Origin of the sequence: Actinomyces sp. ph3 (genome assembly GCF_000308055.1) — a bacterium.
Classification (GTDB): domain Bacteria; phylum Actinomycetota; class Actinomycetes; order Actinomycetales; family Actinomycetaceae; genus Pauljensenia.
The window spans coordinates 115344-173014 of record NZ_CAGY01000005.1 but is presented as its reverse complement, the minus strand read 5'-3'; the positions used below and the strand labels follow the sequence as shown (position 1 = coordinate 173014).

The window sequence follows — 57671 nt, the reverse complement described above, 5'->3', positions numbered from 1 at the left end:
ACTGAAGCCAAGGCAGCTAGCACTTCTACTGAAAAGCAGAGTGCAGAAGCCCCCAAGACGAAGCTGGCGCGCACCGGCACCGTCGGTGGCGCTGTTCTTGCAATCGCAGCGGGGGCGCTTGGGCTTGGAGCCCTTCTGATTCGCCGCACGCGCGCCTGATAGGCGTCGCAACTGTCGAGTATTCAGAATTATTCGACTCGCCTATCAGCGTAGGCTCAGGATTTCCTTCCTGGGCCTACGCTGAATTGGTCTCATCCCAACGAAGAGAGAGCCATGACTCAGACCTACGGCCCCGACCGCATCAGGGAAATGAATTCCCTCGCGGTGCTCGCGCACCTGCGCGCTATTGAGGACACAACTTCCTCTCAAATTGCTGCCGCAACGGGCCTCTCACGCACTTCGGTCAATGCAACGATCACTGATCTTGAGCGTTTGGGATGGGTCCAATCCCTGCCACCGACCTCACCTCCGACCGGGCGCCCCGCAAAGCGCTACCGTTTCCGTTCAGAGTCGGGTTTCGTCTTGGGTGTCGATATTGGGGCAAACCGAATCGCAACTTCCTTGACCGATCTATGCGGTGAAGAAAAGTGCGCAGAAGAAACCGAATTGGCCCCTTCTTCAGCTGCTCCAAGGCGAATGGAAGCTGTTCAGCACACTATTTCCCACACCCTTGAGAAAAACCCGTCCTATCGAGACGGTCTCGCACTGATTTCGGTCGCAGTTACCGGCCCCGTTGACGAGGCCGGAAGAATGCCTTTCGGCGGTCCTCTTCCCGGTTGGGAGAGCGTGCCAATGGTTCAAGAGCTTCAGGCACGCTACAAACGCCCAGTTACCGTTGAGAATGACTGTAAGTGCGCTCTGGATGCAGAGTCTCACCTTGGCCAGGCGCAAGATGTTTCTTCTGCTGTCTACATCATGGCGGGTGCACGAATTGGCGCGTCCTTCATGATTGACGGAAAGGTCTGTCGGGGCTCAGCCGGTGCGGCTGGAGAAATCGGTGCACTCCCCCACCTCAATTGGTACAAGACGCCCGCACATTTCTTAACACACTCACAGCTTCCTGCTGACCTCTCTCATCGCTCAGCAGCGCGGTGGGTATGCGACCGGATGAGGGATGGCGACGCAGAAGCAACGCGGATTATCAAAGAATTCGCGCGAGACCTTGCCCTTGGAGCAGCAGCGCTGATCCTGACGATTGACCCAGAAGTTCTCATCCTTGGCGGCGGTATCTCGGCATCCGCAGACCTGTGGAAGGATGAGTTTTCTTCACGCCTCGAAGAACTCACGATCCACATGCCCGAAATCCGCGTCTCTCAGCTCGGCGGACGCGGAGTGGTTCAAGGTGCTGTATGCCGCGGAATCGACCAAATTACAGCCCACGCGTGCGGAGAGCAATTACTCCCCGCATCGGAAGTTATTCAGATCGTCTCCTAAATTGATCGTGTCCTAAAAGATTGGGGGGGTGGCCACAGCCACCCCCCACTTTTCACCTGAGTCTCAGGCTCCTCGATCCTGGTTATTCTCGAAGTACCTCGTCAATTCAGGACTGACACGCGGGACATCAAAGGGAAGAGAACCCTCACGCAGTGACTTGGTGGCCAGCACTCCCGCAGCAACGGCCTCGCGAGCCCCCAGCGGCGTCGTATCGGTCCGATCACCCTTGGCAACAAAGCGCAAGAACTCGTCCATCGTTGCGACATCGGCATCATCGTGTCCGCCAGCATCACCCTTAATGGGGATCTCGATATCGCCAGTGGGCTCCCATCCACTGCGGTGCTTCCATACGCGAACAACCCCGCCTTCACCATCGCCAAAGTTTTCCGCTCGACCTTCGGTTCCAATCACGGTGTAGTTACGCCAGTAATCGGGAGTGAAGTGGCACTGTTCGTAGGAAATCAGAGTGCCAGAAGCCTGCCTCATCATGAGCATGGAGACATCCTCGACATCAATCACGGGATTAAGACCGGTCAGAGACGCGGGCGGCCAGTTGTCGAAAGAGAACCAGTCACTCATCACCGCATCAGACTTCTGCCCGCTGCGATCACTAAGCTTTCCGTAGAGCATGAGATCTCCCATGCCAACGACACGCTCGGGGACGGAATCAGACAGCCAGTTCATGACATCAATGTCGTGCGCAGCTTTCTGAAGCAGCAGCCCAGTCGTTCGACTGCGATCTGCATGCCAATCCTTGAAGTAATAGTCACCGCCATTGCCCACAAAGTGACGGCACCAAATTGCTCGGACCTCACCAATCAGACCATCTTGGACGACTTGACGCAGAATGCGCACAACCGCCATGTGTCGCATGTTGTGGCCCACATAGAGCGGAGTCTTGGTCCTGTACGCGGTTTCAAGAACGCGATCAGAACCCTCAATAGTGATCGCGATCGGCTTTTCCAGATAGACCGCAACCCCAGCTTCCAAAAGCGCGCAGGTGATGTCTTCGTGAGTGTCATCAGGGCTGGTAACAATTGCGCAGTCAATGCCCAGTTCCAGCAGCTCATCGAGGGTTTCAAACCACGGGTAATCACCCAAAACTTCTGTCGCGCGCTGGCGCATCGCGGGATTGGGATCGCATCCTCCAACCAGTTCTGCAGGAATCGTGGCTTTGTGGCAATTCTCGGCAATGACGCACCGTGCGCCCAAACCAATCACGCCAACACGTAGGGGTGCAGACATTTTTAGCTCCATTCAGGGGTCATCTTTGACACCCCTATTATGCGCTCTCTACCCCCACTTATGCAAAGGTCTTGACAAAGTCCCCAAGCGAGAAGCTCCGACTCCTCACTCGAGCAAAAACCTGCGGAACTTCAGTGCTTCACAGCGCGATGAAGAGCAACGATCCCACCCGTCAGGTAACGGTATTGGACGTCACTCCACCCGGCCTCGGCAATCAAGTGTGCAACTTCGGGAGCATCGGGCCACTCGCGAATCGACTCCGCCAAGTAGTCATAGGCGACGTCATCTGAAGAAGCTAGGCGCGCAACCAGCGGCATCACATACTGGAGGTGCAATGAATACCCCGCACGCAGAGGCACAGAGGTCGGTGTCGAAAATTCGCAGACGACCAGTCGCCCGCCGGGGCGCACAACGCGAGCCATTTCCTCCAGTGCACGCTTGGGATCTGGAACATTTCGCAGACCGTAGGAAATGGTGACAGCATCGAAAGACTGATCTTCAAAAGGAAGATCCATCGCGTCGCCTTGGACGAATTCAATGTCGGGGTGACGATTGCGTCCTACCTCGATCATGCCGGCGGAAAGATCGCAGGCAACAACGCGCGCACCGCTGCGCGCAATCTCTGCAGAGGAGGCACCCGTTCCAGCTGCTAGGTCCAAAATCCGATCCGAGGGCTTCGGCGCCAGCGCATTGGTCAAAGCCTTCAGCCAGACAAAATTCATTCCGCCGCTCAGCAGTGCATTCATCACGTCATAACGCGAAGAGACATCATCAAACATTGCGGCCACTTGATCTTGAGACTTTCCAAGATCTGCTCGACGCTGCTGGGAGGCAGTCTGTTCACTCATGCATACATTTTCCCATTTACGCGCCACATCGGCACACTTAAGTGGAAGCTCACGCAAAGCACTAGCATTGAACCATGCCCTCCGGACACTTTTCGCCGATCCCTACCCTGTACTGCTGGGTTGAGCGCATCGATCCTTCCTCCCCTCACGGGCATCTTCCATTGACTTCTTTCCTCCCTACCTCTGAAGTTTGCGCGTGGATTCGCGACGAGGCCATGGTCGGCTGGGGACAAGCGTGGCGTTGGCAGCGTGGGAAGGACCGCCCTCCCCTTGTCGAGGCCGGGGAAAACGCCGCGATCACCGAAGCCGCGCGAGTGTGGGATTTAGTTCGCGAGAAAGCGCAGATCCACTGGGCTGAAGGTGCGCGCGATGCCTGGGGACCTGATTTACCGGTCCTTCCAATTGCATTTGCATCCTGCGCTTTTGAGGACGACGGGGAACGTGTTCTGGTTGTACCGACTTTTCTCATCATCACTCGCGGTTCGACACGTTTCTTGGTGACGAGCTCAATCGATTCGCGCGACAAACCTGTTTTTGATGCTGAGGTTATTGATCACCAGCTTCCACCTGCCGAAACGCTGAGTATTGGCCCTGGCGCTATGAACGAGGAGGCATGGTGCGGCGCGGTTGATGAAATCATCGACGCACTTCGCAATGAAGAGGCCGGAAAAGTTGTCATGGCCCGCGACATGACGATCATTTCTGACTCTCCCTTTGATCAGGCCGCTTTGGTTGAGCATCTGCATCAGCGTTATCCCCAAACTTGGACCTTCGCCGTTGCAGGATTAATTGGTGCAACTCCGGAAATGCTGGTCTCCCTTCACCAGGGAAAACTCCATTCACGCGTCCTTGCAGGAAGTAGCAAACCCGAGGATGCAGATTCGCTCCCACTGTCTTTAAAGGATCGTTCTGAACATCTTTTTGCGGTCGAGTCCGTCGTGGCCGCGCTTCTTTCTGTCGCGCAGGATGTTCAAGCGCCCGCACGTCCCGATGTACTGATTCTTCCCAATATTGCCCACCTCAGTTCTGATGTCTATGCAACTTTCCCCCAGGGAAGCGTTCTTGATGCGGTGGCCCAACTGCATCCGACTGCCGCAGTGTGCGGAACTCCCACCGATGACGCACTGGATCTGATTCACGCCTACGAACGCACGGAACGCGAACGTTATTCAGGCCCCGTCGGCTGGATTGATGGTGCGGGAAATGGGGAATTCGGCATTGCTCTGCGTTGTGGTCAATTAGAGAACAACGACCGCACCTTGAGGATCTTCGCCGGCTGCGGAATCATGCCAGATTCATCATCCCGCAGCGAATTGGAGGAGACCCAGACCAAGATGCGGCCGTTGCTCGAGGTTTTAAACCTTTAGCTCAGTGCTCTGACTGAAGCGTGACCTTTGCAGTGTTTTCAACACCGTCACGCACGTAGGTGACGCTCACCTCTTGGCCACCCGTATAGCGACGGACATAACCAACCAAGGACTGCGCCGAGGTGACAGTGTTCCCATCAATCTTGGTGATCACGTCCCCGGCCTTCAAGCCTGCAGCTTCAGCTCCAGACCCCTGGCTCACACCAGAAATCTGCGCGCCCGCGCGGGTGTCGTTTCCTACTCGCGCGGCACCGGTACTGACAGTGACGCCCAATCGAGCATGGTCAACTGTTCCGTTTTGAATGAGCTGATTGACAACCGAAACAACCAAGTCCGAAGGAATCGCGAATCCCAGACCGATTGATCCCGCCTCAGAGTTCGGAGATGAGGAGAGCGATGCAATTGAGGAGTTAATACCGATCACTTGGCCGTGCTCATTAAATAGCGGGCCACCGGAGTTACCGGGGTTGATCGAAGCATCGACCTGAATGGCATTCGTTGTAATCGATTGGCTCTGGTTGCCCTGCTGCTGAAGCTGACCGAAAGGATCCTTTGAGTTGTCCTGATTTTGCGATTCCGAGGCCTGCACCTGAACAGGACGATTGAGAGCAGAGACAATACCCGTTGTCACCGTATTCGAAAGACCAAGGGGCGAACCAATGGCCATGACGGGCTGACCGACCTTGAGATCAGAGGATTGCCCAAACTGAGCAGCAACAAGATCTGAGGGCGGATTCACCAAGCGGATCACCGCAAGGTCAGTGCTCTTATCTGTGCCAACAATCTTTGCTTCGTAGATTCGGCCATCAGTGAGGGTTACTTGAATCCGTCCACTTCCATCAACGACCGAGGAAATGACGTGGTAGTTGGTGACGATGTTTCCAGCCGAATCAACGATCGCACCCGAGCCAATTCCCGAGGAATTCTGAGCCGAAACAGAAATAGTGACGACAGCGGGAGACACGGTTTGTGCGACATTCTCCCAATCAACTGCGGTTCCAGCAGAATTGCTCTGAGCTGGCGCGGAGGTCTGGCTAACCAACGGTGTTGTCACCGAAGAATGCAGGTTTTGCCCAATGACCAGGGTGCCCCCGATGGCTAGGCCCGCGGTGCAGGCCATCGCCAGCACAAGCGCTCCCCAGCCGGGTCCGCGGCGGGGGTTATGCGTCTCAAGAAGAGTAGGGACCGGACCCGCGGGAACTCCAGCCGGACTTTCGCCTTCTGCCGAAGCCTCGGACGAAGGGGACTGAGCAGGAGCGGAAGCATGCGCTGCTTCACTTTCAGAAGTGGTAGGAGTTACTGCAGGAAGTGGCATGGTTTCGTGCTGCATCGGCGCAGACACGCTGCCGCTTTGCGAGGCCGATTGCTGGGCGGATTCTTGCGCGTCAGGCTGAAAGCGCGCATCACCTTGAGGAGTGGTTTCTTCTGGATTCATGACCAACCCATCTCATTTCGTTATCAAATCGTTACATTAGCATCCTACAACGATCGCAAAAATGCAATATCTTTCGTTGGTCGCGAAATGGAGAGCTGCAGCACTTCCAGCCCATCAGCCTCTGTATTCAAAATCGCTCGAAGCTCGGGCATTGAACTCACGCGATGAATCTTCGCCCCATACGCCTGAGCAAGCACAGTGATATCCACGCGCTGAGCGACTCCGAAATAGCGCTCATACACAGCCTTCGAAGCGCGCTGGCCATGCTCCAAACTCTTAAAAATCGAGCCGCCCTGATCATCTAGGACAATGACCCGACAACGGGGAAATTCCTCTCCGAGAGGCATCCCCATCCCAGAGGCATCATGCAAGAAGGTTAAGTCCCCCATTACGGCATGAACCGTTTGCGGGCATTCATATGCTTTTTCCAATGCGCGCGCCCAGCCAAGAGCGGTCGATACATTTCCATCAATTCCCGCAAGGCCTCGGCTCGACCACACCTGCTGGGGAGCTCGATGATCACTCTCAGAATTCCCCTGCGGATCATAGCCGTGGCGTCCGGCAATGAGATCCGCGACCCTGACGGGATTCGATGCGCCAAGGAAAATATGAGAGCAGTCATGCCACAGGGCATCAAGAACACCAATTTCGCTGAGCTCATCACCATAGGAATTGATCAGTTCATCAACCCCGCGAGCCACCGATTGAGCACGTGCAAACAAGTCTTCACACAAAGAACTTTGGATGGCTGCATCCACGCGATCGGATTGGGTGAGCGACGAAACAACGCAGCATGCCATGCCATGCAGATCCGTCCACGCTGCATAGGGAGAGACAACAATGACGCGCTTATCAGAAGCTAGAAGTTTCTGGATCGGACGCGACAATGTTGGACGTCCAGTGACAACAATCTGACCGATTCGTGCAACGACATCAGAATCCGCACACAGAGTCTGCTGGAAGGGAATGAGGACTTCACTGCTCACACCGGTAACCATAGGCTCGGCAAAAACTGGAACCCGCGAGCGCTCAGCCCAGCGCAGCACCGAATCCTGTGCGCCGTGACCAGCAATCACAACCGTTGCAAGATCGGACTTGACCACAGCCTCCGCACTCGGTTCACGCACAATCTGGGAAGGATAGATCTCGGCTCCCCCATCGCGATTTTCCCTAAGCTGAGCGCTATTAGAGGCCTCGGCCTCGTCGCTGGGAGTAAGCGGATCACGGAAAGCGCAGTTCAAGTGGATTGGCCCCGGAGTGCCGGAAGGATGACCAGCAGCAGCTGCAAGAGCACGCGCAACACGGCCAGGAACACTAGCCAATTCAGCGCTGTCCGAGGAAAAGTCCCATTCTCCCCCGATATGGTCGGAAAAAATTCCCTTCTGAGCCATGGTTTGGGACGCGCCAACGCCATGCAATTCAGCGGGACGGTCCGCGCTAATAGCAACAAGAGGAAGACGAGAGTAAAAGGCCTCGCTAATCGCGGGATACAGATGCGTCACCGCACTCCCCGAGGTCGTAATGACGCAGGCGCGCGCAGCTGGGGAACCACTGCCTTGCCCTAACGTTAAGCCAAGGGCAAAAAACGCGGCCGAACGTTCATCCAGGCGAATGTGCACGCGGATTGGGCTCTCACTCAAAGCCTCATACCGCGCAAGCGCATAGGCGAAGGGCGCATTTCTCGATCCGGGGCAGTACACAAAATCGCGAATTCCACCGGCAATCAGGGAATCAATGATGCACTCAGCCAAAGCTTGTGAGGGGTACATACTTCTACTTCTATTCATGATCTTTAACGGTGGGATGCCATCGCATTGAGTCGGTTCACCCAGGATTCACAGAGCCGAGAGTCGGGTGCTGAGGGCGTGATCAGGCTTTCGTTCACAGCAAGATCGGTGGGAATCATATTGCCATCAACTACGCGCACAGGCGAGACCGCGGTATCGCCGCTCAATAGCGAGGCCGTGCCCAGGCCGCATGCGCGTGGTTCCTGATCTAAAGCGCAGGCCACCCGAGCCGCATAATCCAAGCCAAAACTGGTTTCCAAGGCCGAAGAGATCACCAAAGGCATGGGCAGCTCCTCTGCCAATTGGAGAACGGCGCCCGCTCCTCCCAGAGGTTCAACTTTGATCACGGCGACGTCAGCTGCCTCGAGGCGAGCCACCTTGAGTGGGTCTTCCGCTCGACGAATCGATTCATCGGCTGCGAGAGGTACATCTTGTTTGCGCCGCAGCCACGCAAGGTCTTCAACGGCCATGCAGGGCTGTTCAACGTACTCCAGACCGCCTACAGCTTGGGCGGCGCGATTCAGACGAGCAATCCAAGTCAGAGCAGTTTCCCTGTCCCAAGCGCCGTTGGCATCAACACGCACTTTCGCAGATGCACCATGCAATTCAACCAGAGCCTCAGCAACGGCCTGAACACGCTGGCAATCACGCTCAAGGTCAGAACGCGCATCGGCAACCTTGACTTTTGCAGTCGCACAGCCCGGATTATCGAATACCCGCCTGCGCGCATCTTCGGCCGAAATCACCGGAATTGTCACGTTGAGCGGCACTTTTTCGCGCCGAGGCCAGGGTGGCGCTACTCGGGCAGCCTCCAATGCACTAGCAAGCCAGGTAGAGGATTCACGCGGGTCATAATCCCAGAAAGGCGCGCATTCTCCCCACCCGTATTCACCGTGCAGAAGAAGACCTTCGCGAACCTCAATATTGCGAAAGCGCAGGCGCATCGGAATTGAGTAGACCAGCAGACGATCGATTCCTTCTACAACCATTCGAGTCTTGGCGGGAAGCGAATCCACAGAAAGTTCGTGGAGGCGAACAGCTGAAGACGCGCTGCCGATATCCCCCACGGGCCTTCTCCTATCGTTCAATAACCATTGCTGATCGCGGGGCAAGAAGAACGTGTCCCGTACACTCAGCTCCGCTGAGAAGATCTTGGCCCACAATCCCAGCGAGTTCAACCGCACGATCAGAGTGGTTGAGAATGAAGAGGAAGCCTTCACGTTCTTGAGCTTCGACGCCTTCGGGAAGGTCTGGGCACACGGGGCGAATTCGCGTGTAGGTCGTCCACAAGCGCAGCAGAACCGAGCGAGTCAGCGCGTCAAAGTCCGCTCCTGCGTACCAGACACTTCCGCGGCCAACTTTTCTGCGGGTGAGCGCTGGAAGCCCGGCAAGGTCAAGGCCACCGCCTCGGCCATCAAAGTATGCAAGGCACTCAGGCCCACCCTCCAAGGAGTCCCCGGGAATCTGCCACTGCAAACCGGCAGCGGGGGCAATCTTTTCGGCCCAGCGACCACTGCGCAGGTCCTTCGCCGCTCCCCCAAGAAGGTCCATGGTTCGTTTGAGGGCCTCGTTATCGGTATCGATCCCGCACCAATCACAGGCCGCCGGGGTACTTACTGCAGAAGAAATCCGGTTCGCGGCCTTCTCGCGCGCATCATAAACACGTCCCTGACCGGGACCGGTGAGAGTTGAATGTTCCAGAACCCGCACTCCCGCAAGATCGGAAAGAGAGCCAAGATATCCGCCTAAGACGGCCCCAAGTTGGGAATCAACAACACCACTGGGTGCGGTAATGACAATATGTGCTCCGCGTTCAGCTGCCTGACGCAGGGCCTGAGTCATCTGCGGGTAGTCAATGAAGAGTGCGGGAAGAATGATGAGATCGTAAGAGCTGAAGTCATTGTCGACGCCCACAACATCAGTTGCGATTCCCGCTTCCCACAGGCTCTGATGCCAGGACTTAGCGGGAGCGAAGTTCCCCCACGAATCTGTGGGATTTTCAGAGCTAATCGGACCGATCGCATAGTGGCGCGCCCACTCGCTCTCCCAGTCAATGACAACTGCAGCACGCGAGCTCATGCGAGTCCCCGTAATAGGAGCCAAAGATTTTAGAGCTTGACCGGTGCTCACAACATCTGTCCAGATCGGTGAGTCTTCGCCAGAGTGGGGCACCATCCCGGCATGGAAGGTTTCCGATCCCCTGGCGGATTGCCGCCACTGGAATTGGAGGATTCCATCCGCGCCGTGAGCAAGTCTTGCGATAGTCCACAAAAGGAAGTGTCCCGGGCGCTTGGGAGAATTTTGAGGACGCCACTGCACCGCACCGGGGCTCTGCTCCATCAGCAGCCAGGGAGCACCATTGCCGAGACCACGCATGACGTCACCCTGCCATGCGATCTCGTGTGCAGCCTGAGGATCTGCGGGGTCCGGGTAGGAATCGTCGGCGATGATGTCACACAGGGGTGCCCACTTGCGGTAATCGAGAAGCGGGAAGGTCCCCATGAAATTCGTCGTGATTGGCCGGTCAGAATAGCGACGAATCACCTCTCGTTCGCGTTCCATCTGGGAACGCAGGGCATAGTCACTAAAGCGACGCCAATCCAGCATTTGCCCGGGGTTGTAGAAGGTGGGCATTGCACGGGGAGGCTGAATTTCTTGGATATCCCTATAGGTTTGGGACCAAAATGCAGTTCCCCAGGCCTGATTGATCGCCTGAATATCCCCGTATTTCTCCACGAGCCAGCGTCGAAATGCCGCAGCGGACTCATCATCGAAGCTCTCCGCCGTGTGACAGGCGTATTCGTTCGAAATGTGCCACATGACGACGCCGGGATGGTCGCCAAAACGTCGCGCCATGGCCTCGGTTAACTCACAGGCTTTGCGACAAAAAAGCTCGCTTGAGGGGTTGTATTGCTGGCGCGAACCAAATCCCAGCCGCACGCCTCGAGAATCAACGGGAAGGGTTTGGGGGTAGCGCTGAGCCATCCACGCCGGAGGGGAAGCGGTCCCATTGGCCAGGTCCACACTAATTCCCGCACTGTGGAGCTGATCAATGAGATCCGCCAACCACTCCAGATCGTAGTGGCCTTCTTCGGGTTCAAGAGATGCCCAGGAAAAGATCCCAAGGGAGATCAGATTGACTCCGGCACGGACCATGCGTTCGATATCACGTCGATTGGTTTCCTCATCCCACTGTTCGGGGTTCCAATCGCCGCCGTAGGCAATCGTGTCCATTTCCCTATCCTTCCCAGCACCTCGAGGTGACTCAGCAGCGGGCTGACTATCCCTTCACAGAACCGGCAGCCAGACCTGATTGCCAGTACTTCTGCAAGCCAAGGAATAGCACGATGAGCGGCAGAACACCCAAGAGGGCACCCAGCATGACTGCGCCCTTTTGCGGAGCGAAGTAGCTCATCATGCCGTACAAGCCCAAAGTGACAGGCTTGAGTTCAGGGGTGGAGACCATCATCAAGGGAAGCAGGAAGTTATTCCACGTTGCCACGAAGATGAAAAGGAAGATCGTGACCATTGCGGGGGCAAGAAGTCGAAGAACGATCGTAAAGAAGACTCGTGCTTCAGAAGCCCCATCGATTCGAGCTGCCTCGATGAGCTCAGTCGGGACAGAAGAATCTGCGTAGACACGGCCGAGGAAGACACCGAAGGGAGACACGCAACTGGGGATCAGGATTGCCCACACAGTGTCTGTCAACCCAAGGTTATGGAAGACAACGTAAAGCGGGATTGTCAACAGAGCGACGGGCATCAGCAGTCCGGCCATAATCAAAGCCATCGAGACATTACGTCCCGGGAAAACAAACTTTGCCATCGCGTATCCTGCGGCAACCGAGATCAGGGTTCCAATCACGCCAGCGGTCGTTGAGTAGAAGAGGGAGTTGAGCACCCAGCGCCAGAACAGACCTTGGGTCCATCCCATGAGCTTCGTGTAGTTTTCCGCCAGCTCAAAGTGACCAAACCAGAAGCCATTAGTAGAAACGAGATCTGCGTTCGACTTCGTTGCCGAGAACATCACCCAGATGATGGGCAGGATGAAGTAAACCATGGTGATCGTCAACGCAACGATGGTGACGATCCGAGCAAGTTTCTTGGGAGCAAGGGTGCGCGGGGGCATTCCTTCAATCGAAACGCGGTATTCGCGTCCGTCAGGCAGTGTGCGAGTGGGAGTTGTCATCGCAGAGTCTTCCTTTGCAAGAGCGCGTAGATCACGGCAAGTCCGCCAGCAACCAGTGCCATGACGATTGAGATTGCCGAGGCCGGGCCATCACCACCGGGCGAGATAGTTCCGAACATGGTGTTGTAGGCCATCATCATCGGCGTGTAGGCATTGCCCATCCACCCATTTGCAGACTGCATAACTGCGGGTTCATTGAAGAGCTGAATTGTGCCGATGATGGAGAGCAAGACTGCCAGGAGGGCAGCTCCGGAGACCATGGGGATCTTAATTTGGCGCACAATCTGCCACGAGGAAGCGCCGTCGAGACGTGCGGCCTCGTACAGCTCATGGGGCACTGCTTGCAGCGCTGCCAGGAAGATCAGCATGTTGTAACCGGTGTAGGTCCACGTCGTCATATTTGCCATCGAGGCAAGGATTGGGGCGCCTGGGGCCATGAAGTCAATGTGGATTCCAAGGGAATCAAAAAACTTAACGATCGGTGAAAGCTCAGGGGTGTAGATGTAGAGCCAGACCATTGCGGCAACAATGCCGGGGATTGCAAATGGCAGGAAGTAGCTCAGTCGGAACAAACCAACTCGACGAACCAGGAATGAGTCCAAAACAAGAGCCAGAACAAGAGCCGAGATGATCATGATCGGGATCTGAAAGGCCGCGTAAACAACGACTCGCCCCATGCCGGACCAGAATTGTCCGGACGTGATCACCATGGTGAAGTTTTCGAGGCCGACGAATTGATTTTTAAGTTCGCCGCCGCCGTACAGGCCTCCGCCACTTGCGACCTGACGGAAGAAGGACTGGTAGATTGCCACACAAATCGGAACGGCAAAAACCAAGAGGAACATAATGAAGAATGGGGCCATAAATGCCCAGCCCGTACGCGCATCGTGCCGTTCTCTGATACGCCGGTTTTGAATGTCTGACTGCATGTATCAATCACCCTCGATTGCTGGCAGATTGTGGACTTTAAACACGGTAGGGGTGTGGTTCCTCAGCGGAGAAACCACACCCCCTCCGCGATTAGCGATTACTCAGCGACGGGAAGGTTTCCGTCCTTGAGCGCCTTCACGGACTGCGCCTGAGCAGCCTTGAAGATGTCGATCACCTTGCCGGAGCCATCACCAGCTGCGGTTGCAGCCTTGGCCATGGGATCGCCGAGGGTCGAGAAGAAGGGGATGTAGGGGAAGTCGGGGGCCAGGTTTGCATTCGCCTTGGAGAGCTCAGCGAAGACATCCTGTCCACCGTAGAATTCCTTGACCGAATCCGGGGTCTTCATGGTGCCGGTCGTGGTTGCAACGACCAGGCCCTGGGAGACCAGAGCGTCAACCTGGGTGTTCAGCCAGTTGTTGAACTCCATGGCGCCCTTGGGGTTCGAGCAGCCCTTCATGACTGCAACGCCGGAACCGCCGTCGGGGCCGGTCAGCGCGCCCTTGCCGAAGTCAGGGAGCTGAGCAACTGCCCATTCGCCCTTGTTGTCGGTCTTCTCCAGATCACCGGAGATGAGCGGTGCTTCCCATGCGGCACCGATGGTGCCGATCAGGGTCTTGTCGGTCAGAGCCTTAGTGAAGGAATCTCCCCAGCGCTCGGCGACGAGAGTGGTCTTGTCATCGAGCATCGACTGCCAGAAGTCTGCCACGGTCTTGGCGGACGCATCGTCGATCTTGACGGTCCACTTATCGTTTTCAGCCTTGTACCAAACACCGCCTGCTGCAGCTGCCTGAGCGGACAGGCTGTAGCGCGACTCGTCAGCCTGGAAAGCAGAGATGTACTTGCCCTGAGCTGCTGCGGTCTTGGCAGCGGCCTTGAACTCTTCGAGGTTGGTGGGAACCTTGATTCCCAGCTTCTCGAACTCAGCCTTGTTGTAGTAGTAAACAAGCGGGCCGGTGTCCTGGGGCAGGCCGTAGTACTTTCCACCCACGCCAACCTGCGAGAAGGCGCCAGCGGAGTAGTTGGCCTTGTACTGGGTCGCGTACTGGGTAACGTCTTCCAGCAGGCCCTTGGTGAACATCTCGGGGATTTCTGCATAGCCCAGCTGCGCCAAGCAAGGTCCGGAACCGGCCTTGACGTCGGTCTCGAGCTTCTTGATCATTTCGTTGGCCTTGCCATCGAACTTGACCGCCTGAACCTGAGTATCAGGGTGCTCCTTGTTCCACTGCTCAGCGAGAGTCGAGATCTTGGTCATTCCCTCACCGTCGGGCAGACGGTGCAGGTATGTGATGGTTGCGCCCTTATCGGCAGATGCCGAAGAGCTTGCGGTGCTGTCAGTCTTCGCGCCCGAACCCGAGCACGCAGTCAGACCCATCGCAGCAACTGACATGAGCGCAACAACGCTCATGGAGCGGCGTGACATGTGCATGTTATTCCCTCTCCGTTGTGGGACGTTTACAAAGTTGACACCTTTTGCCAGCTTTATTTATTGCTCTTTTATGCTATCTCACAGAGAAGATGTCTGATGACATTTTGGCCTGTGAGAATGCAACTATTTGGTCACGATTTGATAACTAGCCTTAATCTTCCTTCTTCCACTGGGTCCAACGCCCTTCTCCGGGAGCTAGATCCACGGCACGTTCCAGTCCAAAACCAGTGATGACACTCGAAGATGGAGCATCAGAATCATTGTAAATAAAGGCAAGTTGCGACTTGGGATACCAAGCGACCTCAACATCAGGATTGGATGACGCAAGGACACAATCCCATTGATCTTCTCGGTGCGCCGCCCACATAATCGCGCGGTGCAAAAGCCGGCTATTGGCAGTCGACCAGGTCAGTCCAGCAAGGTAAACGCCCCTACCCGAGCAAAAATCATGCGCAGAAGCGCGTACACTCCCCCGCTCCATGACAAGCACAGAAGTGTCAGGATCCGTAACTACGACATCTCCGGGGTCTTCACCGAAAACATAGTCTCCATCAAGGTCAGCAGTAATGAAATGCTCTGGCACAACCTCGTCATAGCGATCTTTGGACAGGGACCACGAGATTTCTTGATCCACACCCAAGACGTCCGCAAGTGCAAAAACGCTTCCGCGGCAGATGCCGCCTCTATCCACTTGTCCTTGAGTTCCCAACGAGGCCGTGGGCTGGCCAATCCCAATGAAACCGCCACCGCGGGCAACAAAGCGACGCAGAGTGTCTTGCAGTCGTAGATCCTCCCAAACTTCCCCGCCGGAGAAGGCAGTATTCGCGGCGCCGGCATTGATGACCACGTCGACATCCTCCAAAGAGGAATCTCCCCCATTGATGACCTCATCGAAAGACATGAAACGCACGTCAAAAGGAAGTCCTGCAAGGGCTTCGATAACCCCCAAGTAGGTATGAATCTGCTTGTACCACAGGGCATGGGCAACCATATGGGTCTGCCACGTGCGCAGCTTTCCCCATGCATTCAAAACGGCAACGCGTACTGGTGCACACGCGGGCTTTTCCCCGCCCGTGGCCTCGTGAAGGGAACGGAATTCTGCAAGGATTTCCTCCACGCGGTCAATGAACTCGGGGAACTTGAGCGCCAAGGAAAGGTAACCGCCATAGCCCATGCGATCCAAGGGACTACGGACAATTGCGCGCCGAGCGGTGCGCCACGACTCGTTCGCTTCTCCCAGGGGATCTCCGCCCTCGCGGAAGACATCGGGGAAGAAGTAGGGAAGGAAGCGCCCCTCGGTGTAGCGCACACCGGGAATATCGGAGATCATTCGACAGGTTGCGGCCGAACCGACGGATCCAACAACCGCATCCATCTTGATCGAAGGGAAGTAGGGCCCGTAGGGTTCCATACCGATCCAGTTATCGCCAAGGAACATCATGGCCTCGCGACCCTCCTCGTGGACCTTGCGAACCAATTCCCCTGCCTTTTCGGCAACTCGCTTGGAGGTGAAGTCAATCCAATCCCGGAACACACGTGTTGGCGTGCGGAAGGGGCAGTTGTACCAGCCGCCATCCACAAAGTCCTCGGGAGTCAGCGCATAGCCGTATTCCTTTTCAAACTCTTCCATCGCCGGGATCGACACCGAGGCCGAATAGCCAAACCAATCGACGTATCGTTCGCGGCCTCGGGAATCAAAGGCCAAGGTGAAGTGGTAGAAGAAGGTCGTGAAACGAACCACGTCCACTTGAGGATTCGCCTTCAGCCATGCGGCTAAGGCATCCTTGACGTGCTCCCAGGTCCGTGGGAATGCCACATCGAAGGGGCGCTCCTTCACGCGGCCTTCCTCAAGCGCCCAGTCGTTCGTCAGATAGTTGTACATCTGGGTGGAATCCCACATCTGCACAGCAAAGAAGTTCACGGTGTACACGTGGAAGGGAATGGGCTCGTGAATTGTCACCACCGCGCTCGACGCGGTGGGAGGCAGCTCTCCAACGATCGGCACGGGATCAACGACGGGTGAGGGTTCAACCTCTTGAACGCTCCACTCCGAGGGATCCAGAGCCTTCCCGCTGGTCCGATCAATCACCTGCCACCAGCGGGAAGTATCGCATTGGGTATCAGGACGGAATTGCGCTTGGAACCATCCCTCCATGACATTGATACTCAAAGGCCCGCTTTCTGGGGCGGTATGAGGGTTTGACGAAAGGTATTGGTGGATGCGCTCGCCCTCGCTCTGATCGGCCCACTCTTCATCGCCACGCGCAGGGAAATACGTGGAGTAGACCTTGGCAAATGCTCGGTCGACCCATTCAGGAAGTTCTGTTCCATCGGAATTTCGCACTGCGTCCGCACCAAGGCGTTCAACAAGAGCGCGCACTTCGGCATCGATTCCACGCTCAATGGGAAGGGTGAGACGACCTGGCTTGGTCGATTTGTCAGTCATTGTCACTCCGATGTGTTGATTTCAGCGTCATTGCAAAGAGGTAGACAACTTCGGGCACTTATCCAGCTAGTCCTAAGTTATTTCCTTCTTGGTACGATAGTACAAGCACACCGAGGTGGTGATGCATTCCCGATAACAATGGAGACACCGATGTCCCTTACTTCTGAAGAAATTAACAGCCAACCTGAGCTGTGGCGTCGAGTTCTTGACGTTCCCACTGATGCACTTCCCAAAGATGGTGAGGCAATTGCCGTCATCGGGTGTGGAACATCATGGTTTATCGCGCAGGCATACACCGTTGCCCGCGAGCGCCAGGGCAAGGGTCTCTCTGATGCCTTCACCGCCACCGAATTCCCCTGGGATCGCCACTACGACCGCGTCGTGTGCCTTTCCCGTTCGGGCACGACAACTGAAATTATTGACATCCTGCACGGTCTGAAGGATCGCGGCATCCCCAACGTCTTGATCACCGCTGTGGGCAATGGTCCCGCAACCCCCTACGCAGATGTTGAGGTTGTTCTGGACTTCGCCGATGAAGAATCCGTTGTCCAGACCCGTTTTGCAACCACTGCTCTTGCATACTTCCGTCACAGCTTGGGCGACGATATCGCTGCAGCCGCGGATGACGCACAGCGCGCCCTCGAGCTCGAAATCCCCCAGCGTTGGGTTGATGCAGACCAGATCACTTTCCTGGGCACCGCATGGACCATTGGTCTGGCCAACGAAGCGGGCCTGAAGCTGCGTGAAGCATCTCAGTCATGGACTGAGGTCTACCCTGCAATGGAATACCGCCACGGCCCGATCTCTATCGCTCAGCCCGGCCGCCTGACCTGGGTTTTCGGCCCGGTTCCCGAGGGCATGGCCGATCAGGTTGCCGCAACTGGCGCCGAATTGGTGACTTTCAACGGTGACCCCATGGCTCACCTCGTTGTTGCACAGCGCCTGGCCGTTGCTCGCGCTGAGGCTCGCGGTCTCAACCCTGACACCCCGCGCCACCTGACCCGCTCGGTGATCCTCAAGTGAGCAACTCGGACCAGAAGCTCGCTATCGGGATCGATGTCGGCGGCACCACCATCAAGGGGGTGCTCGCTGACACCCGCGGCACTGTGATTACCTCTTCCGAGGCCGTCGCCACCCCCCAGACCGGCGCTGATGATGTCGTTTCTGCGGTCGTGCGTCTGGCCCGAACTCTACGTGAGGCTTCGGTCGATGCGCCCGTCGGTGTGTGCGTTCCTGGAATTATTGATGAAGAACATGGAATTGGTATTTTTTCTGCCAATTTGGGCTGGAAAGACGCTCCTCTAAGCGAAAAGCTTTCCGAAGCCCTGGGTTCCTTCGTCCCCCTGGGACACGATGTCCGTTCGGGCGCTCTTGCCGAGGCCCTGTGGGGCGTTCGCCGTCCCTCCTGCCTGTATGTGGCAGTAGGGACCGGGATCGCCTCGGGTGTTGTGATCAATTCGCGCCTCGCCCCGGCACCGCCGTGGGCTGGTGAGATCGGGCAGGTCCCCGTTCCACACCCCGATCGCCCCTATGAGGTTGTTCCGGTGGAGCAGGTTGCCTCGGCCAGCGGTATTGCACGCCGGGCAATCGAGGCCGGGATCGTCCCCGAAGGATCCGGCGCCCGCGAAGTTGAGGAACTTGCCCTTTCATCCAGCGAGAACGCTCGAAAGGCACGCGAGATCCTTGAGACCTCGATGAGTCTACTGGGCGGGATTCTCGCAACGGTGTGCCACCAGGTTGGTTCGCTTCCCGTCGTTCTGGGAGGTGGCCTCTGTAAAGGTGGCTCACTGGTTTACGATCCCCTGCGTAAAGGCTTGGAATCAGGCTGCACGGTCATGCCCGCGCCTGCACTGCTCTCCGCTGCTTTAGGTTCCTCGTCTCAGGCACTGGGTGCCGCAGCTTTGGCATTCCAGAGCCATGGAATCGAGGTTGAATCATGATCTGGACCTTCACTCCCAATCCGGCTCTGGATATTACGTGGCAGGCTCCTGACCAAACCCGCGGTCAGGTTCACCGCATCACGGAGTATTCCCAGCGTCCGGGAGGAAAGGGACTGAATGTCTCTCGCGTCTTGGACCAGCTCGGAGTCCCCAGCCATGCAACAGGGTTCTTGGGGGGTGCAACCGGCAGTGTGATCGCCTCGCTGATGAAGGAAATGACTTCTCTGGTGACGCCAGAGTGGGTTGAGGTTCCCTTCCAAACGCGACGCTCAATTGCCATGATTGACGACACCGCCACGGTATACAACGAGTCCGGTCATGCTCTAGATCCTGATTCCTGGAAGCAGATGGCTGATCTTTTGGGAAGCCGCCTGAATGCGGATGACCTCTTGGTCGTTTCGGGTTCTCTTCCCGGAAGTAGCACTTTTGAGGTTCTCGAGCCGGTGTTGCGCCGTGTCCGTCAGATCGGTTGCCGAATCATTCTGGATACCTCAGGGCCATCCTTGGTTGAGTGCGCAGCGTGGGCCGATGTCCTCAAGCCCAATCACTTGGAGCTTCTCGACGCTACGGGTGCGTCCTCCATCGAAGAGGGCGCACGTGCCCTTATCGAGCAGGGACCGAGCTGGGTGTGCGTATCGCGAGGTGAAGAGGGAATGGACCTCTTTTCTCGCGAAAGCCATTGGCACGCCGAGGCCGGAGTTGTCCTTCAGGGCAATCCCACCGGTGCCGGCGATGCCTGCGTTGCATCCCTTGCTCGCTCGCTTGCTCAGGCTGGGGATGACCTTGAGTCAGAGATTCCTACTGCCATTGCCGAGGCCGTCGCAACCTCTGCGGCCGCGGTGACCATGCCCGTCGCTGGGGAAATTGACCTTCCCCTCCGCGAGGAGCTTCTTTCCCGTATTTCTCCTGTTCGCCTGTCCTAATTTGTCAAGAAAGTAGGTCGCTATGCTTGCTGACACCGCTGTGCTTGCACGCGATTGCGCCGCCCGCAAGGTTGGTCTTGCGGCTTTTAACGTGGTCCTTCTTGATCACGCCGAAGCATTCGTTGATGCCGCCGAAAACACCGGTTTGCCCTTGGTCCTTCAGCTGTCCCAAAACGCTGTGAAGTATCACGGTGGCCGTCTGCGTCCCCTGGGACGCGCACTTATCGAGCTTGCCGAGGCCTCCACCGTTCCCGTTTCTGTTCACCTTGATCACGCTGAATCCACCGATTTGTGCCGTGAGGCTGTCGAGCTCGGTTTTACCTCGATCATGTACGACGGTTCAAAGCTTCCAGATGCGCAGAACCGTGAGACTACCGCTGAGATCACCGCTTTCGCTCATGAGCACGGTGTCAGCGTCGAGGCCGAACTGGGTGAAGTTGGTGGAAAGAACGGTGTCCACGACCCCTCAGCACGCACCAATCCTGAAGATGCGGCCAAGTTTGTCGCAGATACTGGCGTTGATCTGCTTGCTGTTGCTGTGGGTTCTTCTCACGCGATGGCAACTCGCGAGGCGGTTTTGGACAATCAGCTGATTGCTGCAATCCATGAACTCGTCCCTGTTCCGCTGGTTTTGCACGGTTCTTCCGGCGTTCCCGACGAGGGCATGGTCGCGGCAATTCAAGCCGGAATGACCAAGATCAACGTTTCGACGCACTTGAATGTCGTCTTCACCCAGGGCGTTCGTCAGATTCTTGACGAAAACCCGAAGATCGTTGATCCGCGAAAGTATGTCGGCCCTGCAACTCATTTGGTCCAGGAAGAAGTTGAACGCCTGATGCGCCTCTACGCCCAGGCTTAATGCTCAACGAAGGCAATTCGCTACCTAGTTTGTTTTGATGCGATGAGGTAGCACGCAGCCCTCCCCCGCTTCCGCGAGGGAGGGCTTTTCATTCGCGCTCAACTTATTTGACGTACCAGCCTCGGCCTCGCCACAGGCCTTCGAGGCCCGCCAAACGTTCTTGGAAGTCTTCCCAGCTTCCGCGAGGGCCTCCCGCCCAGGCAACTTCTGCAAGACCCGCTAGGCGCGGAAGCAACATCTCCCACACGTCCTTCTCTCGGCGCAAGGTTTCACTCCACAGGCAGGCCTCGACGCCTTCAATCCCCTTACGGTCCACGCCCTCACAGATGCTCTCGGGATCCCAATCCCAGGCTTTCTTCAAAGGAAGGATTCCGGCCCAGGTGATGCCGAGCTTTTGTTCTGGGTATTCCTTCATATCGAAGTAGGCCTTCGGACCGGGCGACATGATCGCTTTCACTCCGCGTCCGACGGCACGAGCGATCGAGTCTCCTTCAAGATCGTCATGCCAGACCTGAACAAGATCGCCATCCCCAAGCAGATCTGCAGCTTCTTCCCACGCCACAGCGCGCGTCCCACGGGCATGAATACGCTCAATTTGGCTTCCAACAATCGCGGGGTAATCACCTTCGGCTGTTGAGAAGGATTCATCGCCACCAATGTGGATACCGGCCGGAGAGAAGGGAGCAAGGGTCTCGACAATGGCCTCGAGGAAGGCCTGGGTTGCAGGCGCCTTGGTTGAGAGAGTCGAGAAACCGACTTCAGTTCCTTCGTAAAGGGGCGGACAGACCCCATCGGGGTTGAGTCCTTCAATCGCGTGGAGTGCGGCATTGACGTGTCCGGGGATATCAATTTCGGGGATGATTGCAATCATCCGCGAGCGCGCTCCCTCGACCAGGGTCTGATAGTCATCAAGAGTGTAGTAGCCCCCTTCTTCCCCGCCGACTGCGCAATCGGATGAGCGTTCAATGAGTTCAGGGAATTGCGGGATTTCAATGCGCCATCCCTGATCATCACTCAGGTGCAGGTGCAGGATATTCAAACCCACTTCGCTCATCGCATCCATGACGCGAAGGATTGTGGGAACGGCGAAGAAATGGCGAGCAACATCGATATGCAAGCCGCGGTGCCTATAAGCGGGATAGTCGATGATCTTCACTGCAATGGGAGCCCGACTATGGTTCGCGATGGCCAATGTATTGAGGCGACGCAGGCCTCGAGAAAGCCCCAATTCCGTCGCCGCGGTCACCTGCGCGCTTCCAGCGGAAATAGTCAAGATGTAGGCCTCTGCGAACTGCCATTCCTCGGGGATTACCAAGGGCGCAATTGCCGCCGAAAATTCCTCAGGAGTCTTCAGTACAACAGAGGGGCTAATTTCTGCCCAAGTGGCTTCTTCGGGATGTGCATCGGCCTCTTCAATGAAGACCGGAAGAGGAAGAAGTCCGGGAATCGTGGACAGAGAGGAGGACATCGATGAGCTCCTTTGCTTAGTCATCAACTGTATGAACATCCCTATCCTAGCCCTCTGGGCAACAAGTGGTCATCGGCCGCTATTGTTGGGACTATGAGCGCACTGAATTTCGTTTCCGATACTTTTGATCCTTCGCGCTGGCGTGAGGTTGAGGGTTTCGAACTGACCGATATGACCTACCACCGCGGGATTTCCCGAGGCCCCATCGACGGAGCTGAGAAGGGCGCGGACTTGCCCGTGGTCCGTATTGCTTTTGATCGTCCAGAAATTCGCAATGCGTTCCGTCCGCATACCGTTGATGAGCTCTACCGCTGCCTGGACCACGCGCGAATGACTAGCGATGTCGCTGCGGTTATTTTGACGGGAAACGGGCCTTCCCCTCGCGATGGCGGCTATTCCTTCTGTTCGGGTGGCGACCAGAGGATCCGAGGAAAAGATGGCTACCACTACGAACTTGAGGGCAGCGAGGCCTCGGCGGGAGTGGAACAGCGACGTGAGCAAATCGACCCCGCACGCGCGGGACGCCTTCATATTTTGGAGGTTCAGCGCCTGATCCGCACCATGCCGAAGGTCGTTATTGCAGCGGTTCCCGGTTGGGCGGCTGGCGGCGGCCACAGCTTGAATGTTGTGTGCGATCTCTCGATTGCTTCTCGTGAGCATGCCGCGTTCATGCAGACCGATGCGAATGTTGGTTCTTTTGATGCCGGTTATGGCTCTGCGCTGCTCGCGCGCCAAGCGGGCGATAAGCGTGCACGTGAGATTTTCTTCCTTGCCAGGCGCTATGACGCCGATACTGCGGAGCGCTGGGGCGTCATTAACGAAGTCGTTCCCCATGCTCAGCTGGAGGAAACCGCGCTGGAGTGGGCCCGGATCATTGCAACGAAGTCTCCGCAGGCTATCCGCATGCTGAAATTTGCTTTCAACTTGGCCGATGACGGCTTGGCTGGCCAACAGGTTTTCGCTGGGGAGGCAACGCGCATGGCATACATGACAGATGAGGCCCAGGAAGGTCGCGACGCATTCATTGAACACCGCTCGCCAGATTGGTCGTCTTTCCCGTATTATTTCTAAATATTAGTTTGGCTTTCAGGAGCCGATCAGCTTTGTCACAGCTCAAGTCATAGTTACCTTGTATGACATTTCTGCGGGAATACCAGGGAAAAGTGGCCATAATATACACTTATGTATCCCATTAGCTTGACAAAACCTATAAACTATAAGTGCCATCAGCTGCAGGAACTCTCCAGCAATACGTGCTCCCATCACACGAATTGCGTTCAAAGAAAGGGCCTATGTGAGAACCCGCTTAGGATCACGAAACTCCCAAAGGGCGCTGTCATATCGACAGAGTTCTAAGGTTTCGCGCACCCTAATTCTTCTCACAACTGCCGCGATTGGCGGGTCTTTTACGCTCTTGGCTCTGCCATGGTCTTCCGCATATGCGCATCCAGACACAACGCCCGTTACAACCGTTTCCACTGATCCTCTTGATCATCTTGACGATGTCGGCGGCAGCCTAGATATACACGCTACGGCTGAAGCTCCCAGCGCAGATCCAACCCTCAGTATCAAGGATCTTCAGTCAACTCCTGACCGCCTAGTTCTTGAAAGCGGTTCCCCGCTGGCAAAGAAATTTGTCCACACTCCTTATGAAAAGGCAGTGGTCATTGTTGAAGGTGCTGAATTCGCACCTGAAACGACACCGTCCAATCAGACTCCCGCGGCGAGCTTCGATCAACTTGAACCCAAGCCCGCATCCAGCGACGATACTCCCTCTTTGAATGACCTAAAGGGTCATGAAGGTGCGATGTGGGTTGAGAGCAACGCGACACCTTCCGCCAACGCAACCTCAATTGCTCAATTGCAAGGCGATGAGCAGGATGTTAAGACTCTCGACGAGTTGCAGGAAAAGGGTATTCCCGCCATCGATTCTTCGCTTGCTACCCCGGAGATTCTCGTTCAAAACGGACAAATTCGTACCCTGACATTCGAGCTGACCAATGTCGGCAAGGATGCGAAGGACATCGAGATTGAAGGCGTTTTCTCCAGTAAGGTCGCCGGCAGCAGTACGGTCATTTGGAGCCTCCAGTGCTCAGTTAAAGGCGGAGCAACCTGCCCCGAGCGCACCGATGGGTATGCAGAGTCGGTTACCCTCACTCAGGACAAGCCCGAATTCTCGCCCTTCCATTCCGTGATCAACATGCCAAAGGGCTCCACGATCACGATCACCGCTCAAATTCGCCAAACAATCGCTCAGTGCACCCCCGATGCCATCAATGAGACAACTACTCGTTTCAGCTGGAAGCGCTTGGGTGCTGATAAATCAAAGCAGACCGATCTTGAGCTAACAGGGAAGATTGCCTGCGAAAGCGCAACTCCCACACCGACGGCAACGCCCTCAGTAACGCCGTCCCCCACTCCTACGGCTACCACGCCTTCAAGTGATGTTCAGACGCGTTCTGCGACGGCAAAGCCTCTTCCGACAGCAACTCCGACCCGGCACATCAACGAAAGCCAGTCGAGCGTTCAGCCTCGGCCAAGGCGGGACCAGACTCGCCCTGCGCCTGCCCCGGCTCGACGAGTGCAAGTCTTCGCTCCCGGTTCGCCGAACCGTCCGAGCGCACAGGAAGCAGCGCGTCGCAGTGCTGCTGCTCGACAGGCTCAGGCGACTGCCCGCCAGCAGCAAAACACAAACGCTGCGGCTCAACGCAATAATGCTGCGCCTGCCGCTCCGACACACTCGAATAGCGATGCCACTCCCGCTGCTTCCCAAGCTCCTGCAGAGAACCAAGATAACTCACAGCTGGCTGATTCCAGCTATGGTTTCAACGCGAACGGTCGCCGCGGCGGCTTGATGAGTGACGTCGAAGCTAATGGTGCGGTTGCAGTTGCTGCACTGCTTGTCACCGCTGGCGCCGGCGCACTGGCAACCTTCCACAAGGGTAAGTGAAACACTCTCTTTCATATTCGCTGGCACCTATCACTTGGTAGGTGCCAGCTTTTTGTATTCAAAAGAGCTCCTTACGCTCTTTCGGGGTGCACAAGCGAATGCTACCCGCGGAGAGGATAAAGAAGCGCTGGGCTGACCATGCAGCCCAGCGCTTGTATCGTTTCAAATGACCTTAGCGGCGTCCAAACTTCGCACGCATCACGCGCGCCAAGGCAAGTTCAGCGAAGGCATCCACCAGAAGAGCACCTCCGAAAACACCCGAGAAGATCTTCCATCCCGAACGCGGCTTCGTAGCCTTCACCGCAGAAACCAACAGCGCCGCACCGGCCGCCGCCTCGATAGAAGCGAGAGCTGAAAGAATCCACGGACGGTCAGAGACAACCGCCATGTAGGCCTTCTGAATAGCGCTGGGATCTTCTTCCTTGTTCCCGGTCATCATGATGTCAACGCTACGACCGATGGCGTTCGAGATGCCGCGCGCATTGTGGAGAACTGCGCCTTCAACATCCCCGGCTTCAATCGAACCCTGGAGGAACTCTGCAACGCCGTGAGGCAGCGCAAGAGCCTTCACGACGGCTGTAATCGCATGAACTCCGTTAAGGTCCTGAGCGGCCAGCAATGCCTCAACATCAGCACCCGGGACGTGTGCCGCGATTTCACGCAAGGCAGGGCGATCTCCCACCAAGTCGACGACCGAAGGATCGACGGACTCAGCAGAAGCGGAACCGGTCACGATACGCGTTGTCATCCCCCAGTTATGGGTCAGCACATGCTCGAGATGATCATCGGTCACCAAGTACAGATGCAAATCACCATCGGTCATCGCCAAGGAAACGAGCGGAAGATCACCGAAGTTCCATCCTGACTTGTCTTCGGGAATTTCTGCCAACAGTGCACGATACCCGTTGTTCAGCTCGACATCTGCGACATCGACGCCCTCAAGTGCAGCCAAGAGAGGAACCGAAGATGCGGGGGTACGACCAATTTCTACGACGCGAACGCCCGACTCTGACTCTTCGACCTCTTCGGGAAGGAAATCTGCCAGAGGGCTATCACCCTGAGGAAGAGCATCGATATGTTCTCCGCCTAGACGCACCTCTGCTTTGAAGTGCGACGCTAACTGAGAAGCAAGCTCGCTGACCGTAATTCCCGCTTGCGCATCCTGAGCACCTTCAGCAAGGGTCGCGACTCGTCCGTTCTCAACCGCAATATTGAGGCCCAGAAGCTGAGGAGTTGCCTCAAACCACTCCAATTGGGCCAAAACGGAACTCTCACGGAGCACCTGCGCAACTTGATCGGGATCAAGCTGGGAGGCAATCATCATTCCCTCAACGCGGGTCCATGTCGTATCAGTCATCATTGTCATCCTTCCGAAGACCCTGAGAATCGTCCTTCGACTAGCTACAAGTTTAGCCTGTCCTTCCGATCGATAGGCACATCACAACAGAAAAGGTGAGGGCACCCATTTGGGTGCCCTCACCTTTCAGTGCTAATGAAGCAGTTTCAGAAGCGATCAGCGCATCTTGGTGCCGACCGAGCCCAGACGCTCAGCAGCCTCAACAACGCGTGCAGCCATACCGGCTTCAGCTTCCTTGCCCCAAGCGCGAGGATCGTACTTCTTCTTGTTGCCGACCTCGCCGTCGATCTTGAGGACACCCTCGTAGTTGGTCATCATCCAGTTGACCACGGGGCGGGTGAAGGCATACTGGGTATCGGTGTCAACGTTCATCTTGATGACGCCGTTGGCAACTGCCAGTGCGATCTCTTCGTCGGTGGAGCCGGAGCCGCCGTGCATGACCAGGTCGAAGGGGCGGTGATCCAGACCGTAGTGAGCAGCAACCTCTTCCTGGATGGTGCCCAGGAGCTCAGGACGCAGCTTGACGTGACCGGGCTTGTACGCACCGTGCACGTTACCGAAGGTCAGAGCGGTGATGTAACGGCCCTTTTCGCCAAGGCCCAGGGCCTCAACGGTCTTGATGGCATCTGCGGTCGAGGTGTACAGCTTCTCGTTGATTTCACCAACGACACCGTCTTCTTCGCCACCCACAGCGCCGACCTCGATCTCGAGGACGGTGTGAGAGTCAACGGCCAGCTGCAGCAGGCGCTTTGCGATCTCAAGGTTCTCATCCAACGGAATGGCGGAGCCATCCCACATGTGGGACTGGAACCAGGGAAGACGACCAGCCTTAACTTCCTCGGCCTCCATGTGCATGAGCTGCTCGGTCCAGGAATCCAGGTTCTGCTTTGCGCAGTGGTCGGTGTGCAGAGCAATGGTGACGTCGTAGTTCTTTGCGACCTCACGGGCGTAGGCAGCCATTGCCAACGAGCCGGCGATACGGTCCTTGACGGTGGAACCTGACCAGTATTCAGCGCCACCCACGGAAACCTGGATGATGCCGTCAGATTCAGCATCGGCGAAACCGCGCAGTGCAGCGCTCAGAGTCTGAGAAGAGGTCACGTTAATTGCGGGGTACGCGAACTTTCCGTCACGCGCACGGTTGAGCATTTCGTTGTAAACCTCAGGGGTTGCGATGGGCACAGGAGCCTCCTAATTGATGACAACATTTGTCGCTTCATATTGTCCCACATTTGCAGAAGAACATCACTGGACTATTGGCCCTCAGATCGAAGTCCTTTGAGCAACGCGCCATTCTCCCTGCTCAACATTGATCAGGGACCAGTTTTAGACCTACTAAAATTCGCCTTCTATATAGGGTGTACTCTTCTTGTCCCTTTTCTCAATATAGGTGGGTGGTTTTTTGGAACGATTCAAACGCGCGCGAATTTGGCTTTACTCTCCGCAGACTTCGTGAGGAACACAAACTCTCACAAGAAACCTTGGCCTACCGTTCTGGGGTGACGAAAAACCAAATTCAACTACTGGAATCAGGACGCGCTTCGGGGCGTAAAGGCGAAGCGCGCGCTTCCAACCCACGCATGACAACACTCAGCGGCATTGCACAAGCGCTTGGCATGAGCGTCTCAGCACTCCTTGCCGAGGCAGGACTCTAAACTTAAAGCTCCAGCGTTTTAGTAGTGCGACATGACCGGAGTACCAATCTCCGACCACTGATACACCCAATGCGCCTCTTCAACTGGCATATTGATGCAGCCGTGTGAACCGCCGGGTCCACTCCAGCCGAATGAATCCTGCCAAGGGGCACCATGGAACGCGTAGGAGCCAGTCCAGTAGGTCACCCACGGCACTCCCTTCGCACAGTAAGGCCAATCCGGAGTGCACCCCATATCTTGCGCCTGATACTTGAGGTATACGTTGTAGAGTCCCGTGACAGTCTCATGACCAGGTGAACCGGGGACAATCGCGACCGGACCGTGGACAACTGTGGCGCCCTCATAAGCGGTAACGGAGTTGTTTCCAAGATTGATCTCAAGCCACTTCTCACCCGGGGCGGCCTGATAAACCAGGTTTTCAGCTCCGTCGGCAATGAGCTTGCGTTCATAGGTAGCCGGAGTGACGTCGTAGCTGAAGTTCCCCTCGAACTTCTTGTTGTCCTTGAGTGAAGTAATCACCGAAGCAGAGAGCGCATCAAGGTCCTTGACCTTTCGGCCATCAACAGCCTTCTTCGGAGTCTGAACGATATCGCCAGCAGAGTTGACGTTGTGGCGACCATTCACAGGATCACGATTGGTTTCTTCACCCTGCGAACGCACCCACTCACGAACGCGCTCTTCATCAATCGCAGGCTGCTTCAAGGAACCATCATCGGCCAGAGCAATCTTCACCCATCCAACCCGATCCTTCGAACTGGCCTCGATCGTGTCTTCACCATCGGAGATCTCAACGGGAATCTGCGCAAGCTTATTTGCGGCCTCGGCGATGGTCTGCGCGCTTGCGTCGTCAACCACGGGAAGAAGGTTAGTTGCACTCAACTGCACTTCTCCCCCGCGGAGCATCCGCGCGGCCTCGTCCAAGGAATTGCGCAGGACGTCGTAGGGAACACCACGCCCAGCCTGGGATTTGGTTGAAACAAAGGACTCTTGGTCCTCGGCTGGACGAACAGTAGCGTCAACCACCGGAGTTCCCAGTGAGGAGGCAATCGAGTTCGACAGATCTTTCATCTTCAGATCATCGACAGTGATGGCAGCTGGTACGTCATTGTGAACGAAAATCGCCTTGAACCGATTAAACAGGTTCGAATTCGCGGCAAGTGCTTGGTCCGCACTCCCCTGCGGATCAACGGTTATTCCCATATCGGAAAGCGTCAGGGGTGTCGAATGCCCCTCAACTACGACATTGACCTGCATCGTCTTCGCGCGTTGATCAACCATTTGTGCGATTTCATCCCGGGTCATTCCCGATACCGGCTGACCTGCCACGCTGACATTGGGCAGCGCACGCGTCGAATAGTGCAGGGCATAAGCAACCCCAGCCACACACAGAGCAATCAGGACGCATCCAAGCGTTACACCGATCACAAGCGGCTTACGTGACCGTGAAGATTTATGTTCAGACATCCCCTCTATCCTACTGATTTCACATCATTTTTGCTTGAAATTCACAGATTGTGCGCATCTATGTGACCCGAATATCTTCAGACAGCCCAGATTGTTTCCTGTTACCCTATTCCAACTGGTCGGGGGTACCGTTAAAGCAGGCGGACCCCAGGAGGGATAAACGTGAGTGACCTTCGTCTTCTTGTCGTTCCGGGGGGCACTTCCCCGGCATCTGTAGCAATGGCTCATGCCTCGCTACACAAGCTCGCGGAGCTGTACGAAGAGCGTCAGGCAGACCCCGACCACCCCGCTCCACACACCGTTGTTGTTATTCGCGACCCTGAGCTTGTTCCCCCATCGAGTTTGCGCACAGCTGCGACCACACCACGTGAAGCCTTCCCACCAGAGCTCTACCCAGAGCTTGCCGACCGCATTGACGACCCCGCTCTTTTTGACGACATCGATCTGGTTTTGGCCTCCTCAGGTTCATCCGGTGAACCGCGACTGGTTGGCCTCTCCATCGATGCACTCATGGCCTCGGTCAAGGCGACGCATTCCGTTCTGGGAGGACCGGGGCGCTGGATCTTGGCGCTGAGTTCCCACCACATTGCGGGTGCTCAAGTACTCATGCGCGCTGCCGCGACCGAAATTTCGCCCCAGATCGTCGATTGTTCCCATGGTTTCAATCCAAAGGATCTGCTTCCCGCGATTGCGGGGGCAACCTCCGATCCTTCTCTGCCGGGCTACCTCTCACTCGTCCCCACCCAATTGGTTGATTGCCTGAACGCCGGCGACGAAGTCGTGAGCGCCTTGGCGCGCCTCCACACCATCTTGATCGGCGGCACCCGTCTTGATCCCGCGCTGCGCCAACGCGCCGAGGATGCAGGACTCACCATCGTCGAGTCTTTTGGAATGACCGAAACCTGCGGCGGCTGCGTATATGACGGAGTCCCGCTTCCCGGAGTTATGGTCCGTACCCTCGATTGGGAGGGCGCCACCCGTATCGCTATCGCCGGCCCCGTTTTGCTGACGCGCTACCTTGTCGGCGACACCCCATTCCACGACGAGGCCGGTACCCGTTGGTTTATCAGCGGGGATACCGGCGTAATCGACGCCGGTGGTCGTTTGAAAGTTCTGGGGCGCGCCGACGACATGATCATCTCCGGAGGGCTCAACATTCCGCCGATCCGAGTCGAGGATGCCCTAAAGAACGTGGCCGGCATCAAGGACGCGTGGGCGCTGGGCTTGGACGATGAGAAATGGGGACAGGCATTGTCCTGCCTTGTTGTCCCCGAGGACGCTCCTTCCTTCCCTCCCCCACCTGAGTTTGTTGAGGAACAGGGGCATCGCATCCGCGAGGCCGTTTCTTCCCAGATCGGTCGCCCGCAGGCACCGCGTCGCGTGATTTTCGTTTCTTCGATTCCGCAGCTTTCTTCCGGCAAGGTCGATCGTATTGCCGCACGCCAGCTCGCTGAATCGCTCACCGGCACAGAGTCTGAGTGGCGCCGATGAGCACTGAAAATAGGCGCCATGCAAGCCTGGGCGATTGGATTGAAGGTGCCAGGCTGCGCACCCTTCCTGCTGCTGCAGCTCCAGTCTTCGTCGGCGCCTCCGCGGCTTTCGCCTTGGGAGCTGTTCATCCTGTACGCTCAGTCCTAGCGCTTCTTGTCGCCCTATTGCTTCAAGTTGGCGTGAACTACTCCAATGACTACTCCGATGGCATCCGTGGGACGGATGACCAGCGAAGCGGTCCCCAACGTTTGACGGGTTCTGGGCTTGCGCGGCCTCGTACTGTTTTAAAGGCGGCACTGGGCTGCTTCGCCGCAGCCGGCGTCCTAGGGTTGATCCTTGTTGCAATCAGTGGAACCTGGCCTCTGATCGCCGCGGGTATTGCTGCGGTTGCAGCAGCCTGGTTCTACACGGGCGGGAAACACCCCTACGGCTATATGGGTATCGGCCTATCTGAACTCTTTGTTTTCGTTTTCTTCGGACTGATGGCGACCGTTGGAACGACATGGACACATATCCCTTCAGCACCTTGGTGGCTGTGGCTCATGGCCTCATGCTTGGGTCTGATGTCGGTGGCAATGCTCATGGTCAACAACATCCGCGACATTCCTACCGATAGCGCTACCGGGAAAAAGACCGTGGCCGTTCGCTTGGGACAGCGAGCTTCTCGCTTCCTCTTTTCCCTGTGTCTATTGGCCCCAATCTCCGTCTTTTTTGCGCTTCCCGCGGCGATCGGCACCCATGTCATCATCTGCATTTTGGCGTCACTTGCGTGGATTTTGGCAATCTTCCAGCCGGTCTACTTGGTGTTGAGTGGAGTGAAGGGAAAGGACCTCATCATTGTCCTCAAGCACACCGGCTTTTTAACCTTGGGGTGGGCGCTCTTCGTTAGCGCTCTCTTGGTCTCAAGTACATTTGCCTGAGCAACTGCTCTAAACTCAAATCATGGTACGTATTCTGTTCATCGTCGCATGGTTCGCCGCATCGATTTATGCAATTTCAGATTGGGCAACAACGCCGGCCGACAGAATGCCTTTGAAGCTTTCTCGAATGACCTGGCTGATCATCTTGGTCGTGACAGTCCCATTCGTTTCTCTTGGAGCAATTGCGTGGATCGTCCTCAAGATGGTCGCAAATGCCGAAGACCGTCAGGCACAATCGGCTCCCAAAGCCCCAACCGCTCCAGACGATGATCCCGAATTCCTCTTCCGTTTAGAGCGAGATCTTCAGATGAAGCGTAAGCGCGAAGAAGAACGGAAGAATAAAGAAAACCCCTCCACCACTGAGGATGAAGGGGACGGGCCCGAAGAAGGGTAAAGGAAGAACTAGCGCTTGAGCTGAGCTTCAGAGACCCCGGGAACCATATCCGAGGCCTTAGACAGCAGGTGCGCAGCCGGCTCGTTATAGGTCATTCCAACCAGCACGTCATCGTCAAAAATGAGCGAGGTCAGCGAAGCAAGGGAGCACTGCCGTGACAGCGGTGAGTGTCCCAGGGGCTGGTGACGGATCAGACGCTGAAGCGAAACGATCGGCATTTGGTGCGAAACCAGCAGCGCCTCGTGGCCGCGCGCCTCACGCAATGCGCGAGCAACCGCTCGGGTCATGCGCTGGGCAGCATGGGCGTAGGACTCTCCCCAAGAGGGGCGCAAAGGATTCACGTAGTAACGCCAGTATTCGGGGCGTGCAAGAACCCACGGATTCGCATTGACCGCAACACCTTCAAAAACCGATTCAGCCTCAATGAGGTTGTGATCATGTTCAATCTCAAGCTCGTAGGCAAGCGCGGTCGGCGCTGCACTCATCTGGGCACGCAACAGGGGCGAGGCAACGACGTGGGTAATATCAGCGCCACTGTCGACAAAATACTCAGCGACGGCCTCGGCCATCTCAATACCAAGGTCAGTTAAGCCATAACCGGGAAGGCGGCCGTACAAAATACCATCGGGATTATCAACTTCACCGTGGCGCATCACGTGAATAACAGTCTTCATGACAGTGCCTTTCTGGAGGTACCACTGCGCTGAGGCAATACTGCGAAGTATTCAGCGCATGCGTTGCGGGAGATATGCCGAAGGGCCCCACCAGTGGAGGGACCCTTCAAGAAGATCACTTCTTGTTGCGACGCTGGTGACGCGTCTTGCGCAGCAGCTTGCGGTGCTTCTTCTTCGCCATGCGCTTGCGGCGCTTCTTAATGACGGAGCCCATGGGGTTCCTCCCTCGAGTGTGTAGGTGCGGCAGAGGTGACTACCGCCTGACGTCAGGTGCCAAAAGGCACAGCAGGTTTATATTACCCGTTAATCCCCGCAACGCGTTCATCGATGTGATCAGTCAGACCGGCGCGGATCAGCTGGCCGACCGCAGACTCGGGAACTCGGAAGCTCTTACCGACGCGAATCGCCGGCATCTCTCCGCTGTGAATCAAACGATAAACAGTCATCTTCGAGACGCGCATAATATCCGCCACCTCAGATACCGTCATAAAACGCGGGGCAGAGTGCTGATCCATTGATGACTCCCAGACGTGCAAAGATTAATTCCGTCTCATGATACTGGAAAGATCCCCCCATTTGGCAACTTTCTCCACTTCAATTTTCTTCAATCACTACTGTCCCCTGTGTCACGTTATTCACATACGTTTCAGCCAATAGACTTTTAGGGCATTAGGATGAAGCTTGCGAGTGATTCTGGAGGTGACATGGCTCGTAGAAATCGGCGCCCTAGCGCGCCTGGTCGGGCATCCGATCAGCATTCCTCTGCGTCGCATCGTCGCGCACTCGCTCACTCAAGCCGAGGCTACGGACCGACAGGCATCCCCGAAGATCGACCTTCGCCTACCGTTGTCTATCCCCCCGGAGTCAGGCCCTCCACCCTTGAAGATTCCGGAATTCTTACTCGCTTCCGCGTCTGGTTTGCACACGAAGCTCGTTTTTCACCCGCACGACTGGTGCTCATCGTCTTCGTCATGCTTATTGCATTCATCACCTGTCTTCTTGCACTCCCGATTTCAACAGCATCTGATGAACGCGCGCCTTTCGTCGACATCCTCTTTACTGCAATTTCAGCGGTCTGCGTGACCGGCCTGACCGTTGTTGACACCGCGACATATTGGTCAGTTTTTGGCCAAACCGTCATTGCGATGGGCATCTTTATCGGTGGTCTGGGTGTCGTTACTCTGGCAACCATTTTGAGCTACGCCGTTTCGCGGCAGCTGGGGCTGACACAGCGAATGTTGGCAACTGTAGAGACGAAATCCAGCGGCATGGGAAGGCTGACCGCGCTATTGAAGGCGGTCATCGGAACCTCATTTATCGCTCAGGTTTTGCTCACCATCGCCTTCGTTCCCCGCTTCCTTACCCTGGGTCATGAGACGGTATGGGAATCGCTCTTCCATGCGGCTTTCATGGCAATCTCGGTGTTCAATAATGCCGGTTTCGTGATCTTGAGCGGCGGCTTAGTCCCCTACCACACTGACTGGTGGATGCTCAGTCCCATTATTTTGGGAACCTTTGTCGGGGCAATCGGATTTCCTGTCATCTCCGACCTCTCACAGCACTGGCGCACTCCCTCTAGATGGGCCCTGCATACGAAGCTCACGCTTTCGACATACATTCTTCTAGTTTTCTTTGGCACCATCACTTTTGCCTTCACCGAATGGACGAATTCGGCAACCCTAGGTGATCTTGATATTTCCTCACGACTGTTGAACTCCCTCCTGGCAGGGGTCAACACCCGCTCCTCGGGCCTGTCCTCTTTGGACGTGGCGAATATGCGCCCCCAGACCCACTTCATTCAAGACATCATGATGATGATCGGTGGCGGTTCGGTATCAACCGCAGGTGGTATTAAGGTCACGACCTTCGCCGTTCTTCTGTTGGCTGCCGCTGCCGAAGCCCGAGGCGACCGCGACATCGAAATCTTCAGTCGACGCATCCCCCACTCGGTGCTTCGCCTGGCCGTTGCAGTGACCCTTTTGGGATCGCTTTTGGTTGCTCTTTCGACCGTCGTTTTGCTGACTTTGACCGGCTACAGTCTCGATGTTGTTCTCTTTGAATCGATTTCCGCATTCGCGACCGTTGGGCTTTCAACGGGTATTACTCCCGATCTTCCAGCTCTTGCAAAATACGTTCTTGCAGCCCTGATGTTTGCGGGACGTACTGGAACCATGACCCTCGCAGCTGCGCTCGCTCTGCGCGATCGGCCTCGAGCAATTCGCCAACCAGCCGAGTCTCCGCTGATCGGCTAAGAGCCGCGTCGCCCCACGAGCAAAAGCCCGCACTCGTGGGAGAATACGACTATGGCAGAAGAAAAGACCCTTGCATCGGGAACCCTGGTCATTGGATTGGGACGTTTCGGTTCCGCTGTTGCCCTCACTCTGGACAAGCTTGGCTACGAAGTGCTGGCCGTCGAAAAAGACAGCCGCCGCGTCCAGCAGTTCTCGGGTCGTATTCCCGTTGTCGAGGCCGATGCCTCCTCGATGGAAGCACTGAACCAGTTGGGGGCAAGGGATTTCTACTCCGCGGTCGTGGGGATTGGTTCCTCCTTGGAGGCCTCGGTGCTGATCACTGCAAACCTTGTCGATATTGGAATGACAAATATTTGGGCGAAGGCCATCTCGCGCGAACACAGTCGTATTCTTCGACGCATCGGCGCCCAGCACGTTGTTGCTCCCGAATATGATGCCGGTCAGCGTACGGCCCACCTCGTTGGTGGACGCATGATCGACTACATCGAAATGGACAAGGACGGCTTTGCCATCATGAAGCTCCGTCCGCCGAAAGAAGTGTGCGGTTTCACCCTCAGTGAGCTCGATCTTCGAGGCCGTTACGGCGTGAACGTGTTGGGGATTCTTCGTCCGGGTGCGCCCTTTGAATACGCCGACGCGACGACTCGAATTAACCGCGAAGACACCATTGTGGTTTCAGGCGATACGCGACTTTTGGAGTATTTCGCAAACCGTCCCTAAGTGGCGGCTTCACTTTTCCTATTCTGCGTATGCACCGTGTTGTAGATTTGCATGATGGGAATTCTATGTGCGTACGAAGCCAATCTGGACGCAGATGCCGGTGGCGTGGTTTAGCGTAGGGATATGGCGAAAGAAAAAAGCGTGTACCGCTGCAGCGAATGCGGTTGGACCTCACCCAAATGGGTTGGCCAGTGTAGAGAGTGCCACCAATGGAACTCCATGGAAGAGTCTGGCCCCTCTGCTTCCGTTCCAGGTGCCGCTGTCGCACTCACGCCTCGTCAGCCTGCTCAGCCCATCAATGACATCAGTGCTGAACGCGCGCGGTCTAAGCCAACCGGAATCGGTGAGTTTGACCGCGTTCTCGGTGGGGGCATTGTTCCCGGAGCTGTCATCCTTCTTGCTGGCGAACCCGGGGTCGGAAAGTCCACTCTTCTTCTGGATGTTGCTTCGACCTGCGCCGCGGTGGCACCGGTTTTGTACATCACTGGCGAAGAGTCTGCCTCACAGGTCAGGGGCCGCGCAGAACGTATTGGCGCCCTGCACCCACAGCTTTTTCTTGCGGATGAGACATCACTTTCCACAGCTCTTGGCCAAATTGATGCAACCAACCCTTCTTTGGTCATCATCGACTCGGTTCAGACTCTTCAATCCGACCAGCTCGATGGCAGTGCCGGTAGCGTTGCACAGGTTCGCGCTGTTGCAACAGCTCTCATTCGCGTTGCAAAGGAACGTTCAATCCCCATTCTCCTTGTAGGCCATGTGACTAAAGATGGCGGGATTGCTGGGCCTCGCCTACTTGAACACTTGGTGGATGTCGTCTGCCAATTCGAAGGCGATCGGCACACGCGACTTCGCTTGCTCAGAGCCGTCAAGAATCGTTATGGACCCACCGATGAAGTGGGCTGCTTTGAACTGAGCGACACCGGGATTGTTGGTTTGACAGACCCTTCGGGTTTGTTCCTTTCCCAGTCCCAGTCTGCAGTTCCAGGCTCGTGCGTCACCGTCACTCTTGAGGGACGCCGCCCCCTCCCCACTGAGATCCAGGCTCTTGTCGCACATACTTCTGCTGGTTCCCCTCGTCGAACTACCGTCGGAGTTGACCACTCACGCGTAGCGATGATTTTGGCAGTCCTTCAGGCACGCCTCGGTATCGATACCTCTGATTGCGATGTCTATGCCTCAACTGTCGGAGGTGCCCGTATCAGTGAGCCGGCTGCCGATTTGGCAACGGCAATCGGAATTGTCTCGGCCATTCGGGGAACCCCAACACGCAGCGCTCTGATTGCTTTCGGCGAAGTAGGGCTCACAGGAGAAGTCCGCGCATGCACTGGCGTGCGTCGCAGAATTCAAGAGGCTGCACGCCTCGGATTCAAGGTCGCCATCATTCCTGCACAGGGAAGTGAAGAGGCCATGGGGATCGACGGAATTACGGTTCTACCAATCTCGGACCTTGCCGGCGCACTACGTGCCGCTATTCACTGAGTCTCTTCCTTCATTGTGCGGATACTCGAAATACACTTAGAGCAGGAATCACGCATCGAAAGGCAGGATTCATGACATCAGATGCCGCTCTTCTGCGCAGCGCACTTCAAGATATCGCACCGGGCACGCCCCTTCGCGAAGGACTGGAACGCATCCAGCGCTCCCATACCGGCGGCTTGATTGTTCTTGGTGTCTCTCCTCAGCTTGAGGAAATGTGCTCGGGTGGTTTCGATCTCGATATCGAATTCACGGCCTCACGTCTGCGCGAATTGTGCAAAATGGACGGCGCGGTCATCATCGACCCCACCGACTGGCGAATCCGCAAGGCAAATGTCCAGCTTTTCCCCGATCAGAGCATCCCTACCGATGAATCGGGTATGCGTCACCGCACTGCACAACGCACTGCTTACCAAACCCACCTTCCGGTGCTCTCAGTTTCGGCGTCAATGCGTCTTATTTCGATCTACGTCGGCAAGTACCATCACATCGTTGAAGAACCCGAAGCACTGCTGTCCCGCGCTAATCTGGCCGTCGACACCCTGGACCGCTACAGCCAGCGTCTGGATGAGGTCCTTCAAACTCTCACAATCTTGGAAATGCGTGATTCTGCAACGGTCCGTGATGTCGCAACCGTCATGCAGCGCATGGAGATGATCCGACGCATCACCTCTGAGATCAACGAATACCTTGAAGAACTCGGTTCAGAAGGACGCCTTTTGGCTCTACAGGTCGATGATCTGGTTCGCGGCTCAGGCTCCGAACGCGCACTGGTACTTCGCGACTACACCCGAGATGCCTCCGCGGTCTCAACCGCAGAAGCTGCCCTCTCGGAGCTTGCCAGCGATCGTCTGGTCGATCTCGCAGCTATCGCTAACGTACTGGGCTTGGGCGTTTATGATCCCACCGATCTGGACCGCACCATTCAACCGCGTGGTGTGCGAGCCCTCTCCCTGGTTCCTCGCCTTCCCTGGAATGTCATCAAGGACATCACCAGTCATTGGGAGAACCTTGCGGACCTGCGTGAAGCGACAGTTGAGGATCTGCAGCAAATCGAAGGCATCGGCCCCTACCGCGCAAAGCTCATCCGCGAAACGCTTGAGAACCAATTCTCAATGGCTGCCACAGGAATTGTCGGCTGGTAATCGGCTGGTCAGGCTAAAGCAACACCTCAACTAGCCCAGAATTGGGCCCCTCGCGACCCCTAATCTCAGCGGAGAAGAGTTCTAATGGCCTTCTTCACCCTGCGGAGCGTTAGTCGCTTCAGAGGTGCTTGATTGCGAGGGCTCGGGCGTTGCTTCAGTTGTTGGCTGAACGGGCTGAGTCAGAGTGAATACTCGTTCATCTCCAACCGTCTGGCCATTCAACAGCAGCTGTAAACGATAGGTTCCAGCTGGAGCAGGATCGGTCGCACCATCCGAATTCCGGTCCTTCGCATCGCACCCAGAGTAGAGCCCGCCATCCCACGTCAGACCACCATTCCAGGTATCCCCGGGAATCAAGAGCAATGTCGCACTCTCGCGATCACGCTGGCACTTCGAGCCGTCATATACCGTTTCATCGCCGGTGGAAATCTTGAAATCGATGTGCCCGAACTCAAACGAACAGGCAACTCCCGCACGGTTTTCAATGGCGACCGAAATGTTCTGAGCTTGTCCAACCTCGCCACCAGAAATGGTCGGTCGAACCGTCAGATCTGCCGAGGCACAGGCGGGAATACGAACTCGCCCTTCCGCATCGACAATTCCATCGGCTGTAGCCTGTTCACCATCTTGAAGTGCTGCGGTTCCAGAGCGCGTCACTGTCGCGGTGGGCGTCGGAGTAGGAGTTACAGAGACGCTTGGAGTGGCCTCGGGAGCGGAAGACTTCGTGACCGCTGAAACGGCTTTTGCAATCCCCCACACAATAAGCGCGATGATCACAAGTAATCCGAGTCCGGTGACGATACGCCTGACCCACAGGGAAGGAGGCACCTGTCCCCCAGCCGGTTTTCTTGGAGAAGTCCCACCCGAACGAACTGTGGGACGAGCGCCTGGACGCCCTGCACGAGGAGCCCTCGAAGGAGATGAAGAGGCCGAAGAAGACCGTGGTCTATTGGGCATGAGACTACCTTCTCCCCTCAGATACATCGCTCTTACGAGCATTCACACGCTGCGCCCCAAGAGTGCCCTTGTCACGCCGAGCGCGCGCCTTCGTCACCTCGGTGTCATCATCCTTTGGGTCAATGACGCACCAGCGTTCAACGACCACTCCGGCAATACCCCACAAACCAGCACCGAGCGCACACATCAGTCCGCAAATTCCAGCGTAAACACTGGTCTGCGCTTCCCAGCGAGCGAGGAAGGCCAAGGACATACCTGCCAGTAGCCCAGCGCTGATCACGCCACCAAGCGCACTCGCACGAGCAAACATTGCAATTCGGAAGGCTGATACGGCGTCAACCCAGGTAGCCTTATGCGCGCGAAAACGCCGAACCTGGATTCCCATCCAGACAAGTACGCCCGCGACGACAACAAAAACCAGAGCCAGGGCGGGATGAATAATCCACGGCCCCGCGCCCTGACGAATCGCAAAGGCGGTTGCGGCTGCAGCAAGCGCCGAAGCAGCGGCTGCCTCGGCGATTAACAGCACAATACTCAGCGGCTTCATGAATCCTCAGGACGACGACGGAAGACTGGAATCTGACCGGTAATGCTTGGACGGATTGTCACGTCGCGGTTGACAGAGGAAGGGGTCTGCGAGCCGGGAGTCATTGGTCCCTGATCAATGGAATCATCGAGCTTGGGATCAAGAACATGACTGTAGCGAGGCGGCAAGCTAGGAGAAGAACGACGCACGTCCTCACGCGGGCTGAGTACACTGGAATCATCCACAACACGGACGTCCTCAGAGAAGTTCCAGCCCGGTAGAGCGCGCGAGGTGCGAGCTTGCGAGGCGGACTTCCGCTGGGCAGAGGCAGCCGAAGGCTTCGTCCCCGAAGCGTTTTGCGTAGGTGCAGCACTCTCTGAATACGTACGTCCCTGCGTGGGAACCGAGGCCTGGCTTCCCGCTGACGAGGCCGGCTCGGGGCGGCGAGCAAAGAGCGAACCACGCCTTGGCTGGGTAGCTTCCGTTGCGGGCTTCTGTTGCTCTTGAGGAGCAGGTGCGCGGTGCGAAAGCTTTGCACGGTGAGATTGTGCGGCAAGACGATCGGTACGTGCACGGAACGGACGCGGCGAATCAGCCGTCGAGATACCCGTTCCTTCTTCGGTTACCGGACGCCAACGCGGGCGACGAGTCCGACGTCCAACGGGAACCTCGGCGGTAATCGGTGAAGTCGAGGGAGAATTCTGCGCCGGCTCTTGCGCGCTCTGGATATCGGAGGACTGCGCTGCGGCCTCGGGAATGGCGTGAGGAAGGGCGCTGCCCTGCAGGCGTTCGAGGAGCGAGTGCCGCTCGACGACGGGCTGCTCGGGTTCAGCAGAAGGGAGAGGACGACGAGGCTCCAAAGAGACCATGCCCTGAGCAAGGTTGGCGGAAGCCGCAGTCGTATCTGCTGGAGACGGGGTGGCCGACAGGTGCAGTCGACGAAGCGGAGGTGCGCTCACCGGAGAAGGCGCAGGAACCTGGCGGCTCGCTAGCTGCGCGGGTACCTCACCGGAAGTCTTAGCAGGAGAGGACACGGAAGTTTCTTTGGGCGCAGGCGTGGGTTGAGCGGCAGAAACTGCTGAGGCCGAAGGCTTCGAAAGCTCAACATGGCGCGATTCAACGGATTCAACCGGAGCTCCCCAGCGATCCCACAGGCGATGCCAGGTCACATCGGTGCCTTCATCGCTGGGAGCAAGGCCGGAACGCGATGCTTCGGGAAGCATGTCCAAGCGACTCGGACGCGAGGATTGTGAATTTGTCTCAAGCTTGAGAGGACGCAACTGCTCAGCATGATCGAGGCGAGGAAGGCGCATCCGGTGAAGAAGTTCATCCGAATCAGCGATCACCGATTCGGGATCTTCGAGCCAGTCCCCCACTGCGTCAAGAATTCCACCACGATCCGGAGCCTGTGCGATAAGCTCCGATGCGGCGCCGAAGCCGGAAAGCTCAGCCTTGGGCTGGGCCATCAGCCACGGAGAGAGCACAAAAGCACGCTGATGTGCACGCGGATGTGGCAGCGTCAGACGCGGGTCATCCGAGCTCACGCCGTCAATTTGAATGATGTCGATATCGATGGTGCGCGAGCCCCAGACTTCATGACGTACACGACCCAAGCGTGCTTCAAGCTCGTGGATCCGATCCAAGAGGTTGAGGGGTGCCATGGACAGCGTTCCCAAAACGACGGCATTCCAATAATCAGGCTGAGGCTTTTGGTCGGGACGCAATACAGCGCGCGTACGAACCAGGGGCGAAACTTGCGTAATTTCCAAGTCATCCCAGCTGGACATTTCGTCAATTGCTCGCTTGAGGGTAACGGGAACATTGCCCAGATTTCCACCAAGTGCGAGCACTACGGCGCGCGGAGCCAAAGGTGCGTCAAGTTCGTCTTGGGCAGGCTCGTCGACCTGTGCTGCTTCGCTTTCCTCAGCCGCGTCCACCACAAGCTCCGAGGCCGTGGCGGGCTGCTGCGGTGCCGCGGGAGAGTGCAGCTGAACGGGCTGATCTGAATCAGAGGCCGGGGATTCTTCTTCCTGGGAAGCTACGGCATCTGATGGCGTGCTGGGCGCAGAGGGAGCAGGGGGCACATCCTCATCAGCGTCGGAAGCAGTGGGGGGAAGAACATTCGATGCCGCGACGAAAGGAAGCGGGATATCGCCCTTGCGAATGGTGACCGAAACATCGGTAAAGGGAACGTCGATGGGCGCTTCAGGCTTATGGACAATAACCTCAACACCACGAACACGCGAATCTTCAAGAGCCGCATCAGCGATCTTGTGGCCAAGTGTTTCAATCAGACGAACCGAGGGGCCCGCAAGGATCGCGTGAGCTTTCTCTGCAATTTCGGCGTAAGAAACCGTATCGGCAATGTCATCACTGAGTGCAGCGCGATCGGTATCAACCCACAGAAGCAGGTCAACAGTGAAGGTTTGAGGAGCGTTCCACTCCTTTTCGAGAACTCCGTGGACAGCCTCAGCTGTAATACCGCGTAACGCGATCACATCGAGCTGTCCCACCGTGCCCTCACCTCCCTGCACGAACAAGCTTTGCTTGTTGGCTTATGGCATGGACCCTGACGGCCCATATTCCGTCTGAAAGCGCGCGCCGAGATATATCGAGAGTTGCTTCATCTCGGTCCGAAAGGGGGGACTGACCGAGGAAGCGTTTCCGGGACGCACCTATAAGAACAGGGTACCCAAGCTCAGCAAAAATCGGCAGCGACGCGACGAGAGACCAGCATTGTTCGTTATTCAGTGAAAAACCCAATCCCGGGTCAACAATGATGCGCTCGGGCTCAACCCCGGCCTCGAGAGCATCACGAACCTGTTGGGAAACCCGCTCTCTCAAGGCAACTGCGATGGGCTGATCGCCGTAGTCGAAAGACTCTTCGGGCATCCCCGGAAGCGCACGATAGTGCTGAATAACATAGGCACAGGAGGTCGATGCAACGGCCGCATTCATCTGCGGATCCCAGCGTCCTCCACTGACATCATTGATGATGGCAGCACCCGCATCTGCCGCACGACGCGCTGTTAGCGCATGCAGGGTATCAACAGAAACAACAACCCCCGATGCTCCAAGGCGCTGAATGATCGAGCCAATTCGCTCCCATTCTTCGTCCTCGCTGATTCGCGTGGAGTTCGGACGTGTTGATTCACCGCCCAAGTCGACCAGGTCCGCACCTTCGTCGAGCATTTCCTGAGCGTGGTCGAGCGCCGCTCCCGGATCCAGAAAACGGCCCCCATCCGAGAAGGAATCTGGGGTGACATTCAAAATGCCCATGACGAGCATTCGATCCCGTGGCAGATCGACGCCTTCGGGAAGACGAGGCGGTTGTGCACCTCCCGCGAGCGCCCAAGAGGAAGAGGCCTCAACAGAAGTCATCGGCGGACCCCACCCAATGCCAGGGACATCATTTCCGCTCGAGTGGCGTCGCGCTTGACAATTCCACGAAGAGCAGAGGTCACGGTCGAGGACCCCGGCTTGGAAATACCTCGCATCGTCATGCACATGTGCTCGGCCTCAACAACGACAATGACACCCTGAGGTGCAAGAACCTCATCGATGGCATCGGCGATCTGAGCTGTCAGACGTTCCTGAACCTGCGGGCGACGCGCATACCCTTCGACGACACGCGCAAGCTTTGACAGCCCCGTAACGCGACCGCCCTTGGGGATGTACCCCACGTGCGCATGCCCGTAGAAAGGCAGCAGGTGATGCTCGCACACGGAGTAGAAGGGAATATCACGGACCATAACGATCTCATCGGTCCCCACTTCGAAGGTGGTCTTGAGGTGTTCACGAGGATCTTCTTCGAGGCCGCTGAGAAGTTCGCGCCACGCACGACCCATCCGCGCGGGGGTATTGCGAAGTCCCTCGCGGTTAATGTCTTCGCCGACGGCTTCAAGAAGCGCGCGCGAGGCGTCTTCAACGCCTTGTTGATCGTAGCTCACTGGGCATTCTCCTCGGGCGCGATACCACCATCGGGGTCATCCAGAACCTCTGCGGGAGCAGACGGGTCAGCCGATGGTTCATCAGCAGATTCGGACTGCGCACGGTCACTCAGGGGCATGGCGATGGGATTTCCCATAACCGCGCCCTGAACCGCGCCTTCCGCACCGTAATTCCACACCGGACGCTCATCTTGTTTGATGACGTCCTTGAAGATCTCGGCGAGCTGCGCTTCGTCCAGAGTTTCCTCTTCCAAAAGACGCTGGGCCAAGCGGTCCAGAACCGCACGGTTCTTAGTCAAAATCTCCCAAGCCTCACGGGTCGCGTTGTCCAAGAGTGCACGCACTTCCTGGTCAACGACAGAAGCAAGCTCATCAGAATAGGCACGCTCAGCGCCTCGACCGGTACCGTAACCGGTCATTGGGTCCGAATCATCCGCACTCAAACGGACGTTACCTACGCGATCGGACATGCCGTATTCAGTAACGAGCGCGCGAGCTTGAGAGCTGGCCTTCTGGATGTCATTCGACGCACCGGTTGAAGGATCACGGAAGACGATTTCTTCGGCAACGCGGCCACCCATGGCATAGACCAGATCGTCAAGAATCTGATTCCTGGTCTTGGAGTAGCGGTCTTCGGTGGGTAGCACCATGGTGTAACCCAGCGCGCGTCCACGCGGAAGAATGGTGACCTTCGTGACCGGATCCGTGTAGCGCAATGCCGCTGCACACAGGGCGTGGCCGCCTTCGTGATACGCGGTCACCAGCTTGTCGTGGTCATTCATGACACGAGTGCGCTTCTGCGGGCCGGCAATCACACGGTCAATGGCCTCGTCAATCGCGCGGTTATCAATCAAGTCAGCATTTGAACGAGCCGTCAGCAAAGCGGCCTCGTTCAAGACATTTGCCAGATCCGCACCGGTGAAGCCGGGAGTGCGCTTTGCGATCATATGCAGATCGACATCATCGGTCAGGGGCTTGCCCGCAGAGTGCACGCGCAGGATTGCCTCGCGTCCCTTCAGATCGGGGGCTTCAACCGCAATCTGTCGGTCAAAACGGCCCGGACGCAGGAGGGCGGGATCAAGAATATCGGGACGGTTTGTCGCCGCGATGAAGATCAGGTTCGAGGAATCGTCAAAGCCGTCCATCTCAACGAGCAGCTGGTTGAGGGTTTGGTCGCGTTCATCAGAACCGCCACCATAACCAGAACCGCGGTGACGACCGATCGAATCAATTTCATCGACGAAGATAATCGCGGGAGCAACCTTCTTTGCGCGGGATACAAGATCACGCACACGCGAAGCGCCAACACCGACATACATCTCAAGGAATTCCGAACCTGCAATGGAGAAGAAGGGAGCCTCGGCCTCACCCGCAACAGCCTTTGCCAGCAGGGTCTTACCTGTTCCAGGAGGACCGTAGAGGAGCACACCTCGAGGAATGCGTGCACCGACCTTGCGGAACTTCTCGGGGGCAATCAGGAACTCGCGAACTTCTTCAAGTTCCTCAACGGCCTCGTCTTCACCGGCCACGTCAGCAAAGGTAACGTTCGGGCGCTCCTGGTTAAAGTCCTTGGTGCGGCTCTGGCCAAAGGGACCCATCATCTGGGATCCACCCATGCGGCTCATGAAGAACCAGAAAAGCCCCATGACCAGCGCCAAGGGAAGGATTGCGGCAAGAGTTGAACTCAGGAACGAGGACTGCGGGTAGTACGCATCCCAGCCTTTACCGGGATTGGCTTTCTCAACCGACTCAACAATTGACTGCGATTGCGTGCGCGCATAGGTGAAGCTGATGTTTCGCCCCAAGCTACGTTCGCGGTCGTTAACACCGGTGGACTTGTGGGTCCACGGGTCCTTCAACACCAAGTTGACCTGCTGAGTTCCATCGTTAACGACGACGCGTTCAATCTGGGCTTCCTTCAGAATCTGAAGACCTTCGGAAGTATCCACCGATTGCGGCTGGAACCACGTCCACAGGAAGAACAGGGCGATCACCAGGGGAAGCAATGGGATTGCAACAAGCCCCCAGGTATTCCTCTTCTTCTTGTTCTGAGTGTTATCTGCCATGGATTTACCTTTCAGCCGCCGTATACGTGCGGTGCCAGGGTCCCAACGAAGGGAAGTTGACGGTAGTGCTCTGCGTAGTCCAGTCCGTAGCCCACAACGAATTCATTCGGGATATCAAAACCAACGTACTTGACCTCGACCGGGACCTTGAGGGCTTCGGGCTTGCGCAGGGCAGCAGCAATTTCGACAGAGGCTGCTCCTCGAGCCAGAAGGTTTTCGCGAAGCCAGGACAGAGTCAGTCCAGAGTCAATAATGTCTTCGACAATCAGGACATCACGACCGGTGACGTCTGTATCGAGGTCTTTGAGGATACGGACAACGCCGGTCGACTTAGTGCCCGCACCGTAGGAGGAAACGGCCATCCAGTCCATCGAGAGAGGAGTGTGGAGGTGGCGTGAAAGGTCGGCGACGACCATGACCGCGCCCTTGAGGACACCCACAAGAAGAATTTCTTTGCCCTGGTAATCGGCATCAATTTCAGCGGCGAGCTCAGCCATACGGCGTGCCAGCTCATCTTCCGTAACCAGAATGCGTTCGAGTGCGTTTCCCATGTCCTGTGCGTCCACAGTCCCATGTCCTTTCCTGTGCGGGTCCCAACTTTATAAGAGTGCCACATGTGCGCGAAGAGGCGCTCAGCATGGCGGAGTTTCTCGCTCTTGGCGCAACAAGGAAGAGTCAGCAGGCGTCATGGCAATGAGGTATGCCTGCTTTCCTTTCCCCTTGCGTAAGAGCGTTCCCCCTGGAACCGAGATGGGCCCTTGTCCCGTCCAGTGGTTGATTAGTGCGCGCGCCTCTTGAAGATGCACGTAGCTCGGTGCTCCAAGTGCGCTCAGGTAGCGGTGAAGGACGCGCATCTGCACCGCCTCGGGAATCTGCTGCAGATGCTCAATTTTGAGGATTCCCATTCCCGAGGTCGTATCCTCCCTTGGCGGCATCGCTTCCCATGCGCATGTCCACACCTGGTTCGCCCACTGATCCAGAGCCTCGTCATCGGCTGCGGAAAGCTCCGCGGTGCGTGCAAGGGCGGGAACGGGGTCGATCCCCAAGCTGTCGCGCAAACTGGGAAGTGCACATTCTCGGATCGCGCTTCGACGTAGCGCACTTCCATCAGCGGCCCTCCAAGGGCCATCCATCGCGTTCGAAGGATCATCAACCCAGGGAAGCCCAAGTTCGCGACATACACCAATAGTCTCAATGCGTCGACATTTTATAATTGGTCGAATCCAGACGATCTCTCCCGCGTCATCACATGAGCTCATCGCTTTCAATGACCCGACTCCCGAGCCACGCGCTAAACGCAAAAGCACGGTTTCAGCCTGATCATCCATCGTGTGCCCAAGGAAGACCGCGACGCGCCCTCCCAAAGATCTTGCATGGTCCACAAGAGCGCGCCGACGCGCATCGCGAGCCGAGGCCTCGGGCCCCCCTTCTGCCGCAAGTGTGACGCTCACCCATTCGGCACGGGCACCGAGCGAAGCCATACGCTCACACACCTCACGCGCCTCAATATCCGATCCCGCTCGGATTCCGTGATCAACAGTCAAGGTGTGGGGAGTACAGCCCGCGCGCAGGCAGTGATCAATAATGACCGCCGCGAGCGCAGTTGAGTCCGCGCCACCGGATACGGCAATAAGAAGCGCATCGCAGTGCTGGATGGCCCACTGAACGTGCGGACGCACTTCCAGCGAGAGCTTACGTAGATCTCCCTTGGGATTAGCGGGAATTGTGATCACTGGAAGCTCGGCCACATCCGGTTGTTAAGAATCGATTCAAGACCGGGGCCGGTCAAGATCTGATGGACTTCATTGGCCATCTCACGGCGAAGCTGAGTGATTCCTGCGGGAGCCACTCCCCCGAGCAGACTAATCAGAGCCCCATCGACCATAAAATCTGCAGGCCGATGCGCAGTAATCCAATTGACCGAAGACAGATCCTTCGGAGTCAATGAATCCATAAAAACATCGATGATGCACTCGCGAAGAAGCAGCTGACGCGCAAGCTCTTCAGCATCAATCGCATCAATCGGCGCAGCGGCGACAAGTTCGCGGCAATACTCCCGATAAAAAGGCGTTCGCATGGACAGCCAGGTATCAACCCCCGCGCGCAAAGACACCCACTTTGCCCAATCTCCCAGATCGAACTTGGCGCGCACACCCGCCTCTAAAACATTCGGGGCGACAAGATAGGCAGCAGCTCCGCTGGGTCCGCTCACACTCAGGGAATGTTTTGCCAGCACTCCTAAAGCTGTGCACAGGGTGGCTGCGCTGGGAAGGCTACGTGCGTGCACACCCCATTCATCGGCGAAATCTGCCCACTGAATCATTGCGCTGCGACGCTCAATGATCGGCAGATCCACGTGCACGCCATCCTGCACATCAGAAGAGGAAAACTCAGCGAAGCGAGTGATCAGAAAAGGCAACCGCCCAGAAGCCCATTCTTGCCCGCGACGAAGACGCGAGACAATGGCCTGCGCCGATGAGGCTGAAGCCTGAGGTCCAGAAAACATGCCCATCGCGCTCAGGCGCGCGATCTGTGTGAGTGAGGGATACAACGGCATGTCTCTATGCTATCGAATTGCTCTGCGCTTGTATGCAGCCTTTTCGACTGAACTCGCGGCTGAACCGGCACTGCTCAGCGAATACTTGGCAGCACTCACATCTTCGCAATGGCAGTGACAAAATTGTCCAGATAACCGCGAGTTGCATAGGCGCCATCATTGGGAACCTTGTCGAAACCGATGACGAAGATCACCGGGTGCCCCTTCGAGGTCGACACCACGCCGGCGAGTGAGGACACTTCCGCCAAAGACCCCGTTTTTGCCTGTGCATTGCCAGCCACAACCTCGTCATTCAAGCGATGTGCGAGGGTTCCCTGCACGCCCGCCCAGGGCAGGTTTCGGACCACTCGTGGCGCAACGGGCTGCGAGGCCTCGAAGCCCTGGGAAAGAATTGCCGCCAAGGTCTTGGGCGCAATCCGGTCATTCGAGGACAGGCCAGAGCAATCCTCCAGCGAGAGCTGATCCGTGGGAATTCCGCGATCCGCCAAGGTCTTTTCAAGATTCTTGACCGCGCCATCGAATGTCACTTCAGCCCCAGCCTGGCGCGCTGCAAAGTGACAATACTGGTCTGCAAGGGTGTTATCTGAGTGGTAGAGCATCCAACGAATCTGCTCATCGAGGCTTGCGGACTGAACGGATGCGATCCGGTTCGCGCCCTGCGGGGCCGCGCCTCGGACGCCAAAATCAACGGAGATCCCCTGTTCGCTGAGTTTTTGCGCGAAAACCTCCGCGACATTGGAGATTGAATCGGGGTAGAACTCATTGGACTTCGGGTAGGTGCGACCCGCATCGATCGCATAGGGAGCAAGCTGACCTTCGTAGCCGGCAACCTGCTGCTCGCTCCACGAGGCGGGGCGCTTGGTGTCGGCAAAAAGCGCGGGAGCCGCGTGAAGTTCGACGTGAGAAATTCCCTTAGAAGTCAAGGCATTTGCCGTGTCTTTCGCAAGGGTTTCAAGTCCTGCACGCCCACTGACATCAAGGGAGTTGGTTCCCTCACCTAAGAGAAGGTCGCCTTCCCCTTCGAGGTAGATGTCATCGTCGCTTTGCGCAACCGAGGTCGTCAGGTGCGCATTGGGGTCCAGGTGACTGAGAGCGGTATAGGCCGTGAGGATCTTGGTGATCGAAGCGGGAGTGTGGGCACTTTCCGCATTACTTTGAAAGAGCGTCTGACCGTTGTTCGCATCAACGACAAGCGCCCATGCATTCCAACCGCCTTCTTCGGCTGCCGAGGCCGCGGGAGCCCACGCCTCTTGGAGTTGTTGGGCGGTGGGAGCTTGACTATCCCTCTGCGACTGTGAAACATTCAATGTAGGAGCGGGCACAGCAGAAGCTGTGGGGGCTGCAGATGGCGCAGATGCTTGAGAAAGTGTGAAGATGCCAGGTGCGATATCATGCACATCTGCCACAAAATAGGCTGCGATCAGCACCGCGGCGCTAGTAGCGCCTACAATCGCAGCAGTAGTCCCGCGTCGCATGTGGGGATTGTCCTTCCATCAATGGTCTAGGAACAACCCTAATGCTTCGAGGGGTAGTAATACGTAATCGACATCCACGTGGTGGATCAACGACTCAACCAGTCAGGAGAGGCTCTAATGGAATTCGACGTGACCATCGAGATTCCTAAGGGAAACCGAAACAAGTACGAGATCGACCACGAAACGGGACGCATCCGTTTGGATCGTATGCTCTTCACCTCGACTCGCTATCCCGATGACTACGGCTTCATCGACGATACCTTGGGTGAAGACGGCGACCCCTTGGATGCACTGGTTCTGCTTGAAGAACCGACCTTCCCGGGCTGCGTGATCCGCTGCCGCGCACTGGGCATGTTCCGCATGCGCGACGAAAAGGGCGGTGATGATAAGGTCCTGTGCGTTCCCGCGTCCGACCAGCGTGCAGCATGGCGTACCGAGATCGAAGACGTCTCTGAATTCCACCGTCTTGAAATCCAGCACTTCTTCGAGGTCTACAAGGACCTGGAGCCCGGCAAGAGCGTTGAGGGTGCACACTGGGTTGGACGTGAAGAGGCCGAGGAAGAAATTCGTCGTTCCTACCAGCGCGCAGAAGAGCACGGTTTCAACGCGCACTGATCACTCAAACACTTTTAACAAGATCGGGCTGGTGTTCTCACGAACACCAGCCCTTTTCCTGTTCTTGTTCTTATCCTTGTTTGCAAAAAGACACACGAAGTCGGCAAATGACACAAGCCATAACCCATGATATTTAGCGATTTCATGTGGCTTTTCTGAGATAACGAACGGGAGCAGCTGAGCCATCAGCGCTACTCACACCAAGCAGCCAAGACTTATCCATAGGGTGTACACACAATCGGCGTTTTCCACAGATTTTTCCAAAGCTCGCACGTTTGGACGCCGCTATTAAACACTGAATAGATGAACGAAGAAGAGGAAGAGACAGAAGGGAGTGTGCTCTCCCGATCGACACGAGAAGTTCATTTAACACCAATAGACGGAAGCTCTCACTCACAAGTCAGGGTGAAACGCGGATTTATGCTGACTATTTCGTCGGGATTACCTCGATGGGAAGTTAATCAATACATTGATCGTGCACGTATTGCTTCTCTCGCACAATCACGAGATCCGCGGATTGTATTCGTTGGAACCAGCTCGCTTTGTGTCCAGGGAGTTCCACTGTGGTCAGCAAACCATGACATCACCTTTTGGTGTCCTCAGCCCTATCCAAATTCCACTCTCCCATCGGTGCGCTACTCAGGTTTCACCATTCCACCTGTGAAGGTGAGGAAACTGCGCAGACCTCCGCTGACAGATCACCGGTTAACAGAGAATGGTGTTCAAGTAGAAGACAAATTGGATGCAGCTCTTCGTCTTGCGATGGGGTCGCAACACTTTGAGGCTTTTGTCGCCATGTGCATGACACTGCACACCGAATCTAATTTTTCGCTACAGCGCATCGGGGACTCAAGGAAGCGTGAAAACAACCTACGCGAGGAACTTACTCGACGATTGTCTATTGCTCAGGAAAACGGCTGGAAATATGGAATCTCTACCGCGAAGCTCATTGTGAAGAACGCAGATGCAGGATGCGACAACCCCGCCGAAGCAGCAATGCTCTACGCGATTCGAAGCATCTACAGCGGTCCTGTGCTGACTCAGTTCGAAATTAATGGCAGTACAGGGAGGTATTTCATTGATTTCACTCTTCCAGAGAAAGACGTCGCGATCGAATTCGATGGGATGAGCAAACTGGGAAGTACGAATGAAGACCTCTACCGCGCAAAACAACAGTGGATTCGTCGAGAACAGGACCTGCGCGACTGCGGATGGAATGTCATTCGATACTCGTGGGAGCAGCTAAAGAACCTGCCTCGTCTTCAGATCGATCTTGCCCAACGACTCGACTTGCTCGAGGCCATACCAACGACTTCTAGCCAGCTGTGGGACAAGGGGTATATCGATTGAGTATCCAGTGTCTTTCACCAACTTCGTGTGGCAGCGGAGAACGAACGCCCTGTTGAGAAAGCGGCGAGAGCATCACGAGCAGCACCCCAACTACCTCCACATGAAAGCTCTGCGCTCACCCAACCTCCACACGTTGTCGCCAAATGTCACAGGTTATAACGCATGACATTCACCAACTTCGTGTGCAATTAGAGGAGAGGCATGCCAGGATCATGTGGCATTTAGGGATGAGCTGGCGGCACCTGACACCACACAAGCGCCCCCCGAACAACCACAGCAAGCGCGAAGCGCCCGCTTCACTTGTGCAACAAGTGCCTTACTTGTGCAGCAAGTGCCTTACTTGCGCATCAAGCCCTTTACTTGCGCATCAAGCCTTTTACTTGTGCGGCAAGCCCTTCGATTCAAGCCACTTCGACGCAATCGCGGAGGCAGACTGAGCCTCGACAGTTGACTGGCGGTTCATCTCAATCAAGTCCTTGGCGTCCATAGCTGCACTGACCTTGTTGATAACAGCGGCTGCATCCTGGTTGATCTTCGTGGAAACAACTGGCACAACGTGCGATGCCAAGAAGAGACCCTTCGGATCCTTGAGGACCGTCAGGCTTCCGTCTGCAAGCACGGGGTCAGAAGAGTAGATGTTCGCCAGCTGAATCGAACCATCGTTCAGCGCCTTTACCGTCAGCGGCCCGCCCGAGTCTTCAATCGGCGTGAAACCAACCTTCACACCGTATTCCGATTCCAGTCCCTTCGGCCCATACGGACGCGTGGCAAGCTCAGAGTTGCCGCCAAGAGTGATCTGTCCAGCGTTCGCCAGGTCACCAATTGAGCTTAGAGAGTGCTCGGAAGCGAAAGAAGTGGTGACAACATAGGAGTCTTGGTCGGTTGCGGGGGCTTCGTCCAATACGCGCAACCCCTTGGGCAGGGCTGCGCCCAGTGCTTGGTAAACCTCAGCATCCGTACGAGCACTCGCATCTTTATCGAAGTACTGGAGCAAGTTGCCCGTGTACTCCGGGAAGACATCGATCGAACCGGATTCCAGCTCGGGCATGTAGACCTCGCGCTGACCAATACGCAGCTGACGCTCGACCGTGAAACCTGATCCTTCGAGCGCCTGGGCATAGACCTCGGCCAGGATTTCATTCGAGTAGTAGTCTTGGGAGCCAACCACGATCTTTGACGAGGCCGCACCTTCCTCTGCTTTTTCGCCGCCTTCTAGGGACTTCCCTGTGCTGCATGCGGTGAGTACAACGGCAGTAAATGCCGCTACAACGGCGGCGAGAGCAGAGCGTTTCATTATCTCTCCTTTGGTTTTGTCTTCTGAGTGCAGAAAAGTCTGTAAGCGAATGTGATGAAGTTATAAAGCTTGTGAATCCGAATGGGTTCTGGAGCGCAGAAGACGCGTGAGCCCTGCAAGTATGGCGTCGGTGACGAGTGCCAGCGCAACGACAACGATTGCGCCTCCGATCATCTGTCCATAATCACGCGTCTTCAGCCCCGTGTAGAGGAAACGTCCCAATCCAAGGTTCGCTGTGTATGCAGCCAGTGTGGCCGTCGCGATCACCTGGAGTACCGCTGAGCGCACACCCGCAAGAATCAGTGGTGCACCCGCTGGAATCTCAAGCTGTGTGAGGATCTGACCTTCAGTCAGACCGATCGCTCGCGCCGCATCGGATGATTCTTGAGAAGAGATCACACCGGAATAGGCACCTGCGAGAATCGGTGGCATTGCCAACGCAACAAGAGCAATAAGAGGCGCTTGCCAACCGATTCCAAGCCACAAGCCAACCAGGGTGAGGAGGCCAAGAGTAGGCACCGCACGCGCGGCACCGGTCCCGATCATGACGAGGTTCTTCCAACGTCCGGTGTGCCCTATATACAGTCCGATTGGCAATGCGATGAGTGTCGAAATAGAAACAACAGCTGCAACGAAAAACAGGTGTTGACCCACTCGTTCGAGAATCCCGGATGGCCCTAGCCAGTTGTCTCCATCCGCCAGCCATTGAAAGGCTTCAAATAGGAGGTTCATCGCTTTCGCCTCCACGGTGTCACTAGCGCCCCCAGGCCGACTGCAAGTGCGTCCAAAAGCAGAGCCAAGGCAATCGTCATCACCAGCCCGGCCAAGACTTCAACGGTTAATCCACGCTGGAAGCCATCGGTAAACAGAGTTCCCAGCGAGCGCACACCAATGAACGCACCAATCGTTACCAAAGAAACCGTCGAGGTAATGACCACTCGTGTCCCAGAAACGATCACGGGAATAGCCAAAGGAAGCTCAACCGTACAGAATCGGCGGAAACGTGACATTCCCAGTGCATCGGCGGACTCGAGGACGTCGGCAGGAACAGCGGCGAAAGCCTCGGCGCATTGACGGATCAGCACGGCGATTCCGTAAATCGTTAGCACAACAACCATGTTGACCCGCGAGCGAAGAGCAATCCCTGACAGAACCGGAATAACAATCAGGAGGGGCAACGAAGGCACCGCGTAAAGAACAGTCAGGAAAGAGAGAACTACGCCCCCGACGCCTTTTGAACGCTGCGCCCACGCCCCTATGGGAACTGCAATCAGCACCGAGGCAATAATCGCGGGCACCGCGATGGTGAGATGGGTGAGGGTGAGCTCACCGATGAGTGCCCAGGAACCGGAGAGCCAATTCACGCGCGCTCCCCCTGCGCGTCATTTGCCGAGGGCGTAACGGGTTTGCCCGCTTGAGATCCGTCAGGTGTGCCCTCCAAAATTCGTTCACGCTCGCTGATTGCGGAGGTTCCAAGGAACTCGCGAACAAAGTCATTGGCCGGGTTCAGGAGAAGATCGCGCGGAGTACCTTCTTGGGCAATCTGAGCCCCCTCGCGAAGGAGGACAATGCGGTCACCCAGCAAGATGGCCTCGTCAATGTCGTGGGTGACGAAGAGGATCGTGGTGCCCAAGGACTTTTGAATACGACGAAGCTGGCGCTGGAGGTCAGCGCGGACCAGAGGGTCCAGGGCGCCGAAGGGTTCATCCATGAGGAGGATGTCGGCACGGTTTGCCAAGGCTCGCGCAACGCCAACGCGTTGACGCTGGCCGCCGGAAAGCTGCGCGGGATAGCGCTTTGCCATTGAAGGATCGAGGCCGACGAGTTCCATAAGTTTGAGAGCATCGGCACGCGCACTTGCCTTTGAGACACCTTCGAGAACTGGAACGGTCGCAATATTGTCAACGATAGTTCGGTGCGGGAAGAGGCCCCCGTCTTGAAGGACGTAGCCGATCGAGCGGCGAAGGGCGACAGGATCTTCATGCGCGACATCGCGGCCACGGACTGTAACAGTTCCGGAGGTGGGAGTCACCATACGGTTGACCATCCGCATGAGTGTCGTCTTACCGCAGCCTGAAGTCCCTAGGAACACTGTTGTTGTGTGCGGGGCAATCGTTAAAGAGAAATCTTCAACCGCTTTCGTATCGGGTGAATATGTTTTCGACACGTGGTCGAAGGTGATCATGGCATTCCTCTTTGCAATGACGAAACGCTTGTGCGTCGTTGCCAATTTGTGGCGTCACCAGAGAAAACGACCATTCACGGGAACTTATTTCTTTTTTGCCCTAAGTTGAGCCAACTCACAAACGGATATATCGCCTTCAACATAAACATCTCAGCTCTTCGGCTGAGAACAACGCAGCAAAGGCAGATATAACGAGGCCCGGGCGTCTTCCCCAAACGCCCGGGCCTGTTGCACAGCCACCTCCACACGTTGTCGCCAAATGTCACAGGCTATAACGCATGACATTCACCGACTTCGTGTGACAAATCAGAGGACCGGAGAGCAGAGCCGAAGCCCGCCCCCGCGACTCACGCCATCACACCACACGCACTGCGTAGGGCAGAACCGCGCTCCATCCGTAGATCGAGGTGATTCGAACCGGAACACCAAAGGTCGGCGCCTCGATGATCTGGTTGTTGCCCAAGTAGATCGCAACGTGGTCGATGTTGCCACCGTCCCAGTTCCAGAAAATCAGATCGCCGGGTTGAGCTTGGCTGACCGGCACGCGAGTGCCTTCCGAGTACTGTGCCTGTGACCAGTGGGTCAGGTAGATACCCTGCGAACGGTAAGCCATGGTGACCAAACCGGAGCAGTCATAGCCGGGGCCTTCGCCCGCCCACACGTATTGTGCGCCGAGCTTGCTCTTCGCCCAAGCGATGGCACCTGCAGCGGCATCGGAATTACCGCCGCCACCGCCGCCCCACGATGGAGTGTCATCGTCGTCGTCATAGCTGGCTGCGGGGGCAGGAGCCGGCGTGTAGGAGTTCTGCTGTTCGCGTGCGCGACGCGCGGCTTCGGCAGCTGCCTGCTGGCGTGCGGCCTCTGCTGCAGCAGCCTGGCGTGCAGCTTCGGCGGCTGCCGCCTGACGCTGCGCCTCAAGCTCGGCCTCGCGCTGATTAATCAGCTCAACGGTTGTGTTCTGCTTGCGCGCAAGCTCCGCAACCAGAGCATCACGGCGAGCGGCAGTCATGGCCTGCGCGTTGCGTGCGTTGTTTGCAGCGCTCTGGGCCGCAGCGGAACGAGTTTCAACCTGTGCGGTTGCCTCTGCCTGCTTGGCCTGTGCCTGGATCGCAGCGTCGTTCATGACGTTTGCGACCTGCTCAAGCGCGGCGACCTTTTGCATTTTGACGTTTGCCGAGGCCGAGAAGGAGTTGAGCGTGGCCTGCTTGGTTTCAACCGTGCGCAGTCCGTCGGCGGAAAGGTAGGGGGCGATGGAGTCGAGGGATGAACCACCATCGCGGTACGCCGTCTGTGCGATCGAGGCAATCTCTTGCTTGCCAGCCTCGTAATCAGCCTTCGCTTTATCAGCATCCGCCTGCGCTTGACGCGCGGTCTGGGTCGCCTGTTCAAGCGAGTAGCGGGCACCGTTCAGTTCTTCCGCAGCACTCATGGCCTTCTGAAGTGCGACTTCAGCTTCGCTCTTCACGCTTGCAAGTTCTACTTCGATCTGAGCGACTGACATCTTTGCCGCATTTTCGGCTTCGCGGGCTCGTGCGATCTCTTCGTCACTGGGAGCTGCAAGAGCGATACCGGGAGTTGCTGCAGCGAGTGATGCAAATAGCGCGGTCACGCTGATTGCGCGAATACCGCGGCGCTTTGTCTCACGTCTCACTGGTCCACCTGTCGTTGTACGCCGGGATAAGGGCGTGCGTCGTCATATACAGCATTCGAGAGTAGTTCACTTAGGCAACATTCGCAACAACGTTTAACCGAAGCCACACAAATCACGATCGCAACATTTGTAACATTTGCCCCAAATAACGATATCTTTCACGCGAAAATCCACATAAAATCAATGCAGATCCCAAACACAGGAGTGAGTACAGTGGACGAAACCGAGCTCCCCGAATCCCCAAGCA

52 protein-coding genes (2 of these 52 cut by a window edge) are annotated in these 57671 nt (G+C 56.6%); 20 read left to right on the top strand and 32 right to left on the bottom strand.

What is annotated here, in order from left to right; translation table 11 throughout:
* Positions 1–159 carry the final stretch of a DUF4832 domain-containing protein gene (locus HGAS_RS05985; RefSeq protein WP_019126936.1) on the top strand. It extends 1539 nt beyond the left edge of the window, so only the last 159 of its 1698 coding nucleotides appear in the window; the start codon falls outside the window, past its left edge; it ends in the stop codon at positions 157–159.
* Positions 160–273: 114 nt separating this feature from the next.
* Positions 274–1434 (top strand): ROK family transcriptional regulator, encoded by a 1161-nt coding sequence (locus HGAS_RS05980; protein ID WP_019126935.1) that lies wholly within the window; start codon positions 274–276, stop codon positions 1432–1434.
* Between the two features lie 63 nt (positions 1435–1497).
* Here HGAS_RS05980 and HGAS_RS05975 read toward each other — a convergent pair whose 3' ends face one another.
* Together HGAS_RS05975 and HGAS_RS05970 are read right to left on the bottom strand one after the other, a co-directional pair.
* Positions 1498–2679: a Gfo/Idh/MocA family protein gene (locus HGAS_RS05975; RefSeq protein ID WP_019126934.1), complete on the bottom strand. Its 1182-nt coding sequence runs from the start codon at positions 2677–2679 to the stop codon at positions 1498–1500.
* A gap of 131 nt (positions 2680–2810) precedes the next feature.
* On the bottom strand, positions 2811–3527 hold the full coding sequence (locus HGAS_RS05970) for a class I SAM-dependent methyltransferase (RefSeq protein ID WP_019126933.1): 717 nt from the start codon (positions 3525–3527) through the stop codon (positions 2811–2813).
* 74 nt (positions 3528–3601) lie between these two features.
* On the opposite strand from HGAS_RS05970, the gene HGAS_RS05965 reads away from it, so the two are divergent.
* Positions 3602–4894 (top strand): isochorismate synthase, encoded by a 1293-nt coding sequence (locus tag HGAS_RS05965; RefSeq protein WP_019126932.1) that lies wholly within the window; start codon positions 3602–3604, stop codon positions 4892–4894.
* A gap of 1 nt (position 4895) precedes the next feature.
* On the opposite strand, the gene HGAS_RS05960 is transcribed toward HGAS_RS05965, so the two are convergent.
* The 8 genes from HGAS_RS05960 to gnpA all read right to left on the bottom strand — a co-directional run bounded on the left by HGAS_RS05960 (position 4896) and on the right by gnpA (position 17107).
* Positions 4896–6329: a S1C family serine protease gene (locus HGAS_RS05960; protein WP_019126931.1), complete on the bottom strand. Its 1434-nt coding sequence runs from the start codon at positions 6327–6329 to the stop codon at positions 4896–4898.
* 44 nt (positions 6330–6373) lie between these two features.
* Positions 6374–8098, bottom strand: a complete 1725-nt coding sequence (gene menD / locus HGAS_RS05955) for a 2-succinyl-5-enolpyruvyl-6-hydroxy-3-cyclohexene-1-carboxylic-acid synthase (protein WP_019126930.1) — start codon at positions 8096–8098, stop codon at positions 6374–6376.
* 23 nt (positions 8099–8121) lie between these two features.
* Positions 8122–9183: an o-succinylbenzoate synthase gene (locus HGAS_RS05950; protein ID WP_019126929.1), complete on the bottom strand. Its 1062-nt coding sequence runs from the start codon at positions 9181–9183 to the stop codon at positions 8122–8124.
* Between the two features lie 10 nt (positions 9184–9193).
* Positions 9194–11350 carry a beta-galactosidase gene (locus tag HGAS_RS05945; protein WP_019126928.1) on the bottom strand — a complete coding sequence of 719 codons (2157 nt, stop codon included), beginning with the start codon at positions 11348–11350 and terminating at the stop codon, positions 9194–9196.
* A 46-nt stretch (positions 11351–11396) separates the two neighbouring features.
* Positions 11397–12305, bottom strand: coding sequence for a carbohydrate ABC transporter permease (locus HGAS_RS05940; RefSeq protein WP_019126927.1), 909 nt, complete (start codon positions 12303–12305; stop codon positions 11397–11399).
* Positions 12302–13234, bottom strand: a complete 933-nt coding sequence (locus HGAS_RS05935) for a carbohydrate ABC transporter permease (RefSeq protein WP_019126926.1) — start codon at positions 13232–13234, stop codon at positions 12302–12304. The genes HGAS_RS05940 and HGAS_RS05935 overlap by 4 nt, the downstream gene beginning before the upstream one ends.
* A 98-nt stretch (positions 13235–13332) precedes the next feature.
* Positions 13333–14661 carry an extracellular solute-binding protein gene (locus HGAS_RS05930; RefSeq protein WP_034234021.1) on the bottom strand — a complete coding sequence of 443 codons (1329 nt, stop codon included), beginning with the start codon at positions 14659–14661 and terminating at the stop codon, positions 13333–13335.
* Between the two features lie 151 nt (positions 14662–14812).
* Positions 14813–17107 carry a 1,3-beta-galactosyl-N-acetylhexosamine phosphorylase gene (gnpA, locus tag HGAS_RS05925; RefSeq protein ID WP_019126924.1) on the bottom strand — a complete coding sequence of 765 codons (2295 nt, stop codon included), beginning with the start codon at positions 17105–17107 and terminating at the stop codon, positions 14813–14815.
* Between the two features lie 150 nt (positions 17108–17257).
* Here gnpA and HGAS_RS05920 point away from each other — a divergent pair, with 150 nt between their 5' ends.
* The 4 genes from HGAS_RS05920 to HGAS_RS05905 are packed head-to-tail and all read left to right on the top strand — an operon-like array spanning position 17258 to position 20829.
* Positions 17258–18130, top strand: coding sequence for an SIS domain-containing protein (locus HGAS_RS05920; protein WP_019126923.1), 873 nt, complete (start codon positions 17258–17260; stop codon positions 18128–18130).
* Positions 18127–19047: an ROK family protein gene (locus tag HGAS_RS05915; protein ID WP_019126922.1), complete on the top strand. Its 921-nt coding sequence runs from the start codon at positions 18127–18129 to the stop codon at positions 19045–19047. The genes HGAS_RS05920 and HGAS_RS05915 overlap by 4 nt, the downstream gene beginning before the upstream one ends.
* Positions 19044–19970 (top strand): 1-phosphofructokinase family hexose kinase, encoded by a 927-nt coding sequence (locus tag HGAS_RS05910; protein ID WP_019126921.1) that lies wholly within the window; start codon positions 19044–19046, stop codon positions 19968–19970. The genes HGAS_RS05915 and HGAS_RS05910 overlap by 4 nt, the downstream gene beginning before the upstream one ends.
* A 22-nt stretch (positions 19971–19992) precedes the next feature.
* Entirely contained in the window at positions 19993–20829 is an 837-nt protein-coding gene (locus tag HGAS_RS05905) for a class II fructose-bisphosphate aldolase (RefSeq protein WP_019126920.1), read from the top strand.
* Between the two features lie 103 nt (positions 20830–20932).
* Here HGAS_RS05905 and HGAS_RS05900 read toward each other — a convergent pair whose 3' ends face one another.
* The gene (locus HGAS_RS05900) at positions 20933–22297 is read right to left on the bottom strand and encodes a family 20 glycosylhydrolase (RefSeq protein WP_019126919.1); all 1365 of its coding nucleotides are present in this window, start codon (positions 22295–22297) and stop codon (positions 20933–20935) included.
* 93 nt (positions 22298–22390) lie between these two features.
* On the opposite strand from HGAS_RS05900, the gene HGAS_RS05895 reads away from it, so the two are divergent.
* The gene (locus HGAS_RS05895; protein ID WP_019126918.1) at positions 22391–23368 is read left to right on the top strand and encodes a 1,4-dihydroxy-2-naphthoyl-CoA synthase; all 978 of its coding nucleotides are present in this window, start codon (positions 22391–22393) and stop codon (positions 23366–23368) included.
* A gap of 343 nt (positions 23369–23711) precedes the next feature.
* Positions 23712–25247 carry a hypothetical protein gene (locus HGAS_RS05890; RefSeq protein WP_233993726.1) on the top strand — a complete coding sequence of 512 codons (1536 nt, stop codon included), beginning with the start codon at positions 23712–23714 and terminating at the stop codon, positions 25245–25247.
* A gap of 172 nt (positions 25248–25419) precedes the next feature.
* Here the strand turns inward: HGAS_RS05890 and HGAS_RS05885 are convergent, their stop codons facing one another.
* Positions 25420–26607: a hypothetical protein gene (locus HGAS_RS05885; protein WP_019126916.1), complete on the bottom strand. Its 1188-nt coding sequence runs from the start codon at positions 26605–26607 to the stop codon at positions 25420–25422.
* A gap of 153 nt (positions 26608–26760) precedes the next feature.
* Positions 26761–27786 carry a class II fructose-bisphosphate aldolase gene (gene fbaA / locus HGAS_RS05880; RefSeq protein WP_019126915.1) on the bottom strand — a complete coding sequence of 342 codons (1026 nt, stop codon included), beginning with the start codon at positions 27784–27786 and terminating at the stop codon, positions 26761–26763.
* Between the two features lie 176 nt (positions 27787–27962).
* Between fbaA and HGAS_RS05875 the strand changes: the two genes are divergently transcribed.
* A complete protein-coding gene (locus tag HGAS_RS05875; protein ID WP_316106283.1) occupies positions 27963–28259 on the top strand; it encodes a helix-turn-helix transcriptional regulator in 297 nt (98 codons plus the stop codon).
* 18 nt (positions 28260–28277) lie between these two features.
* On the opposite strand, the gene HGAS_RS05870 is transcribed toward HGAS_RS05875, so the two are convergent.
* Positions 28278–29723 carry a L,D-transpeptidase family protein gene (locus HGAS_RS05870; protein ID WP_019126913.1) on the bottom strand — a complete coding sequence of 482 codons (1446 nt, stop codon included), beginning with the start codon at positions 29721–29723 and terminating at the stop codon, positions 28278–28280.
* 162 nt (positions 29724–29885) lie between these two features.
* Here HGAS_RS05870 and HGAS_RS05865 point away from each other — a divergent pair, with 162 nt between their 5' ends.
* The 3 genes from HGAS_RS05865 to HGAS_RS05855 are packed head-to-tail and all read left to right on the top strand — an operon-like array spanning position 29886 to position 32528.
* Entirely contained in the window at positions 29886–31214 is a 1329-nt protein-coding gene (locus HGAS_RS05865) for an AMP-binding protein (RefSeq protein ID WP_019126912.1), read from the top strand.
* Positions 31211–32134 carry a 1,4-dihydroxy-2-naphthoate polyprenyltransferase gene (locus tag HGAS_RS05860; protein WP_034234062.1) on the top strand — a complete coding sequence of 308 codons (924 nt, stop codon included), beginning with the start codon at positions 31211–31213 and terminating at the stop codon, positions 32132–32134. The genes HGAS_RS05865 and HGAS_RS05860 overlap by 4 nt, the downstream gene beginning before the upstream one ends.
* A 22-nt stretch (positions 32135–32156) precedes the next feature.
* On the top strand, positions 32157–32528 hold the full coding sequence (locus HGAS_RS05855) for a hypothetical protein (protein WP_019126910.1): 372 nt from the start codon (positions 32157–32159) through the stop codon (positions 32526–32528).
* Positions 32529–32536: 8 nt separating this feature from the next.
* On the opposite strand, the gene HGAS_RS05850 is transcribed toward HGAS_RS05855, so the two are convergent.
* The 3 genes from HGAS_RS05850 to HGAS_RS05840 all read right to left on the bottom strand — a co-directional run bounded on the left by HGAS_RS05850 (position 32537) and on the right by HGAS_RS05840 (position 33717).
* Entirely contained in the window at positions 32537–33202 is a 666-nt protein-coding gene (locus HGAS_RS05850; RefSeq protein WP_019126909.1) for a histidine phosphatase family protein, read from the bottom strand.
* A 115-nt stretch (positions 33203–33317) separates the two neighbouring features.
* Positions 33318–33416, bottom strand: a complete 99-nt coding sequence (locus HGAS_RS08740) for a 30S ribosomal protein bS22 (protein ID WP_003792170.1) — start codon at positions 33414–33416, stop codon at positions 33318–33320.
* 82 nt (positions 33417–33498) lie between these two features.
* Entirely contained in the window at positions 33499–33717 is a 219-nt protein-coding gene (locus HGAS_RS05840) for a helix-turn-helix domain-containing protein (RefSeq protein WP_009408561.1), read from the bottom strand.
* 189 nt (positions 33718–33906) lie between these two features.
* Here HGAS_RS05840 and HGAS_RS05835 point away from each other — a divergent pair, with 189 nt between their 5' ends.
* From HGAS_RS05835 to disA, 4 genes are all read left to right on the top strand, one after another.
* Complete coding sequence (locus tag HGAS_RS05835) at positions 33907–35454, top strand: TrkH family potassium uptake protein (protein ID WP_019126908.1); 1548 nt, start codon at positions 33907–33909, stop codon at positions 35452–35454.
* A gap of 51 nt (positions 35455–35505) precedes the next feature.
* The gene (locus HGAS_RS05830) at positions 35506–36174 is read left to right on the top strand and encodes a potassium channel family protein (RefSeq protein WP_019126907.1); all 669 of its coding nucleotides are present in this window, start codon (positions 35506–35508) and stop codon (positions 36172–36174) included.
* 123 nt (positions 36175–36297) lie between these two features.
* Positions 36298–37656: a DNA repair protein RadA gene (gene radA, locus HGAS_RS05825; protein WP_026066677.1), complete on the top strand. Its 1359-nt coding sequence runs from the start codon at positions 36298–36300 to the stop codon at positions 37654–37656.
* A gap of 71 nt (positions 37657–37727) precedes the next feature.
* Positions 37728–38798: a DNA integrity scanning diadenylate cyclase DisA gene (gene disA / locus HGAS_RS05820; RefSeq protein WP_019126905.1), complete on the top strand. Its 1071-nt coding sequence runs from the start codon at positions 37728–37730 to the stop codon at positions 38796–38798.
* Between the two features lie 81 nt (positions 38799–38879).
* Here disA and HGAS_RS05815 read toward each other — a convergent pair whose 3' ends face one another.
* From HGAS_RS05815 to dacB, 10 genes are all read right to left on the bottom strand, one after another.
* Positions 38880–39755, bottom strand: a complete 876-nt coding sequence (locus tag HGAS_RS05815; RefSeq protein ID WP_233993724.1) for a phage prohead protein — start codon at positions 39753–39755, stop codon at positions 38880–38882.
* Positions 39756–39759: 4 nt separating this feature from the next.
* Positions 39760–40302, bottom strand: a complete 543-nt coding sequence (locus HGAS_RS05805; protein ID WP_019126902.1) for a DUF3180 domain-containing protein — start codon at positions 40300–40302, stop codon at positions 39760–39762.
* Positions 40299–42794 carry a 2-amino-4-hydroxy-6-hydroxymethyldihydropteridine diphosphokinase gene (folK, locus tag HGAS_RS05800; protein WP_106427428.1) on the bottom strand — a complete coding sequence of 832 codons (2496 nt, stop codon included), beginning with the start codon at positions 42792–42794 and terminating at the stop codon, positions 40299–40301. Before folK ends, HGAS_RS05805 begins: the two co-directional genes overlap by 4 nt.
* A gap of 7 nt (positions 42795–42801) precedes the next feature.
* Complete coding sequence (gene folP, locus HGAS_RS05795; RefSeq protein ID WP_019126900.1) at positions 42802–43662, bottom strand: dihydropteroate synthase; 861 nt, start codon at positions 43660–43662, stop codon at positions 42802–42804.
* Positions 43659–44231, bottom strand: a complete 573-nt coding sequence (gene folE / locus HGAS_RS05790; protein ID WP_009408552.1) for a GTP cyclohydrolase I FolE — start codon at positions 44229–44231, stop codon at positions 43659–43661. Before folE ends, folP begins: the two co-directional genes overlap by 4 nt.
* Positions 44228–46297 (bottom strand): ATP-dependent zinc metalloprotease FtsH, encoded by a 2070-nt coding sequence (gene ftsH, locus HGAS_RS05785; protein ID WP_019126899.1) that lies wholly within the window; start codon positions 46295–46297, stop codon positions 44228–44230. Before ftsH ends, folE begins: the two co-directional genes overlap by 4 nt.
* An 11-nt stretch (positions 46298–46308) precedes the next feature.
* Positions 46309–46863 carry a hypoxanthine phosphoribosyltransferase gene (gene hpt, locus HGAS_RS05780; RefSeq protein WP_019126898.1) on the bottom strand — a complete coding sequence of 185 codons (555 nt, stop codon included), beginning with the start codon at positions 46861–46863 and terminating at the stop codon, positions 46309–46311.
* Positions 46864–46929: 66 nt separating this feature from the next.
* Positions 46930–48045 carry a tRNA lysidine(34) synthetase TilS gene (gene tilS / locus HGAS_RS05775; RefSeq protein ID WP_019126897.1) on the bottom strand — a complete coding sequence of 372 codons (1116 nt, stop codon included), beginning with the start codon at positions 48043–48045 and terminating at the stop codon, positions 46930–46932.
* Positions 48027–48854: a hypothetical protein gene (locus HGAS_RS05770; RefSeq protein WP_019126896.1), complete on the bottom strand. Its 828-nt coding sequence runs from the start codon at positions 48852–48854 to the stop codon at positions 48027–48029. The genes tilS and HGAS_RS05770 overlap by 19 nt, the downstream gene beginning before the upstream one ends.
* Positions 48855–48949: 95 nt before the next feature.
* Complete coding sequence (gene dacB / locus HGAS_RS05765) at positions 48950–50329, bottom strand: D-alanyl-D-alanine carboxypeptidase/D-alanyl-D-alanine-endopeptidase (protein WP_019126895.1); 1380 nt, start codon at positions 50327–50329, stop codon at positions 48950–48952.
* Between the two features lie 117 nt (positions 50330–50446).
* On the opposite strand from dacB, the gene HGAS_RS05760 reads away from it, so the two are divergent.
* Positions 50447–50944 carry an inorganic diphosphatase gene (locus HGAS_RS05760; RefSeq protein WP_009408546.1) on the top strand — a complete coding sequence of 166 codons (498 nt, stop codon included), beginning with the start codon at positions 50447–50449 and terminating at the stop codon, positions 50942–50944.
* 801 nt (positions 50945–51745) lie between these two features.
* On the top strand, positions 51746–52294 hold the full coding sequence (locus HGAS_RS08820; RefSeq protein ID WP_158661892.1) for a DUF559 domain-containing protein: 549 nt from the start codon (positions 51746–51748) through the stop codon (positions 52292–52294).
* Positions 52295–52670: 376 nt separating this feature from the next.
* Here the strand turns inward: HGAS_RS08820 and HGAS_RS05745 are convergent, their stop codons facing one another.
* From HGAS_RS05745 to HGAS_RS05725, 5 genes are all read right to left on the bottom strand, one after another.
* On the bottom strand, positions 52671–53588 hold the full coding sequence (locus HGAS_RS05745; protein WP_019126892.1) for an ABC transporter substrate-binding protein: 918 nt from the start codon (positions 53586–53588) through the stop codon (positions 52671–52673).
* Positions 53589–53648: 60 nt separating this feature from the next.
* The gene (locus HGAS_RS05740; RefSeq protein ID WP_019126891.1) at positions 53649–54320 is read right to left on the bottom strand and encodes an ABC transporter permease; all 672 of its coding nucleotides are present in this window, start codon (positions 54318–54320) and stop codon (positions 53649–53651) included.
* Positions 54317–54952, bottom strand: a complete 636-nt coding sequence (locus HGAS_RS05735; protein ID WP_019126890.1) for an ABC transporter permease — start codon at positions 54950–54952, stop codon at positions 54317–54319. The genes HGAS_RS05740 and HGAS_RS05735 overlap by 4 nt, the downstream gene beginning before the upstream one ends.
* Entirely contained in the window at positions 54949–55773 is an 825-nt protein-coding gene (locus HGAS_RS05730; RefSeq protein WP_019126889.1) for an ABC transporter ATP-binding protein, read from the bottom strand. Before HGAS_RS05730 ends, HGAS_RS05735 begins: the two co-directional genes overlap by 4 nt.
* 355 nt (positions 55774–56128) lie before the next feature.
* Entirely contained in the window at positions 56129–57424 is a 1296-nt protein-coding gene (locus HGAS_RS05725; protein ID WP_019126888.1) for a C40 family peptidase, read from the bottom strand.
* Between the two features lie 183 nt (positions 57425–57607).
* On the opposite strand from HGAS_RS05725, the gene HGAS_RS05720 reads away from it, so the two are divergent.
* Positions 57608–57671, top strand: the beginning of a protein-coding gene (locus HGAS_RS05720; RefSeq protein WP_026066675.1) for an alpha/beta fold hydrolase. Its footprint extends 1088 nt past the window's final position; 64 of the gene's 1152 nt are visible here — the first part of the coding sequence; the start codon lies at positions 57608–57610; its stop codon lies off the right edge, out of view.

What these genes read in the sequence shown, in the direction of transcription:
- HGAS_RS05980 (WP_019126935.1), top strand. Translation starts at nt 274, where the DNA reads ATGACTCAGACCTACGGCCCCGACCGCATCAGGGAAATGAATTCCCTC.
- HGAS_RS05975 (WP_019126934.1), bottom strand. Translation starts at nt 2,679, where the DNA reads ATGTCTGCACCCCTACGTGTTGGCGTGATTGGTTTGGGCGCACGGTGC.
- HGAS_RS05970 (WP_019126933.1), bottom strand. Translation starts at nt 3,527, where the DNA reads ATGAGTGAACAGACTGCCTCCCAGCAGCGTCGAGCAGATCTTGGAAAG.
- HGAS_RS05965 (WP_019126932.1), top strand. Translation starts at nt 3,602, where the DNA reads ATGCCCTCCGGACACTTTTCGCCGATCCCTACCCTGTACTGCTGGGTT.
- HGAS_RS05960 (WP_019126931.1), bottom strand. Translation starts at nt 6,329, where the DNA reads ATGAATCCAGAAGAAACCACTCCTCAAGGTGATGCGCGCTTTCAGCCT.
- menD (WP_019126930.1), bottom strand. Translation starts at nt 8,098, where the DNA reads ATGTACCCCTCACAAGCTTTGGCTGAGTGCATCATTGATTCCCTGATT.
- HGAS_RS05945 (WP_019126928.1), bottom strand. Translation starts at nt 11,350, where the DNA reads ATGGACACGATTGCCTACGGCGGCGATTGGAACCCCGAACAGTGGGAT.
- HGAS_RS05940 (WP_019126927.1), bottom strand. Translation starts at nt 12,305, where the DNA reads ATGACAACTCCCACTCGCACACTGCCTGACGGACGCGAATACCGCGTT.
- HGAS_RS05935 (WP_019126926.1), bottom strand. Translation starts at nt 13,234, where the DNA reads ATGCAGTCAGACATTCAAAACCGGCGTATCAGAGAACGGCACGATGCG.
- HGAS_RS05930 (WP_034234021.1), bottom strand. Translation starts at nt 14,661, where the DNA reads ATGCACATGTCACGCCGCTCCATGAGCGTTGTTGCGCTCATGTCAGTT.
- gnpA (WP_019126924.1), bottom strand. Translation starts at nt 17,107, where the DNA reads ATGACTGACAAATCGACCAAGCCAGGTCGTCTCACCCTTCCCATTGAG.
- HGAS_RS05920 (WP_019126923.1), top strand. Translation starts at nt 17,258, where the DNA reads ATGTCCCTTACTTCTGAAGAAATTAACAGCCAACCTGAGCTGTGGCGT.
- HGAS_RS05910 (WP_019126921.1), top strand. Translation starts at nt 19,044, where the DNA reads ATGATCTGGACCTTCACTCCCAATCCGGCTCTGGATATTACGTGGCAG.
- HGAS_RS05905 (WP_019126920.1), top strand. Translation starts at nt 19,993, where the DNA reads ATGCTTGCTGACACCGCTGTGCTTGCACGCGATTGCGCCGCCCGCAAG.
- HGAS_RS05900 (WP_019126919.1), bottom strand. Translation starts at nt 22,297, where the DNA reads ATGTCCTCCTCTCTGTCCACGATTCCCGGACTTCTTCCTCTTCCGGTC.
- HGAS_RS05895 (WP_019126918.1), top strand. Translation starts at nt 22,391, where the DNA reads ATGAGCGCACTGAATTTCGTTTCCGATACTTTTGATCCTTCGCGCTGG.
- HGAS_RS05885 (WP_019126916.1), bottom strand. Translation starts at nt 26,607, where the DNA reads ATGATGACTGATACGACATGGACCCGCGTTGAGGGAATGATGATTGCC.
- HGAS_RS05870 (WP_019126913.1), bottom strand. Translation starts at nt 29,723, where the DNA reads ATGTCTGAACATAAATCTTCACGGTCACGTAAGCCGCTTGTGATCGGT.
- HGAS_RS05860 (WP_034234062.1), top strand. Translation starts at nt 31,211, where the DNA reads ATGAGCACTGAAAATAGGCGCCATGCAAGCCTGGGCGATTGGATTGAA.
- HGAS_RS05855 (WP_019126910.1), top strand. Translation starts at nt 32,157, where the DNA reads ATGGTACGTATTCTGTTCATCGTCGCATGGTTCGCCGCATCGATTTAT.
- HGAS_RS05850 (WP_019126909.1), bottom strand. Translation starts at nt 33,202, where the DNA reads ATGAAGACTGTTATTCACGTGATGCGCCACGGTGAAGTTGATAATCCC.
- HGAS_RS08740 (WP_003792170.1), bottom strand. Translation starts at nt 33,416, where the DNA reads ATGGGCTCCGTCATTAAGAAGCGCCGCAAGCGCATGGCGAAGAAGAAG.
- HGAS_RS05840 (WP_009408561.1), bottom strand. Translation starts at nt 33,717, where the DNA reads ATGGATCAGCACTCTGCCCCGCGTTTTATGACGGTATCTGAGGTGGCG.
- HGAS_RS05835 (WP_019126908.1), top strand. Translation starts at nt 33,907, where the DNA reads ATGGCTCGTAGAAATCGGCGCCCTAGCGCGCCTGGTCGGGCATCCGAT.
- HGAS_RS05830 (WP_019126907.1), top strand. Translation starts at nt 35,506, where the DNA reads ATGGCAGAAGAAAAGACCCTTGCATCGGGAACCCTGGTCATTGGATTG.
- radA (WP_026066677.1), top strand. Translation starts at nt 36,298, where the DNA reads ATGGCGAAAGAAAAAAGCGTGTACCGCTGCAGCGAATGCGGTTGGACC.
- disA (WP_019126905.1), top strand. Translation starts at nt 37,728, where the DNA reads ATGACATCAGATGCCGCTCTTCTGCGCAGCGCACTTCAAGATATCGCA.
- HGAS_RS05815 (WP_233993724.1), bottom strand. Translation starts at nt 39,755, where the DNA reads ATGCCCAATAGACCACGGTCTTCTTCGGCCTCTTCATCTCCTTCGAGG.
- HGAS_RS05805 (WP_019126902.1), bottom strand. Translation starts at nt 40,302, where the DNA reads ATGAAGCCGCTGAGTATTGTGCTGTTAATCGCCGAGGCAGCCGCTGCT.
- folP (WP_019126900.1), bottom strand. Translation starts at nt 43,662, where the DNA reads ATGACTTCTGTTGAGGCCTCTTCCTCTTGGGCGCTCGCGGGAGGTGCA.
- ftsH (WP_019126899.1), bottom strand. Translation starts at nt 46,297, where the DNA reads ATGGCAGATAACACTCAGAACAAGAAGAAGAGGAATACCTGGGGGCTT.
- HGAS_RS05770 (WP_019126896.1), bottom strand. Translation starts at nt 48,854, where the DNA reads ATGCCGTTGTATCCCTCACTCACACAGATCGCGCGCCTGAGCGCGATG.
- dacB (WP_019126895.1), bottom strand. Translation starts at nt 50,329, where the DNA reads ATGCGACGCGGGACTACTGCTGCGATTGTAGGCGCTACTAGCGCCGCG.
- HGAS_RS05760 (WP_009408546.1), top strand. Translation starts at nt 50,447, where the DNA reads ATGGAATTCGACGTGACCATCGAGATTCCTAAGGGAAACCGAAACAAG.
- HGAS_RS08820 (WP_158661892.1), top strand. Translation starts at nt 51,746, where the DNA reads ATGACACTGCACACCGAATCTAATTTTTCGCTACAGCGCATCGGGGAC.
- HGAS_RS05745 (WP_019126892.1), bottom strand. Translation starts at nt 53,588, where the DNA reads ATGAAACGCTCTGCTCTCGCCGCCGTTGTAGCGGCATTTACTGCCGTT.
- HGAS_RS05740 (WP_019126891.1), bottom strand. Translation starts at nt 54,320, where the DNA reads ATGAACCTCCTATTTGAAGCCTTTCAATGGCTGGCGGATGGAGACAAC.
- HGAS_RS05730 (WP_019126889.1), bottom strand. Translation starts at nt 55,773, where the DNA reads ATGATCACCTTCGACCACGTGTCGAAAACATATTCACCCGATACGAAA.